A 44,086-nucleotide genomic window follows, 5' to 3' on the forward strand; every position below is an offset into this window, starting at 1 on the left:
GGGGGGGCTGGGCGGCGGACGGATTCGAGGCGGTGGGAGCGGTGGTGGAACAGCCGGCCAGGAGGGCCGACAAGGTGCCGAGTTGCAGTAATCGCCGACAGATGAACATAATCTTCCTTATGGAGACCATGTATCTTACCCACCCGGCATGCCGCTTGCATGAAATGGGCAGTTGGCATCCGGAAAGCCCGCAGAGGCTGGACGCCATTTCCGACCAATTGCTCGCCAGCGGCCTGATGCCCTATCTGGATGACCGGCAGGTGCCCCAGGCGTCCCGCCATGACGTGCTGCGGGTGCACACTGTCCAGTACCTGGACAGTCTGCGCGAACATACGCCCGAGCAAGGGTATTACCCGATAGATCCCGACACCCTGATGAATCCGCACACCTACGAGGCCGCGCTGTACGCCGCCGGCGCCGGGGTGGCGGCGGTCGACGCGGTCATCGGCGGCGAGGCCCGCACCGCTTTTTGTGCGGTGCGTCCGCCAGGGCACCATGCCTGCCGCTCGCAGGCGATGGGCTTCTGCTTCCTGAACAACGTGGCCATCGCGGCCCGCCACGCCATGGACTTCCATGGCCTGTCGCGGGTGGCCATCGTCGACTTCGACGTGCACCACGGCAACGGCACCGAGGACGTCTTCGCCGGCGACGAGCGGGTGCTGATGTGCAGCATTTTCCAGCACCCGTTCTTTCCCAACAGCGGCACCGAGCACCCGGCGGCCAACATGGTCAACGTGCCGGTGGCGGCCTATACGGCGGGCGCGGCCGTGCGCGGCATCGTCACCGACACCTGGCTGCCGCGGCTCGAGGCGCACCGCCCGGAACTCATTCTGATTTCGGCCGGCTTCGACGCCCATCGCGAGGATGACATGGGTCAAATGGGGCTGGTGGAGGCCGACTATGCATGGATCACCGAGCAGCTCGTGGACGTGGCCGAGCGCCATTGCCAGGGGCGGATCGTCAGCACGCTCGAGGGCGGTTACAACCTGTCCGCCCTGGGACGCAGCGTCGTGGCCCATATACGGGCGCTGGCGAAGCTGTAGAATCAGGAAAAAATTGTGCAATGCGATCCCGGCGGATCGTTAACTCCCCCGGGTAACTATTTCCATTTGGAGGCAGCGGGATGAAGGTGTTGGTACCTGTCAAGCGCGTCGTTGACTACAACGTCAAGGTGCGCGTCAAGTCTGATCAGACCGGCGTGGATATCGCCAATGTGAAGATGTCCATGAACCCCTTTGACGAGATCGCCGTCGAGGAAGCCACCCGCCTGAAGGAAAAGGGCGCCGTGGCCGAAGTCGTGGCGGTTTCTTGCGGCGTTGCGCAATGCCAGGAAACGCTGCGCACCGCCATGGCCATCGGCGCCGACCGCGGCGTGCTGGTCCAGACCGACGCCGAACTGCAACCCCTGGCCGTGGCCAAGCTGCTCAAGGCGCTGGTCGACAAGGAACAGCCGCAACTGGTGATCCTGGGCAAGCAGGCCATCGACGACGACGCCAACCAGACCGGCCAGATGCTGGCCGCGCTGCTGGACTGGCCGCAAGCCACGTTCGCCAGCAAGGTCGAGCTGGCCGACGGCAAGGCCACGGTCACGCGCGAAGTCGACGGCGGCCTGGAAACGCTGACGCTCAAGCTGCCGGCCATCATCACCACCGACCTGCGCCTGAACGAGCCGCGCTACGTCACGCTGCCCAACATCATGAAGGCCAAGAAGAAGCAGCTGGACACCGTCACCCCGGATGAACTGGGTGTCGATCCGGCGCCCCGCCTGAAGACGCTCAAGGTCAGCGAGCCGCCCGCCCGCAAGGCCGGCATCAAGGTGGCCGATGTCGCGGCCCTGGTGGACAAACTCAAGAACGAAGCGAAGGTGGTTTGAGATGACGACGCTGGTTATTGCCGAACACGATAACGCCCAGCTCAAGGGCGCAACCCTGAACGCCGTCGCCGCCGCTGCCAAGATCGGAGGCGACGTCCACGTGCTGGTCGCCGGCGCCAATGCCCGCGCCGTGGCCGACCAGGCCGCGCAAGCGGCCGGCGTGGCCAAGGTGCTGCTGGCCGACGCCCCGCAGCTGGCCGACGGCCTGGCCGAGAACGTCGCCGCCCAGGTGCTGGCCGTGGCCTCCGGCTACAGCCACATCCTGTTCCCGGCCACCGCCTCGGGCAAGAACGTCGCCCCGCGCGTCGCCGCCAAGCTCGACGTGGCCCAGATCTCCGACATCATCGGCGTGGAATCCGCCGACACGTTCCAGCGCCCGATCTACGCCGGCAATGCCATCGCCACCGTGCAATCGGCCGACCCGGTCAAGGTCATCACCGTGCGCACCACCGGCTTTGACGCCGTGGCCGCGCAGGGCGGCTCGGCCGCCGTGGAAGACGTTGCCGCCGTGGCCGATTCCGGCCTGTCGAGCTTCGTCGGCCGCGAAGTCGCCAAGAGCGACCGTCCGGAACTGGCCGGCGCCCGCGTTGTCGTTTCCGGTGGCCGTGGCCTGGGCAGCGCCGAGAACTTCAAGATCCTGGATCCGCTGGCCGATAAGCTCGGCGCCGCCCTGGGCGCCTCGCGCGCCGCGGTCGACGCCGGCTACGCGCCGAACGATTGGCAGGTCGGCCAGACCGGCAAGATTGTTGCGCCGCAGCTGTACGTGGCCGTCGGCATTTTCGGCGCCATCCAGCACCTGGCCGGCATGAAGGATTCCAAGGTCATCGTGGCCATCAACAAGGATCCCGAGGCGCCGATTTTCGGCGTGGCCGATTATGGCCTGGTGGGTGATCTGTTCCAGGTCGTTCCCGAACTGACCGGCGCGCTGTAAAGCGTCATTACCGGCAGTCCCCGAGCCCGCGCGCGTTACGCCCGCGGGCTTTTTCATGCCTGGTTTTTATGCGCCGGTTGTTTTTCCTGTTTGCCTGACAATCGAAACTATTTGATATTTACTATCCAAATCTTTTGATCTTTTGAAGGATTCTGATAATGTGTCTCGCGCGCAGCTAGACACGGCGTAAGTGCTTGACCGGTACATAACGAAGGAGATTCGGGATGGAATGGTTCTTTGACACTCTGCGAAAATATCCGGAGCTTGCGATTTTCCTTACCCTGGGTCTCGGGTATTGGATCGGCGCCAAGAAAATATTCGGATTCAATCTGGGGGCGGTGACTGGCACCTTGCTGGTCGGTGTGCTGGTCGGCCAGCTCGACATCACGATCGCCCCGATCGTCAAACAAGTCTTTTTCCTGCTGTTCCTGTTCGGACTGGGCTATGGCGTCGGCCCGCAATTCTTTCGCGGCATGAAAAGCGATGGCCTGCCGCAGGTCATCTTCGCCGTCGTCATCTGCGTCATCTGCCTGCTGGTCACCTGGGGCACCGCCGTCGGATTCGGTTTCGACGCCGGCACCGGCGCGGGCCTGTTGTCCGGTGCGCAGACCATTTCCGCGGTGATGGGCGTGGCGACCGACACCATCAACGGCCTGGGCATCGATGCGGCCACCAAGAAGAAATGGATCGACAGCATCCCGGTGGCGTACGCGGTCTGCTACATCTTCGGCACCGTCGGCAGCGCCTGGCTGCTGGCCTCGCTCGGCCCGAAGCTGATGCGCGTGGACATCGTCAAGGAGTGCCAGGAGTACGAGGCCAAGATGTCCGGCGGCGCCGACTCGATGGAACTGTCGGGCTATCGCAAGTTCATCTCCCGCGCCTACAAGCTCGACCATTCCGAATTCGTCGGCAAGACCGTGGGCGATATCGAGTCGCGCTTCGTCGAGGCGCGCGTATTCGTCGAACGCATCCGCCGCGACGACCAGATTCTCGACACCGATTCCACCACCGTGCTGCAGGCCGGCGACGTCCTCGGCGTGGCCGGCCGGCACGATGCGCTGGTGTTGCAGGCGGCCGGGATCATCGGCGCCGAAGTCGAGGACCGTGACCTGATCAACCTGCCCGCCGAGATCGTCGAGGTGGTGCTGACCAACAAGAACCTGGCCGGCAAGACCGTCAAGGAAATCTCCGAGATGGAGCAGGTGCGCGAGCTGGGGCGGGGCGTGTTCCTGCGCAAAGTGGTGCGCGGCGGCCATGAGATGCCGGTCAACTGGGGCCTGAAGCTCGACCGCGGCGACCGTCTTTTCATCCTGGGCGCCAAGCGCGACGTCGAGCGGGTGGTCGGCAAGGTCGGCTACGTGGACCGCGCCACCGAGCAGACCGACATGGTGTTCGTGGGCTTCGGCATCCTGCTGGGCGGCCTGTTCGGCACGCTGGTGCTGACCGTGGGCGGCATTCCGATCACGCTGTCGACCTCGGGCGGTTCGCTCATCGCCGGCCTGATTTTCGGCTATCTGCGGTCGGTGCATCCCACCTTCGGCCGCGTGCCGGAACCGGTGCACTGGTTCCTGACTTCGGTCGGCCTGACCGCGTTCGTGGCGGTGGTGGGCATCAGCTCCGGGCCGGGCTTCGTGCAGGGCTTCCAGCAACTGGGGGCCAAGCTCTTCATCGCCGGCATCATCGCCACCAGCATCCCGATGATCCTGGGGGTGTACATCGCCCGCTACGTGTTCAAGTTCCATCCGGCCATCGTGCTGGGGGTCTGCGCCGGGGCCCGCACCACCACGGCCGCCATCGGCCAGATCACCGAAACCGCGAAGAGCCAGGTGCCCGCCCTGGGCTACACCGTGCCCTACGCCATCGGCAATACCCTGCTCATCATCTGGGGCATTATCATCGTCATGCTCATGACCTAGAGGCCCGGTCCCCGGCGGGGCGGCCGCGCCTTGCCGGGGACCGGGATTGCCGCTGCCCGGCCGTCCCCCTCGCGGCGGACCGGCCAGCGGATCCGGGGCATTCCCCGCCGCAAGCGCCTGTCAATCGCAAACCAGGAGTACTGAACAATGGCTTCCACCGCGCCTCTCACCGTCAGCCTGGCCTCGGCCCTGAAAACCACGCGTTCGCGCCAACGCGACCTGGAACAGCTGTCACCCTTCGAACTGAAGGACTATCTGATCACGCTGGCCAAGGACAGCCAGCAGACCGCCGCGCTGACCATGCTGAACGCCGGCCGCGGCAATCCCAACTGGATCGCCACCGAGCCGCGCGACGCCTTCTTCCTGCTGGGCCAGTTCGCCATGAAGGAAGCGCGCCGGGTGCGCGATGACGGGATCCTGGCGGGCATGCCGCCCAAGAAGGGCTGCGCCGACCGCCTGCGCAAGTTCCTGTCCAAGAACAAGGGCGCGGCGGGCGCGGACTTCCTGGCCGGGGTGCTGGAGTACGGCGTGAAGATCAAGAACTTCGTGCCGGACGAATGGATCCACGAGCTGACCGATAGCGTCATCGGCGACAACTACCCGGTGCCGCCGCGCGCGCTGGTGCACCTGGAGCAGGTGGTGCACGACTACCTGATCAAGGAAATGTGCGACGGCCGGCCGCCCAAGGGCAAGTTCGACCTGTTCCCGGTCGAGGGCGGCACGGCGGCCATGTGCTACATCTTCGACTCGCTGATGCAGAACGGCCTGCTCAAGCAGGGCGACACCATCGCGCTGTTCCTGCCGACCTTCACGCCCTACATCGAGATCGCGCACCTGGAGCGCTTCCAGTTCAAGATCGTCGCCATCAATGCCAGCAGCGTGCGCGCCGATGGCACCCACGACTGGCACTATCCGGCCACGGAAATCGCCAAGCTCGAGAATCCGAAGATCAAGCTGGCGGTGACGGTCAGCCCCAGCAACCCGCCGTCGGTCGCCTTCAGCCCGGTCGAGATGAAGCAGATCGTGGGCCTGATCCGCAAGAATCCGGACCTGGTGCTGGTGACGGACGACGTCTACGGCACCTTCGTGCCCAACTTCCGCTCGCTGATGGCCGAGGTGCCGCACAACACCATCTGCGTCTATTCGTTCTCGAAGAACTTCGGCTGCACCGGCTGGCGCCTGGGCGTGATCGCGACCCACGAGCAGAACACCATGGACCGCCGCATCGCCGAGCTGCCGGCGTCGTGGAAGAAGCGCCTGAACAAGCGCTACGGCGCCATGACCATGGAGCCGGAGAAGCTCAAATTCATCGACCGGCTGGTGGCCGACAGCCGCAACGTGGCGCTGAACCACACGGCGGGCCTGTCGCTGCCGCAGCAGGTGCAGATGGGCTTCTTTGCGCTGTCGCACCTGCTCGATCTGAAGGACGCCTACAAGCATCTGACCATGCAGATCGTGCGCGCGCGCCGCGACGCGCTGTGGCGCGGGCTGGGGGCGCCGCTGCCGCCGGAAGATCCGATGCGCGGCTGGTACTACGTCGAGCTGGACTTCATGGTGTGGGCCAAGAACACCTACGGCGATGCCTTCTGCAAGTACATGACGTCGAACTACGAGCCGGTTGACTTCCTGTTCCGCCTGGCCGAGAAATCCGGCGTGGTGCTGATGGACGGCGGCGGTTTCGGCGGGCCGCCGTGGTCGATCCGCATCTCGCTGGCCAACCTGGACGACGGCGACTATTCCAAGATCGGCAAGCACATGGTCGATGCCGCCACGGAATACGTCGAGGCGTGGAAGGCCGGCCAGCTGGTGCGTTCGGGTCCGACCGCCGGCAAGGGCCAGACGGTCAAGCCCGCCGCCGCCAAGCGCAAGGCCGCCGGCAAGCAGGCCGCCAAGAAGGCGGTGAAACAGGCGGTCAAGAAGGCCGCCAAGGCCGAGCGCTCGGCCAAGAAAGGGATCAAGTCGTAGCCAGCCGCCACCACATCCAGGGTGACATGACCTCATGACGTGCTCAGTCGGGTTTTTCAATAACGTTCCCATCGCGGTGCTGTTCCTGACGGTGGGCTTGGGATACCTGATCGGCAAGCTCAAGGTCGGGCCGATCCAGCTGGGGGGCGTGTGCGGCACGCTCATCGTCGCCCTGCTGATCGGCCAGACCGGCTGCCAGATGCGCGGCGACCTGAAGGAGGTCGCGTTCGCCCTGTTCATCTTCGCCATGGGCTATTCGGGCGGGCCGCAGTTCTTCGCCAACCTGAACCGCTCCAGCCTGCGCTACATCGTGCTGCCGGTGATCGAGGCGCTGCTGGTGCTGACCATCGTGCTGCTGGCGGTGCCGCTGTTCGGGCTGGACGCGGGCACCGCGGCGGGACTGGCGGCGGGGGCGGCGACCGAGTCCGCGGTGGTCGGCACCGCCGCCGAGGCCCTCAAGCACCTGGGCCTGGCCGACGCCGAGGTGCAGCGGATGGAGGCCAACATCGCCACGGCCTACACGCTGACCTACCTGGTGGGCCTGATCAGCATCGTGTTCTTCACCAGCCAGGTGGCGCCGGCGCTGCTGCGCATCAACTTGCGCGAGGCCTCCAAGGCGCTGGAGGAAAAGCTGGGCGCGGGCCCGGGCGAGTCGGACGACAACCTGCTGCCGACCCTGCCGCGGCTGGTGGGGCGTTCGCACGTGGTCAAGGACGCCGACGGCAAGACGGTGGCCGAGATCGAGGCCGAGCTGGGCGGGCGCACCGCCATCAGCCGCATCCTGCGCAACGGCGAGGCGATCGAGCCCACGCCCGAGGACAGCCTGGCCACCGGCGATATCGTGGTGGTGCTGGGCCTGCGCCGCTTCGCGCTGCGCGCGGGCTCGGTCATCGGGCCGGAGATCCAGCTGCCCGAAGCGCATGCCGACGACCTGCAGCTGGCCGAGCTGCAGGTCATCGTCAACAAGAAAGAGGTCAATGGCCACACCGTCGGTGAACTGGCCAGGCGGCCGCGCGCGCAGCGGGCGCGGGGCGTGTTCCTGCAGTCGATCCAGCGCTCCGGCCACATGCTGCCGGTCACGCCGGCCACCGTGGTGCAGTACGGCGACCTGGTGACGCTGGTGGGCGCCGAGCCGGAGCTGTCGCAGGCTGGCGCGGCGCTGGGCAACGAGCTGCGGCGCAGCGGCGTCACCGACCTGGTGTTCCTGGCCTTCGGCATCCTCGCGGGCTTGATGATCGGCGCCCTGGGCGCGCGGCTGTGGGGCATTCCGGTGTCGCTGGGCAGCGGCGGCGGCGCCCTGGTCAGCGGCCTGGTCTGCGGCTGGATCAACGCCAAGCGGCCGGCGCTGGGCCACATGCCCGAGCACGCGGTGCAATTGCTCAAGGACCTGGGCCTGGCGGTGTTCGTCGCCTGCGTCGGCCTGTCGGCCGGGCCGGAGGCGGTGGCGCTGATCCGCGAGCACGGCGCGGTGCTGCCGCTGATCGGCCTGCTGGTGTCGCTGGGGCCGGCCTGCCTGTCGCTGTGGGTCGGGCACAAGATACTCAAGATTGAGGGACCGCTGCTGGTCGGCGCCATCGCCGGCCAGCACGTCAGCACGCCGGCCATCAGCGCCATCCTGGGCGCCAGCGGCAGCGCGGTGCCGCTGCTGGGCTACACGGTGACCTACGCCATCGCCAACGTCCTGTTGCCGGTGCTGGGGCCGATCATCGTGTCGCTGGCGCATCATCTCGGGGGGTGAGGTCGGCAGGGCGCGTCGCCCCATGACGCGGAGCGAGGGTTTAACATAGGCTAGGGAAACTACCGAGACCGCCATCGACCGCGCCATGCGCGTCGCCCAAGGCGGCATCCCATCGCACCCCGCCGCCCCCGCCGTCACGGGAGCAGGCTCATGGAGACAAGATGCCCTACCTTACCCCGCTGAAGGATTTCCGCTTCGCGCTGAACGAACTGGCCGGCCTGGACGACGTCCTCAAACTGCCCGGCTTCGAAGAGGTGACGCCCGACCTGGTGGACGCCATCCTGGAAGAAAACGGCCGCTTCGTCGAGCAGGCGATCGCGCCGCTGAACGTGCCCGGCGATACGCGGCCGCCGGTCTGGAACGACGGCCAGGTCACCGCCACGCCAGGCTACGCGCAGGGCTTCAAGGACTACGCGGCCGGCGGCTGGCAGGGATTGCAGCATCCGCAGGCCTGGGGCGGGCAGGGCCTGCCCAAGCTGGTGGCGGCCGCGCCCGGCGAGAACATCCAGGCGGCCAGCCTGGCGTTCTCGCTGTGCCCGATGCTGACCGACGGCGTGATCGAGGCCATCCTCACCGTCGGCTCGGAAGAGCAGCGCAAGAAGTTCGTGCCCAACCTCATCGGCGGCAAATGGACCGGCACCATGAACCTGACCGAGCCGCAGGCCGGCTCGGACCTGGCCCAGGTCGCCACCCGCGCGGTGCGCCAGGAAGACGGCAGCTACCGTCTGTCGGGTCAGAAGATCTTCATCACCTACGGCGAGCACGACCTGGCCGAGAACATCATCCACCTGGTGCTGGCGCGCACGCCGGACGCGCCGCCCGGAGTCAAGGGCATCTCGCTGTTCATCGTGCCCAAGTTCCTGGTCGGCGCCGACGGCGCCCTGGGGGCGCGCAACGACGTCTGGTGCGCCTCGCTGGAGCACAAGCTGGGCATCCACGGCAGCCCCACCGCGGTGCTGCTGTACGGCTCGGGCAAGGGCGAGGCGGGCGAGGGCGCGGTCGGCTACCTGGTCGGCGAACTGAACCGCGGCCTGGAATACATGTTCATCATGATGAACGCGGCCCGCTACTCGGTTGGGCAGCAGGGCATCGGCGTGTCCGAGCGCGCCTACCAGCATGCGCTGGCCTATGCCCGTGAACGGGTGCAGGGCCGGGCGGTGGAAGGCTCGGCTGCGGCCGTCGCGATCGCGCGCCACCCGGACGTGCAGCGCATGCTGCTGACGATGAAGGCGCTGACCGAAGCCGCGCGCGCCGTGTCCTACGTGACGGCGGCCGCGCACGACAAGGGCACGCATCATCCCGACCCCGAGCAGCGCGCCCGCAACCGCGCCTTCTATGAATACATGGTGCCGATCGTCAAGGGCTTCTCGACCGAATCGGCGGTGGAAGTGGCCTCGCTCGGCATCCAGGTGCATGGTGGCATGGGCTATATCGAGGAGACCGGGGCGGCGCAGTACTACCGCGACGCCCGCATCCTGCCGATCTACGAAGGCACCACCGCGATCCAGGCCAACGACCTGGTCAGCCGCAAGACCCAGCGCGACGCCGGCGCCACCGCCTATGCCGCCATCGCCGCCATGCGCGAGACGCTGCGGGCGGTCGAGGCCGAGTCGTCGCGCGCGGCGGCGTCCGAGCGCGACGGCCTGCGCCTGCTGCGCGACAACCTCGACAGCGCGATCCAGGCCTACGAGGCCGGGGTGGAGTTCATCCTGGAACAGTCGGCGGCGAACATCCGCGCGGTCTATTCCAGCAGCGTGCCGTACCTGATGCTGGCCGGCGTGGTGCATGGCGGCTGGCAGATGGTGCGCGCGGTGCTGGCGTGCCGCCGGCGCCTGGCCGCGGGGTCGACCGATCCGTTCCATCGCGAGAAACTGGCGACCGGATTGTTCTACGCCGCCCACATCCTGCCGCGCGCCCTGGCGTTGTCGGCGGCGGTGCGCGCCGGGGTGGTGGCCGACGCCTGCGGCGCGGCCGCGAATATTGCATAAGGTTATATGTCTTGCGTATTTCCCCTGCAACAGGTTTGATGGAAGAATCGTTTCGAGGGGCGGCACAGGCCGCCATCGAGACGTTTTTCCAGCCGGCCGTCGGACCTGGCGGCCGGTCGATTCCGTAACCTGAATCCGCAAGCAGGAGACACCATGAGTCATCTACGCCTGGGCGACACCGCGCCCGATTTCGAACAGGAATCCTCGGCCGGCCCGATCCGTTTCCACGAGTATCTGGGCAATAGCTGGGGAGTGCTGTTCTCGCATCCTGCCGATTTCACCCCTGTCTGCACCACCGAGCTGGGCTACACCGCCAAGCTGGCCGACGAATTCGCCAAGCGCAACGTGAAGGTGCTGGCGCTGTCGGTGGACGGCACCGACTCGCACACCAAGTGGATCGAGGACATCAACGACACCCAGTCGACCAAGGTCAATTTCCCGATCCTGGCCGACAAGGACCGCAAGGTGTCCGAGCTGTACGACATGATCCACCCGAACGCCAACGCCACGCTGACGGTGCGCTCGGTCTTCATCATCGACCCGAACAAGAAGGTGCGCCTGATCATCACGTATCCGGCCAGCACCGGCCGCAACTTCAACGAGATCCTGCGCGTCATCGATTCGCTGCAGCTGACCGACAGCCACAGCGTGGCCACGCCGGTCAACTGGGAAGACGGCGACGATGTCATCATCGTGCCGTCGCTGCAGGACGAGGCGGTCATCAAGCAGAAGTTCCCGAAGGGCTACAAGGCGGTGCGTCCCTATCTGCGCATTACGCCTCAACCGAATAAGTAAATAAGAAATCCGTGCGCAAGGCGGCCCGCGCCGCCTTGCCGGATGGCGCTTGCAAAACGCCCGCAAAGCCGCGTATTCCCTGGGAATGCGCGGCTTTTTCACAGGGGGCGACGGCCGCGCTATATGCCTGGGAGCGATGAGCAATCAAAGAATGATTCGTTCCGTTCAGAACAGGCCGCCTGCACACTTGCTTCCACATTGCCAAACACGGGAAGGGAGCAAGGAATGTCTTTCAGGAAAGCCGGATGGTTGGCCGCCTTGGCCGCAGTGACGATGTCTCTCGCCGCGATCGCGCCGGCGCAGGCGCAGCAGAAGCAGACCCTGTTGAACGTATCGTACGACCCGACGCGCGAGCTGTATCGCGCCATCGATGACGCCTTCATCAAGCAATACAAGGAAAAGGCCGGCGTCGACCTGACCATCCGTCAGTCGCACGGCGGCTCCGGCCGCCAGGCGCGCTCGGTCATCGACGGCCTGGAAGCCGACGTGGTGACGCTGGCGCTGGCCTATGACATCGACGCCATCGCCGACCGCGGTCTCTTGCCGGAGAACTGGCAGGCGCGCCTGCCGCAGAACAGCTCGCCCTACACCTCGACCATCGTGTTCCTGGTGCGCAAGGGCAACCCCAAGCACATCAAGGACTGGGATGACCTGGTCAAGGACGGCGTGCAGGTGATCACGCCCAACCCCAAGACCTCGGGCGGCGCCCGCTGGAACTACCTGGCCGCCTGGGCCTACGCGCTGGAGAAGAACGGCGGCAGCGAAGACAAGGCGCGCGCCTACGTCGGCGAGCTGCTCAAGCACGTGCCGGTGCTCGATACCGGCGCCCGCGGCGCCACCACCACCTTCGTCGAGCGCGGCGTGGGCGACGTGCTGCTGGCCTGGGAAAACGAAGCCTTCCTGGCGCTGGAGGAACTGGGTCCGGACAAGTTCGACATCGTGGTGCCGTCGCTGTCGATCCTGGCCGAACCGCCGGTGGCCATCGTCGACAAGATCGTCGACAAGAAGGGCACCCGCGCCGCGGCCCAGGCCTACCTGGAATTCCTCTACACCCCGGCCGCCCAGGAGATCATCGCCAAGAACTACTACCGGCCGATCGACAAGACCGTGGCCGCCAAGTACGAAAGCAAGTTCCCCAAGGTCAAGCTGGTGACCATCGACGACAAGATCTTCGGCGGCTGGCGCAAGGCGCAGAAGGACCACTTCAGCGACGGCGGTACCTTCGACCAGATCTACCAGCCGCAGAAGAAGTAAGCGGACAACCAGCGGACGACGGCCATGACTTCAGCCTCGATTCCGACGGCAAAGGGCGCGCAGGCGCCTTTTGCCGTTCGGCGCAACAGCCCGGGCGTGCTGCCCGGTTTCGGCATTTCCATGGGCTACGCGGTGCTGTACCTGAGCGTGCTCGTGTTGATTCCCCTGGCGGCGCTGCCGATCAAGAGCGCATCGCTGGGCTGGCAGGGCTTCTGGGACGCGGTGACGGCGCCACGGGTGCTGGCGTCCTATCAACTCACCTTCGGCGCCTCGTTGCTGGCGGCGCTGGTGAACCTGGTGTTCGGCACCATCGTGGCCTGGGTGCTGGTGCGCTACCGCTTTCCCGGCAAGAAGATCCTGGATGCGCTGGTGGACCTGCCGTTCGCGCTGCCCACCGCCGTGGCCGGCATCGCGCTGACCGCGCTGTACGCCGAAAAGGGCTGGCTGGGCGCGCCGCTGGCCAACTGGTTCGGCCTGAAGGTGGCGTTCACGCCGCTGGGCATCGTGATCGCGCTGATCTTCATCGGCGTGCCGTTCGTGGTGCGCACGGTGCAGCCGGTGCTGGAAGACGTCGAGCGCGAGATCGAGGAGGCCGCGGCCAGCCTCGGCGCGGACCGCTGGCAGACCATCCGCCGCGTGCTGCTGCCGACCATCCTGCCGGCGCTGATGACCGGCTTCGCGCTGGCTTTCGCGCGCGCCGTGGGCGAGTACGGTTCGGTGGTGTTCATCGCCGGCAACATGCCGATGGTGTCGGAAATCACGCCGCTGCTCATCATCGCCAAGCTGGAGCAGTTCGACTACGCCGGCGCCGCCGCCATCGCCACGGTGATGCTGGTGCTGTCGTTCGTGCTGCTCCTCATCATCAATCTGCTGCAGGGCTGGCAGGCCCGTCGCGGCCTCGGGAGATCGTCATGAGCGTTGCTGACCGTCCCGCCCACCTGACCGAGTCGCGCTGGGTGCGCGGCATCCTGCTGTTCCTGGCGCTGGGCTTTCTGGCGCTGTTCCTGCTGGTGCCGCTGGCCGCGGTGTTCTTCGAGGCTTTCCGCAAGGGCTGGGCGCTCTATCTGGAGGCGATCGTCGAGCCGGACGCGCTGGCCGCGATCCGGCTGACGCTGCTGGTGGCGGCGATCGCGCTGCCGGTGAACCTGGTGTTTGGCGTGGCCGCGGCCTGGGCCATCACCAAGTTCCAGTTCCGCGGCAAGCAGTTCCTGATCACGCTGATCGACCTGCCGTTCTCGGTGTCGCCGGTGGTGGCCGGCCTGGTGTTCGTGCTGCTGTTCGGCACCCAGGGCTGGTTCGGCGGCTGGCTGCAGGACCATGACTTCAAGATCGTCTACGCCGTGCCCGGCATCATCCTGGCCTCGCTGTTCGTGACCTTTCCGTTCGTGGCGCGCGAGCTGATCCCGCTGATGCAGGCGCAGGGCAGCGAGGAAGAGCAGGCCGCGCTGACGCTGGGCGCGAGCGGCTGGCAGATCTTCTGGCGGGTGACGCTGCCCAACATCAAATGGGGCCTGCTGTACGGCGCCATTCTCTGCAATGCGCGCGCCATGGGCGAGTTCGGCGCGGTCTCGGTGGTGTCTGGCCAGATCCGCGGCCTGACCAACACCATGACGCTGCATGTGGAGATTCTCTACAACGAATACCAGTATTCGGCGGCGTTCGCGGTGGCTTCGCTGCTGGCGCTGCTGGCATTGGTGACGCTGGTGGCCAAGAACGTGGTCGAGTGGCGCAACGCGCGCTACCTGAAGGCGGCGGAACTGCCGGTCGAGTATCCCGGCCCCGCGACGGCCATCAAGCCGGCCGTCGCCTGACGCGGCCGGCCAGACGGAGACAAGCATGAGTATCGAGGTTCGCAATCTATCCAAGCGCTTCGGCCAGTTCCGCGCGCTCAACGACGTATCGCTGCACATCGAGACCGGCGAGCTGGTGGCGCTGCTGGGGCCGTCGGGCTGTGGCAAGACCACGCTGCTGCGCATCATCGCGGGGTTGGAGTCGGCCGACACGGGCAGCGTGCTGTTCGCCGGCGAGGACGCCACCGCGGTCGACGTGCGCCAGCGCCAGGTCGGGTTCGTGTTCCAGCACTACGCGCTGTTCAAGCACATGACGGTGTTCGAGAACGTCGCCTTCGGGCTGCGCGTCAAGCACCGTTCGCAGCGGCCGTCCGAGGACCAGATCCGGCGCAAGGTGCATGATCTGCTGGGCCTGGTGCAGCTGGACTGGCTGGCGGATCGCTATCCGGCGCAGCTGTCGGGCGGCCAGCGCCAGCGCATCGCCCTGGCGCGCGCGCTGGCGGTGGAGCCGCGCGTGCTGCTGCTGGACGAGCCGTTCGGCGCGCTCGACGCCAAGGTGCGCAAGGAACTGCGGCGCTGGCTGCGCCGTCTGCACGACGAGCTGAACGTGGCCAGCGTGTTCGTCACCCACGACCAGGAAGAGGCGCTGGAAGTGGCCGACCGCGTGGTACTGATGAACGCCGGCAAGATCGAACAGGTCGGCACGCCGCGCGAGGTCTGGGAAGGGCCGGCCACGCCGTTCGTCTACGGCTTCCTCGGAGACGTCAACCAGTTGCAGGGGGGTGGCCACCCGCGGCGTCTGGGAAGGCGCCGGGCTGTCGTTGCCGGCGCCCGAACTGGCGCAGGCCGAGTCGCAACGCGCCACCGCCTACGTGCGGCCGCACGAATTCGATATCGAACGCTATCACGTTGGCGGCGCCGGCATCCCGGTGCGCCTGTCGCATGCCTACCTGGCCGGCCCCAGCGCGTATCTGGAACTGGCCAGCCAGGATTCCGACGCCGTCATCGAGGCCGAGGTGCCCGAGCACCTCTATCGCGAACTGGCGCTGCGCGATGGCGACATCCTGCTGGCCCGCCCGCGCCGGGCGCGTGTCTTCGCGGTGCAATCATGACGGCCGCCGATCTCGCCGCCAGCCTGGAGCCGGCCCTCGCGGCGCGCTGGCGCGAGCTGGTGGCGCGCCTGGCGGACGCGAGCCAGCGCTATCCCGACGCCGCGCTGGCCTCGTCCCTGGCGGCCGAGGACATGGTGCTGACGCACGCCATCTACGGCACCGACCTGGACCTGGAAGTGTTCACGCTCGACACCGGCCGGCTGCACGCCGAAACGCTGGGCGTGCTGGACGCGGTGCGCGCGCGTTACGGGCGCGAGGTCACCGTGTACCGGCCCGAGGCCGGCGCGGTCGAACGCCACGTGGCCGAACATGGCGCCTACGCCTTCTACGAAAGCGTCGAGCTGCGCAAGGCCTGTTGCCAGATCCGCAAGGTCGAGCCGCTCAAGCGCGCGCTGGCCGGACGCGGCGCCTGGATCACCGGCCAGCGGCGCGCGCAGTCGACCACGCGCGGCGAGCTGCACCTGGAAGAGCACGACCCGACCTTCGGTCTCTACAAGTTCAACCCGCTGGCCGAGTGGAGCGAGGCGGAAGTCTGGGGCGTGATCCGCGCGCTCGGCATTCCCTACAACCCGCTGCACGACCAGGGCTATCCGTCCATCGGCTGCGAGCCCTGTACCCGCGCCATCCGTCTGGGCGAAGACCTGCGGGCCGGACGCTGGTGGTGGGAGTCGTCGGACTCCAAGGAATGCGGCCTGCATGCCGGCAACCGGGTCATTGGCATCGTCGCGGAAACCACGCGCGCCTGACGCCCGTCACGTATCAAGAATTCGTTTTAGGGGAATACCTATGTCCGCAGTGATTCAACGCAGCCACCTGGACTGGCTGGAATCGGAAGCCATTTTCATCATGCGCGAAGTGGCGGCCGAGAGCGAGAAGCCCGTGCTGCTGTTCTCGGGCGGCAAGGATTCGGTGGTGCTGCTGCGCCTGGCCGAAAAGGCCTTTCGTCCGGGGCGCTTTCCGTTCCCGCTGATGCACATCGACACCGGCCACAATTTCGACGAGGTCATCGCGTTCCGCGATGCCCGCGCGGCCGAGCTGGGCGAGACCCTGATCGTGCGCAGCGTCGAGGACTCGATCAAGCGCGGCAGCGTGGTGCTGCGGCGCGAGACCGACTCGCGCAACGCGGCGCAGGCCGTGACGCTGCTGGAGTCGATCGAGGAATTCGGCTTCGACGCCTGCATCGGCGGCGCCCGCCGCGACGAGGAAAAGGCGCGCGCCAAGGAACGCATCTTCTCGTTCCGCGACGAGTTCGGCCAGTGGGATCCCAAGGCCCAGCGCCCCGAGCTGTGGAACCTGTTCAACACCAAGGTGCATCGCGGCGAGAACATGCGGGTGTTTCCGATTTCCAACTGGACCGAGCTGGACGTCTGGCAGTACATCCAGCGCGAGCAGCTGGCGCTGCCGTCGATCTACTTCAGTCACGAGCGCGAAGTGGTGCGGCGCAAGGGCCTGCTGGTGCCGGTCACGCGCCTGACGCCGCCGCAGGACGGCGACACGGTCGAGCGCCTGTCGGTGCGCTTTCGCACCGTGGGCGACATTTCCTGCACCTGCCCGGTGGCCTCGGATGCCGCCGACACGGCCGCCATCATCGCCGAGACCGCGGTGACCGACATCACCGAGCGCGGCGCCACGCGCATGGACGACCAGACTTCCGAGGCCTCGATGGAGCGCCGCAAGAAGGAAGGCTATTTCTGATCGCACGATTGGCCGGCGCCAGGCCGGCCGACAGGGGACGCATATGAACGCAGTAAACGATTCTTTTCTTTCCGGCGCCGGCACGGGCGTGCTGCGCCTGATCACCGCGGGCTCGGTCGACGACGGCAAGTCGACGCTGATCGGCCGCCTGCTGTATGACAGCAAGGGCGTGTTCGCCGACCAGCTCGACGCCATCTCGCGCGCCAAGTACAAGCGCGTGGCCGAGGGCGGCATCGACTTCTCCCTGCTGACGGACGGCCTGGAGGCCGAGCGCGAGCAGGGCATCACCATCGACGTGGCCTACCGTTACTTCTCGACCCCGGCGCGCAAGTTCATCATCGCCGACGCGCCCGGCCACGAGCAGTACACCCGCAACATGGTCACCGGCGCCTCCACCGCCGACGTCGCCGTGATCCTGATCGACGCCACTCGCGCGGCCGACGGCAAGCTGCTGCCGCAGACCAAGCGCCACAGCACCATCGCCCGCCTGCTGGGCATCCGCCACATTGTGGTGGCCGTCAACAAGATGGACCTGGTGGACTGGGACCCGGCCGTGTTCGAGCGCATCCGCGACGCCTACGCCGATCTGGCGGACAAGCTCGGCATCGCGCACTTCGACGCGCTGCCTTTGTCGGCGCTGAACGGCGACAACGTGGTGACGCGGTCGGACAAGACGCCGTGGTATGCCGGCCAGCCGCTGCTGACGCTGCTGGAATCGCTGGAGCTGGCTGGTGACGGCGGCGCGGGGCCGCTGCGCTTTCCGGTGCAATGGGTGGCGCGCCACGACGGCAGCCGCAAGGACGATTTCCGCGGCTACGCCGGCCGCATCGCCAGCGGCGTGCTGCGCCCCGGCGATGAGATCGTGGTGCAGCCGTCGGGCGTGACGGCGCGCGTGCAGGAAGTGCGGCTGTTCGATCGCGCGCTCGATGAAGCGGTGGCGGGCGACTCGGTCACGCTGGTGCTGGACCGCGACGTCGACGTGTCGCGCGGCGACGTGATCGTGCACGCGGCCGCGCCGGCGCAGGTCGCGCGCGAGTTCGAAGCGGAGCTCTGCTGGCTCGATGCGCAGGCGCTCAACCCCGCGCGCAAGTATTTGCTCAAGCATGGCACGCGACTGACGTCGGCGAAGATCCGCGCGGTGCTATCGCATCGCGACATCCACGAACTGCAGGAAGTGGAGAACACCGAAGGCACGCTGCGCATGAACGACATCGGCCGCGTCGCGTTCACCACGCGCGAGTCGCTGGCGGTCGATCGATACGCCGATGTGCCCGCCACCGGCGCCTTCATCCTGATCGACGAAGCCACGCATCAGACCGCGGCGGCGGGCATGCTTCGGTAAACCGCAAGTCGGGGCGGGAAGGGTCCGCCCCGTACCGGTTTTTGGGTGTTGTTTTTATTCCAAATCCAATGCTGGCGCGGGTTTCCGGGCGATATCGCAAGATGAAATCGAATTGTCCGGACGCCGTCTTCGTCTTGCGGTAAAGTGGGGCTGTCTTACGAAAAGGCTTTTGGTGCTTGTCAAAACCACTGTGTTTTTGTACAGTAGTTTTCATGGCACGCACCGATCATTCTTTTCCCGCCGGTTCTGGGTCCCCGGCTGCCGCCCCCGCCGCCTTGCGCGGTCGGGGTGCGGTTACTAATGTTCGGCATCGCTTCCAGAAAGATGACCGCGTGCAGGTCGACGATGGCTGGTCCGCTTCGGGCCTCCCGGCTGATTTCGTCGATGCTGTCCCCAATACTTCCGTCATCCCCATCCTGCCCGACGTCCGCCGGGCGCCCGCCGCCCCCAAGACCATCGTCACGGCCGAAGAGGCCCGCAAGATCCTGTCGCGCAACGATTCGCCCGACATCCCCTTCGACGTGGCCGTCAATCCCTACCGAGGCTGCGAGCACGGCTGCGTCTATTGCTACGCCCGCCCGACCCACTCCTACCTGGGCTATTCCCCCGGCCTCGATTTCGAGACCCGGCTGGTGGCCAAGGCCAACGCGGTCGAGGCGCTGCGGGCGGAGATCAGCCGCCCCGGCTACAAGCCGTCGCCCATCAACATCGGCTCGGCCACCGACGCCTACCAGCCCATCGAGCGCGACTGGCGCCTGACGCGCGGCATGCTCGAGCTGATGCTCGAAACCCGCCACCCGGTCACCATCGTCACCAAGAACGCCCTGGTGGCCCGCGACCTCGATCTGCTGGCCGCGCTGGCCGAGCACAAGCTGGTGGTGGTCTACATGAGCATCACCACGCTGGACGCCGACATGGCCCGCACGCTCGAGCCGCGCGCGGCCGCCCCCTGGCGCCGCCTGGAAGCCGTGCGCAACCTGACCGCCGCCGGCGTGCCGGTCGGCGTGCTGGTGGCGCCCGTGATCCCGTTCATCAACGATGACGCCATGGAGCACATCCTGCAGGAGTCCAAGGCGGCCGGCGCGCACTACGCCAGCTACACCGTCATCCGCCTGCCCTGGGAAGTCAAAACCCTGTTCGAGGACTGGCTCAACGCCCACTTCCCGGATCGCGCCCAACGCGTGCTCCATCGCATCGAAGACCTGCGCAACGGCCGCCGCAACGATCCCAACTTCGGTTCGCGCATGCGCGGCACCGGCATCTGGGCCGACCTGCTGCGCCAGCGCTTCGCCGTGGCCACCCGCAAGCTCGGTCTGAACCGCCACCGGCTGGCGCTCGATTGCGACCGCTTCCAGCCGCCGGCGTCCGCCGGCGGTTCCGCCGCCTTGTTCCCGCCGGCCGCAGCCGGCGCCCCCGTTTCCCCATCCCCGGCTGGCGCGAAAGCGTCTTCAGGGGGCCCTTTTCCCAGTGCCTTGCCGGTCGCCGGCGCCTATGGGCGCGGCGCGCGCCAATTGCGCGCCATGGTTGCCGGGCAATTGTCGTTGTTCGATTGACCCACGGCCCGGCCGTGGGTTGCCGCCGCGGCGCGTTGCCGTGGTTCTTGACCGCGTTACTAGGAGTTCCTCATGAACACCGCTCAGCTTTCCGTCCTGCCGGATGATCTCGCCGCCGTTTCCCTGACGCCGTTGCGTCGCGCGGCGCAACGCGCCCGCGCCGTCTATGCCCGTTTCACGGGGCTGGCCATGCCCTGGTCGGCCGCGCCGGCGGGCGGCCATGCGGATGGCGCCGCGTCCATCGATCTCGCCGCGCCCATCGCCGGCGGGGTGGCGACGCCTGCGCAAGTCGAGCCGCGCAAGCGGGCGGGTACGCTGCCCGGCAGGTGGCCGTTTCCGCCGGCCGCGGCTGATGCCGCACCGGTCGGCAACGTCGTCCAGGCGCCGCGCGAGCGCAGCCTGGGCAACGCCACGGTCGAACCGGTGTCGGATCAGGTCAGCGTCAAAAGCATGGTGCTGGACGTGGTGCTGGTGCTGGCGTGGGGCGCGATGATTCCCGCCCTCATGTGGCTCGGCGTGGCCGGCGGCTTCTGAGGCGACGGTAGTGCCCGGGGTCAACACCCTCGGCACGATATCCAGATTGAAGGCGGCGCCGGCCCGCGCACGATGCCGGCGCGGCGTCAGGTCGAGCCCAGCAGCACCACGCCCGCCAGGATCGACAGGCAGCCCGCCAGGCGGCCGGGGCCGACTTTCTCGCGCAGCAGGAACATGCCGGCCAAGGTGCCCAGCATCATCGACATTTCCCGCGCCGGGGCCACCAGGCTCAGCGGCGCGCCGTTGCGCAGGGCATACAGCACCAGGATGTAGCCCAGCGGCGACAGCAGGCCCACCGCCAGCGCCAGGTGCCAGTGGCCTCGCATCAGTTCCCAAGCCTGGGCGCGGCGCTTCACCATGTGCGGGGTCATCATGGCGGTGCGGGTGACACAGGTGAACCAGTCGAACAGCACCGGGCTGATCAGCAGCACCTTGACGCCATAGGCGTCCACCACGGTGTAGGCGGCGATGAACAGGCCGATCACCATGCCCCAGCGCACGCCCACCCAGGCCTGGGCGTTGCGGAAAATCGACAGCCGTCCCTGGGTGGCGATCAGCAGCACCCCGATCACGACGCACAGCATGCCGGCGATGCCGGTGGTGGTGGCCGGTTCGCGCAGCAGCAGGAAGGCGCCGGTGGTCGAGAGCAGGGGGCCCGTGCCGCGGGCGATCGGATACACCACCGACAGGTCCGCGACCTGATAGCCGCGCTGCAGGCACAGGCTGTAGCCCAGATGCAACAGGCTGGAGGTCAGGATCGCCCCGACCACGGGCCAGGTCCAGGTCATGCCGTCATGCAGCAGCACCCACACGACCCACGGCGCATACAGCACCGAGGCGCACAGCCCGTAGGCGAAGACGAAGGGAGCGCCCACCATGGCCGCGCGCTTGGCTAGCAGATTCCACGTTGCGTGGGCCATCGCCGCCAGGACGACCAATAACAGGGACGAATACGACATGAGGGAACAGCGTCTTATGACGTGTTTGTTACAGAAACCGCTAGGGTACCGCAAACCCGCGGGCAGGGCGCCATGTTACCTGAGGCGTCGGCCAATTTTTGGTGTAGAATCATTGGTTTGCCAAATCTCATCCTCTGCTTGCGGTACATGGCCTGGCCTTTTTGGCGGGCGTGAACAACATCGAACGGCAAAGCTTTTTTAGTCCGCAAAGGCATGATGATCTAGGAGTTCTCAATGAACCTTATCGCTATCCTGGAACAGGAAGAGATTGCCCGCCTGACCGGCGGCCAAGCCAAGCCTGAATTTGCTCCTGGTGACACCGTCATCGTGAGCGTGAACGTCGTCGAAGGCACCCGCAAGCGCGTGCAGGCTTTCGAAGGCGTCGTGATCGCCAAGCGCAACCGCGGCCTGAACTCCGCGTTCACCGTGCGCAAGATTTCGTCGGGTGAAGCCGTGGAACGTACGTTCCAGCTGTACTCGCCGCAAATCGCCGGCATCGAAGTCAAGCGCCGCGGCGACGTGCGCCGCGCCAAGCTGTACTACCTGCGCAACCGCTCGGGCAAGTCGGCGCGTATCAAGGAAAAGCTGGTCAGCAAGCAAGCCTCGGCGGCTTGATCGCTTATCGGCACACGGCCCTACCAGTGTCGGACGCACACGCCATCCAGCGTTTTCGTTCGGCACGGGTTTCCGGGTTAAAAAGGCACCTGCGAGGGTGCCTTTTTCTTTTTGAAAAGCCGAATGTCTGATTCCTCGTCTTCCGCTCGGCCACGACGGCCACTGGCGCGTCCCGGATTCGATCCGGCGTCGCAACCCTGGGTCGTCGCCAACGATTCCCTGCCGGCGGTGCCGTCCGGCCTGCTGACGCCCGACCAGCTGCGCGGCACGCTCAGCCAGCCGTCTACCTGGACGCTCGAGCTGTCACGCGACAACGACCTGCGCTATCCGGGCCGCGAAGGCACGCCGGTGCCGGCGGCCGTGCTGATTCCGCTGGTGACGCGCGAGAACGGCGTGCACATCATGCTGACCCAGCGCGCGGCGCATCTGCACGATCACGCCGGCCAGATCAGCTTTCCCGGCGGCCGCATCGAAACCAGCGACGCAACGCCGATCGACGCCGCCCTGCGCGAGGCGCAGGAGGAAACCGGCCTGCCGGCCAACCACGTCGAGGTGCTGGGCAGCATGCCGCCGTACCTGACGGCCACCGGTTTCTCGATCATTCCCGTGGTGTCGCTGGTGACCCCCGGCTTCCAGCTGGCGCCGGATGCGTTCGAAGTGGCCGAGGTGTTCGAGGTGCCGCTGTCGTTCCTGATGGACCCGGCCAATCACCGCCTGTACGAGGCGCGGCTCGAAGACGGTCGGGTGCGCCACTATTACGGCATGCCCTATGGCCGGCACTTCATCTGGGGCGCCACCGCCGGCATGCTGCGCAACCTGTACCACCTGCTGCGCAACGGCTTCCAGCCGCGCTGAGACCGCGGACCGCCGTGCCGGCCTGCCGCGTCAATAACGCTGCTGCCCCGCCAGATTCTCGTCCAGGATCCGCAGGTACAGCGCGTAGCGCGCCGGGTCGATCGCGCCCGCGTCCAGCGCCGCGACCACTCCGCAGCCCGGCTCGTGGCGATGGGTGCAGTTATAGAAACGGCACGACTCGATCGGCTTGGTGAACTCCGGAAAGCCGCGGATGATGTCCTCGCGGCTCAGGTGCTGCAGGCCGAAGGCCTGGAAACCCGGCGAGTCGATCAGGTCGCCGCCTGGCGCGGGCAGGTGATAGAGGCGCGTGCTGGTGGTGGTGTGCTTGCCCATGTCCAGCGCGGTCGAGTGCTCGCGGGTGGGCGCGGCGGCGTCCGGCACCAGCGCGTTCAGCAGGGTCGACTTGCCCATGCCGCTTTGCCCCAGCAGCAGGTTGGTGCGGCCGGCCAGGCGCGGCGCCAGCAGCGTGTGGACCTTTTCGGGTTCCAGCGCGCTCAGTTCGATGATGTCCACGCCCAGCGCGGCGATCGGCGCCAGGCGGGCGCGGGCCGCGGGCAGCGCGTCGACGATATCGGTCTTGTTCAGGATGATCAGCGGCTCGATGCCGGCGCTCCAGGCGCCGGCCAGCGCGCGGCCGGTGAGATCGTCGGAGAAGGTCGGCTGCACCGCCACCACGATCAGCAACTGGTCGACGTTGCAGGCGAACTGCTTGGACCGCATTTCATCGGAGCGGTACAGCAGGTTGCGGCGCGGCAGGATGGCGTCGATGGCGCCTTCGTCCTGGCCCTGGGGCGTGATGCGGACGCGGTCGCCGACGGCGGCGCCGGCTTTCTTGCCGCGCGGAAAGCACTTGCGCAGGCTGCCGTCGGCCAGTTCGACGGTGTAATGGCGGCCGTGCGCCGCGATGATGCGGCCTTCGTTGGCGGCGTTGGCGGGCGCGCTGCCTTGGGGCGCGTCCTGGAAGGCGGCCTTGTTCCGGTCGTTCATGCTCATGCCGCGGGCGCCGTCAGGTGGCGGATGCGCACGGCGGCGGGGGGATGGCTGTCGTAGAAGGCGGAGTGCACGGGATCGGGAGTCAGGGTGGCGGCGTTGTCGTCGTAGAGCTTGACCAGGGCGGACACCAGGCGGTCGGGCGAGCTCTGCTCGGCCGCGTAGCGGTCGGCCTCGAACTCGTCGCGGCGCGAATACCAGCTGGCCAGCGGCGTGAAGACGAAGGTGAAAACGGGAATGGCCAGGAAGAACAGCAGCAGCGCCATGGCGTCGTTGCGTCCGCCCAGTTGCGGCAGCACGCCCAGGCCCACGTAGAACCACGGCTGCTGCGCGACCCAGCCCAGGATGGCGAAAAAGCCCAGCGCGGCGGCGAAGCTGAACAGGATGCGCTTGATGATGTGGCGCTTGGCGAAATGGCCCAGCTCGTGCGCCAGCACCGCCTCGATCTCGTCGGCGTTCAGGCGCGCCAGCAGCGTATCGAAGAACACGATGCGGCGCGAGCGGCCGAAGCCGGTGAAATAGGCGTTGCCGTGGGCCGAGCGGCGCGAGCCGTCCATCACGAACAGGCCGTTGAGCGCGAAGCCGCAGCGCTGCGCCAGGCGCTGGATGCGGCCCGCCAGCTCGGGATCGGACAGCGGCGTGAACTTGTTGAACAGCGGGGCGATGAACATCGGGTAGACGATCAGCAGCGCCAGGTTGAACGCCGTCCACAGCGCCCAGGCCCAGATCCACCAGTATTGCCCCGCGCTGCCCATCAGCCACAGCACCGCGGCCGCCAGCGGCAGCCCCAGCACCGCCGCCACCAGCAGGCCCTTGGCCGCATCCGAGATGAACAGTTCGGGCGTCATGCGGTTGAAACCGAAGCGGGCCTCCAGCTTGAACTGCCGCCACAGCGTGAAGGGCAGCCCCAGCAGGCCCAGCAGCAGCGCCACGGCCACCAGCAGCAGCATCTGGCGCAGGAAGTCATTGCTGGTAAGCTGGCCTACCCACAGGTCGATGAGCTGCAGGCCGCCCATCAGCGTCAGGCAGATCAGCAGGATGGCATCATAGGTGCGTTCGAACATGCCCAGCCTGACCCTGGCGACCGTGTAGTCGGCGGCGCGCTGGTGGCTCGCCAGGCCGATCCGGTGGGAGAATTCCGGCGGTACCTGGTCGCGATGGCGCGCCACGTGGCGGATCTGGCGACTGGCCAGCCACATGCGCACGGCGATATCGGTCAGCAGGAAGGCAACGAACAGCAATGTGAACATGGGCGATACGGCCGGCTCAAATGGGTATGTGCGAAAATCGCGGGTTTGAAAATCGCGTCTTTTATAGGCAAATTATATGGCTGTGAACGAAAATCGCCTGGTCTGGCTCGATATGGAAATGACCGGCCTGGACCCTGAGAAAGAGCGCATCATCGAGGTCGCCGTGGTGGTGACCGAGGCCGACCTGACCGTGGTCGCCGAAGGCCCCGTGCTGGTCGTGCACCAATCGGACAGCCAGCTCGACGCCATGGACAGCTGGAACAAATCCACCCACGGCAAGAGCGGCCTGATCGACAAGGTCCGCGCCTCGACGATTTCCGAAGCGCAGGCAGAGGATACGCTGTTGGCGTTTCTCGCGCAGCACGTGCCGGCCGGCAAGTCGCCGCTGTGCGGCAACACCATCAGCCAGGACCGCCGCTTCATGTTTGCTTACATGCCGCGCCTGGAGCAATTCTTCCACTACCGCAACCTGGATGTCAGCACGCTCAAGGAACTGGCGCGCCGCTGGGCGCCGGCCGTGTACAAGGGCTTCGAGAAGAAGAGCCGCCACGAAGCGCTGGCCGACATCTATGAGTCGATCGACGAACTGAAGTACTACCGCGAACACTTCCTGAAGGTGTAAGCCGCCCGTCGGCGGCGCCTGCCTGCGAGCCGTCATGCCGTCATCCCATCCCGTTGCCGTCATTCGCGCCGCCGAACACGAGGCCCTGGCCCGGGGACGGCGGCTCATGCCGCTGGCCGGGGCGGCCGCGGCGCGTTTCGTCGCGGCCCGGTTCGCGCCTGGGGCCAGGGTGTTGGCGCTGGCCGGCCCGGGCAACAATGGCGGCGATGCCCTGGTCGCGGCGACCCGCCTGCATGAAATGGGGTACGACTTGCGGGTCGTGCTGCCCTCGGGCGCGCAGTCCCTGCCCGCCGACGCCGCGCTTGCTCATGCCGGCTGGATCGCGGCGGGGGGCGCCACCAGTCGCCTGTTGACGCCCGATGCGGCGCCGGACCTGGTCATCGACGGCCTGTTCGGGATTGGCCTGAACCGTCCCCTGGGGCCGGACTGGCAGGCATTGGTGGACCGCGTCAACGCCTGGAACGCGCCGGTGCTGGCGCTGGATGTGCCCAGCGGCATCGATGCCGACACCGGCGCGGCCCTGGGCCGGCCCATCCGGGCGCGTTGGACGCTCTCCTTCATTGGCCGGGCAAGGGGATTGACGCTCGCGGATGCCACGGCTGGCGCCGTCGGCGAGTCCCACCTGGAGACGCTGGGCGTGACCCTGCCGCAGTCAGGCGCCGGCGCCTGAGCCCGGGCGGCCGCCGAAGCGCGCGGCGATGTCGGCGGCCAGCGGCGTGTAGCGTTCGTTGTCGCGGCCGGCCAGGGTGTTCAGGTGCGCTTCCGAGGCGTCGAACACCTGCCAGTAGATGCGGCCGCAGATCTCGCGCGCCGCATGGCCGGGCCAGTTGTCGGGCAGCATGGGGCCGGGCAGGTGGGGATCGTGCAGCACGATCCGGCGCCAATTGTGCAGCAGCATCACACGGGTGATGAAGGCATCGGATGGCGACGGCGGCGTCTCCAGCAACTTTTCCAATGGTCCGAAATTACGGGTGAACTGCCGGTACTGCTCGGCCACGTCGTCCAGGTTCCAGCACTGCGAGGCCAGGCTGGCGATCGGCAGGCCGCCGGCGCCGGCCAGGTCGCGCGCCGACAGCACCAGCGCCTTGTTCGGGATGCCCAGCTTTTCCAGGATGTCGTGCGCCGCGCGCGCTTCGGTGTGCGGGTGGGCGAACAGGCCCGGCGCGATCATGCCGAACCCTTCCCAGACCAGCTCGCGCCGCAGTTCCGCGCGCTCGGCCAGCCCGTTGCCGGTGCGCGGCAGCGCCACCAGCGTCCATTCCCCGTTCCAGTCCCGCGGCGCGCCCACGTAGATGCGCTGCGAGGCGTGCGCCGTGTGGCGCAGGCCTTGTTCGGAAATCAGGTAGAGGCTGCGGCGGCCGTGGCGCTCGGACTGCAGCCAGTTCTGCGCCACCAGCCGGAACACGCTGGTGCGCAGCAGGCGTTCGTTGATGCCCAGGGGCGCCAGCAGCTCGATCAGGTCGCCCAGCCAGATGGCGCCGCCATGGGGCGCCAGGGCGTCGCCCAGCAGGCTGACGCAGAGCGATTTGGCGCGCGGCGGATCGCTCTTGATGAGGCGTGACAGGTAGCGGTCCAGGGGCGACTGAGGGTTTGCCATAAGGGAGGCCGGGAACGGCCGATATCGGGATCCTCGATATGATACATAAATCCAATGTGATACAGATTTGAGTTTGACAATGGTTTTTTTGTATTAAATAATCCGCCTATGACATGACGGCACTGCGCGGCGTTTGCTTTGCGCTATCGCAAACCGTCTCAAGGAGACAACCATGTACGCTCAACTCGTCGAAACCGGCGTCAAGCAGGTCAAGACCGCGGACCAGCTCGAAGGCCGCGAACAGACGTTCCAGCGCCGCATCGACGATGGCGTGCGGATCGAGGCCAAGGACTGGATGCCCGAGGCCTACCGCAAGACCCTGGTGCGCCAGATCTCGCAGCACGCGCACTCCGAAATCGTCGGCATGCTGCCCGAAGGCAACTGGATCACCCGCGCCCCGTCGCTCAAGCGCAAGGCCATCCTGCTGGCCAAGGTGCAGGACGAAGCCGGCCACGGCCTCTACCTGTACAGCGCCGCCGAGACCCTGGGCGTGTCGCGCGACGACCTGATCGACGACCTGCATGCCGGCCGCGCCAAGTACTCCAGCATCTTCAATTACCCCACGCTCAGCTGGGCCGACATCGGCATGATCGGCTGGCTGGTCGACGGCTCGGCCATCATCAACCAGATCCCGCTGTGCCGTTGCTCCTACGGCCCCTACGCCCGCGCCATGGTGCGGGTCTGTAAGGAGGAGTCCTTCCACCAGCGCCAGGGCTACGACCTGCTGATGCAGATGTGCCTGCACGGCACGCCCGAACAGAAGGCGATGGTGCAGGACTCGCTGAACCGCTGGTGGTGGCCGGCGCTCATGATGTTCGGCCCGTCCGACGCGGACTCGCCCAACAGCGCCCAGTCCATGGCCTGGAAGATCAAGCTGTTCTCCAACGACGAACTGCGCCAGAAGATGGTCGACCAGACCGTGCCGCAGGCCGAATACCTGGGCCTGACCGTCCCCGATCCCGAGCTGAAGTGGAACGCCGAGCGCGGCCACTACGACTTCGGCGAGATCGACTGGAGCGAGTTCTACGCCGTGCTCAAGGGCAACGGCCCGTGCAACCGCGAACGCCTGGCGGCGCGCGTCAAGGCGCACGAAGACGGCGCCTGGGTGCGCGAGGCGCTGGTCGCCCACGCCGACAAGCAGGCCGAGCGCAAGGCGGCCTGAGCTTCGGCCGGGCGGCGCCCGGCCTTCCAACTCCTTACTCATCCATACCCGGAGCGCGACGCGCGCCCGGCATCCGAGGATATCCATCATGAGCAAAGACTGGCCTCTGTGGGAAGTGTTCATCCGCAGCCAGCACGGCCTGGCGCACAAGCACGTCGGCAGCCTGCACGCGCCCGACGCCGAAATGGCGATCAATCACGCCCGCGACGTCTATACCCGCCGCAACGAAGGCCTGAGCATCTGGGTGGTGCGCGCCTCCGACATCTCCGCCAGCAGCCCGGGCGACAAGGATCCCTTGTTCGAGCCGGCCAACAGCAAGGTCTACCGGCATCCCACGTTCTTCCCGATGCCTGAAGAAATCAAGCACATGTAAGGCGGCGGGGGAGACATGGACAAGACTTTCTTTGAATACCTGCTGCGCCTGGGCGACACGTCGCTGATCCTGTCGCAGCGGCTGGGCGCCTGGACCGGCCATGGCCCGATCCTGGAAGAGGACCTGGCGCTGACCAACACCGCGCTCGACCTGCTGGGCCAGGCCCGCATGTGGCTGACGTTGGCCGGCGAGGTCGAAGGCGCGGGCCGCGACGAAGACGCGCTGGCCTACCTGCGCGACGCCCACCAGTTCCACAACGCGCTGCTGGTCGAACGGCCCAACGGCAACTACGCCGACACCATGGCGCGGCAGTTCCTGTTCGACGTCTGGCACTACTTCCTGCTGCAGCGCCTGGCGCAATCGTCGGACGAACGCGTGGCCGGCATCGCCGCCAAGTCGCTCAAGGAAGTGACCTACCACGTGCGGCGCTCGTCCGACCTGGTGGTGCGCCTGGGCGACGGCACAGAGATCAGCCACGCCAAGATGCAGGCGGCGATCGACGACGCCTGGCGCTTCACCGGCGAACTGTTCACCGACGACGCGATCGACCAGGACATGGCGGCGCGCGGCATCGGCTGTGAACTGGCCGCGCTGCGCACGCCCTGGGAACAGCATGTGTGCGAAGTGCTTGAGGAAGCCACGCTGAAGGTGCCCGACGCCGCGGCGGCGAACCATCCGGCCCATAGCGGCGGCCGCCAGGGCCGGCACACCGAGGAGCTGGGCTACGTGCTGGCGGAAATGCAGTACCTGCCGCGCGCCTATCCGGGAGCGACGTGGTGAACATGCTGGCGTCCGCGTCCATCGAGCAGGTCTACGCCTGGCTGCAGGAGGTCCCCGATCCGGAGATCCCCGTGCTGTCGGTGGTGGACCTGGGCGTGGTGCGGGACGTCGCGTTCGAGGGCGACGCCTGCGTCGTCGTCATCACGCCGACCTACTCCGGCTGCCCCGCGATGCGCGAGATCACCGAAGACATCCGCCAGGTGCTGGCGCGCCACGGCATCGGCGAGGTGCGCGTCGAGACCCGCCTGTCACCCGCCTGGACCACCGACTGGATGAGCGAGAAGGGCCGCGCCGCGCTCAAGGACTACGGCATCGCCGCGCCCGCGCAACAGGCCATCGACATCTCGGGCATCAGCCGGCGCAACGCCGGGCCCGCCATCGAGTGCCCGCGCTGCGGCTCGCGCGACACGCGCCTGGTCAGCAACTTCGGATCGACCTCGTGCAAGGCGCTGTACCGCTGCGTCAGCTGCCGCGAGCCGTTCGATTATTTCAAGACTCACTGAGAGTGGTTTCGAAAATGAGCCTGAACCAATTCCACCCCCTGAAAGTGGCCTCGGTGGCGCGCAACACGCGCGACGCGGTGGTCGTGACGTTCGACCTGCCCGATACGCTGGCCGATGAATTCGCCTTCCTGCCGGGCCAGTACCTGACGCTGCGCACGCAGCTCAACGGCGAGGAGCTGCGCCGTTCCTATTCGATCTGTTCGGCGCCGCGCGACAAGCTGCTGCGCGTGGCGATCAAGAAGGTCGATGAGGGCGTCTTCTCCAGCTGGGCCAATCACGAGCTGCAGCCGGGCCAGACGCTGGAAGTGATGGCGCCGGCCGGCAACTTCACCGTCGATTTCGCGCCGCAGAACCAGCGCCACTACGTCGCCTTCGCGGTCGGCAGCGGCATCACGCCGGTGTTCTCGCTGGTCAAGACCGCGCTGTCGACCGAACCGAACAGCAAGTTCACGCTGTTCTTCGGCAACCGCGCCTCGTCGGCCGTGCTGTTCCGCGAAGAGATCGAGGACCTGAAGAACCTGTACATGGACCGCTTCTCGCTGGTCTACGTCATGAGCCGCGAAACCCAGGACATCGAGCTGTTCAACGGCCGCCTGGACGGCGACAAGGTCGACCAGCTGATGTCGGCCTGGATGAGCCCCGAGGATATCGACTACGCTTTTGTCTGCGGTCCCCAGACCATGACCGAGAGCGTGGTCGAGCGGCTGCAGGCCCGCGGCATTCCGAAGTCGAACATCAAGTTCGAACTGTTCGGCGCCCCGAAGGGGCCGCGCGCGTTGCGCACGGGGCAGGACGCCCGCCAGGCGCCCGGCAAGGGCCAGTGCGAGGTGACCGTGGTGCAGGACGGCCACAGCCGCAAGTTCGTGATCGACAAGAACAAAGACAGCGTGCTGGATTCGGCGCTGGCGCAGGGCATCGAGCTGCCGTATTCGTGCAAGGGCGGGGTGTGTTCCACCTGCCGTTGCAAGGTGGTCGAGGGCGAAGTGGACATGGATGCCAACTTCGCCCTGGAAGACTACGAAGTGGCGCGAGGCTTTATCCTGAGCTGCCAGAGCTTTCCGGTCAGCGACCGCCTGGTGATCGACTTCGACCAGGAAACCTGACCCGGCGCGCGCCAGTCAGACCCCTATTCCATTTGGAGAGACGCAGTGTCCCAGAAATTCTTCGAACGCCATCAGCCCCTGCTGGAACAAGCCCTGGCCGCCGCCGCGCTGCGCGGCTACTGGAGCCCGTTTGCCGAGTCGCCCAGCCCCCGCAACTATGGCGAGACCGCCAATGACGACGGCCGCGCCGCCTTCGAGGCGCTGCGCGGCAAGCCGTTTCCGCTGAACCTGCACGACGCCGACGGCACCGTCGGCGGCGAAAAGTCGCCCTTTGGCTTCGACCTGGGCATCACCTATCCGCACGTGCCGGCCGCCAAGCTGGTGGCCGCGTCCAAGCGCGCGTTGCAGGACTGGCGCCGCGCCGGCCCGCAGGCCTGGGTGGGCGTTTCGCTGGAAATCCTGGCGCGCCTGAACAAGCTGAGTTTCGAGATGGCCTACGCGGTGCAGCACACCACCGGCCAGGGCTTCATGATGGCCTTCCAGGCCGGTGGCCCGCACGCGCAGGACCGCGGCTTCGAGGCCGTGGCCTACGCCTGGCAGGAAATGTCGCGCATCCCCGGCGTCGCCATCTGGGAAAAGCCGCAGGGCAAGAATGATCCCATCCGCATGGAAAAGCACTTCACCGTGGTGCCGCGCGGCGTGGCGCTGGTGATCGGCTGCTCGACCTTCCCGACCTGGAACGGCTATCCCGGCCTGTTCGCCAGCCTGGCGACCGGCAACACCGTCATCGTCAAGCCGCACCCGGGCGCGATCCTGCCGCTGGCGCTGACCGTCAAGGTGGCGCGCGAAGTGCTGCAGGAGGCCGGCTTCGACCCGGACGTGGTGCTGCTGGCCGCGCACACCGCCGAGGAAGACACCGCGCGCCAGCTGGCGCTGGATCCCGCCGTCAAGATCATCGACTTCACCGGCAGCACCGCCAACGGCGACTGGCTCGAGAACAACGCCCGCCAGGCGCTGGTCTACACCGAGAAGGCCGGCGTCAATCAGGTCATCATCGACTCGGCCGCCGACCTGAAGGGCGTGGCGCGCAACCTGGCGTTCTCGCTGGCCCTGTACTCGGGCCAGATGTGCACGGCGCCGCAGAACATCTACGTGCCGCGCGACGGCATCCAGACGCCGGAAGGCCGCGTCAGCTTCGATGAGGTCGCCGCCGCCCTGGGCGCCGCGGTCGACAAGCTTGGCGCCGACGCCGCCAAGGCCGTCGAACTGACCGGCGCGATCCAGAACGAAGGCATCGTCGAACGCATCGAGAAGGCGCGCGCGCTGGGCCTGCCGGTGGTCGCCGACAGCAAGACGCTGACGCACCCGCAGTTCGAGAACGCCCGCGTGCGCACGCCGCTGCTGCTGCGCGCCGAGGCCGGCAACGCCGCCATCAGCCAGGAATGGTTCGGCCCGATCGCCTTCGTGGTCGCCACCGACTCCACCGCGCACAGCATCCAGATCGCGCGTGACAGCGTGATCGAACACGGCGCGCTGTCGCTGTCGGCCTACACCACCAGCAACGACGTGGCCGAGCAGGTGCAGGACGCGGCGGAAGAGTCCGGCGTGTCGCTGTCGCTGAACCTGACCGGCGCAGTGTTCGTCAACCAGACCGCGGCCTTCAGCGACTTCCACGGCACTGGCGCCAACCCGGCGGCCAACGCGGCGCTGTCCGACTCGGCCTACGTGTCCAACCGCTTCCGCGTGGTGCAGACGCGCCGTCACATCTGAGCGGTGGACCGGACATGACCTACCAAGACATCCAATTCGAACTGGCCGACGGCATCGCCCGCCTGACGCTGAACCGCCCGGACAAGCTCAACAGCTTCACCGCCAACATGCACGGCGAAGTGGCGCACGCGCTGACCCGCTTGGAAACCGAGGGCGCGCGCGTGCTGGTGCTGACCGGCGCCGGCCGCGGCTTCTGCGCCGGCCAGGACCTGAGCGAGCGCAAGCCGGCGCCCGATGGCACGCCGCCGGACCTGGGCGAGACCGTCGACAAGTTCTACGCGCCGCTGGTGCGCCGCCTGAACGCGCTGCCGATGCCGGTGGTGGTCGGGGTCAACGGCGTGGCGGCGGGGGCGGGTGCCAACCTCGCGTTCGCCGGCGACATCGTCATCGCCAAGGAGTCGGCCAACTTCATCCAGTCGTTCTGCAAGCTGGGGCTGATTCCCGACACGGGCGGCACCTTCGTGCTGCCGCGCCTGGTGGGCCGCGCCCGCGCCATGGGGCTGGCGATGCTGGGCGACAAGCTCAGCGCGCGCCAGGCCGAGGCCTGGGGGCTGATCTGGCAATGCGTGGCCGACGACGCGTTCGACGCCACGCTGGAGAACCTGGCGCAGCACTTCTCGCGCGCGCCGACCAAGGGCCTGGCCTATACCAAGCGCGCCTTGCAGGCCAGCCTGGGCAATGACCTGGCGACGCAGCTGGACCTGGAGCGCGACATGATGCGCGAACTGGGCCGCAGCGCCGACTACGCCGAAGGCGTGGCCGCGTTCCTGGGCAAACGCGAACCGCAGTTCAAGGGGCAATGATGAGCAGCACGCACGTTCCGCCCGTCGAGGCGCCGACCGATCCGCAGGAACTGGCGCAGGCCGTGGGCACGGTGATGTACGCCGGCGACGCGGCCTCGCAGGGCCTGGACATGAAGGTCGAGGAAATGGCGCCGGGCTATGCGCGCCTGACCATGCGGGTGCGTCCCGACATGCTCAACGGCCACAGGACCTGCCACGGCGGCTTCATCTTCGCGCTGGCCGACAGCGCCTTCGCCTTTTCCTGCAATTCGCGCAACGTCAGCACCGTGGCGTCGGGCTGCACCATCGATTACCTGGCCCCCGGCTTCGAGGGCGACCTGCTGACCGCGGTGGCGCAGGAGCGCTCGCTGGCGGGACGCACCGGGGTGTACGACGTGACGGTCACCAACCAGGACGGCCGCAATGTCGCCCTGTTCCGGGGCCGTTCCTATCGCATCAAGGGGCAGATCGTCGGCACGCCAGCCGAGGCTTGAACGCGTCAACCCATCAGAGACAAGACCGCCGGCCGAGGCGGGCGCGTGGCGCGCTCCCCGGATCGGCGGATGCATTCCAGGAGAGAGATAACCATGTCCAACACCATGAGCAAGCCGGGGCTGGACCCCATCGAGCATGCCAGCCAGGATGAGCTGCGCGCGTTGCAGCTCGAGCGCCTGAAGTGGTCGCTCAAGCACGCCTACGAGAACGTGCCGCACTACAAGAAGGCGTTCGACGAGATGGGCGTGCATCCCGACGACCTGAAGCAGCTGTCGGATATTTCGAAGTTCCCGTTCACCACCAAGAAGGAACTGCGCGAGAACTATCCGTTCGGCATGTTCGCGGTGCCGCGCGAGCGTATCTCGCGCATCCACGCGCCCAGCGGCACGACCGGCAAGCCGACCGTGGTGGGCTACACCCAGCGCGACCTGGACAACTGGGCCAACCTGGTGGCGCGCTCGATCCGCGCGGCCGGCGGCAAGCCCGGCGACACGGTGCACGTGGCCTACGGCTACGGCCTGTTCACGGGCGGCCTGGGCGCGCATTACGGCGCCGAACGCCTGGGTTGCACCGTCATCCCGATGTCGGGCGGGCAGACCGAAAAGCAGGTGCAGCTGATCAACGATTTCCGTCCGGACATCATCATGGTCACGCCCTCTTATTTCTGCAATATTCTGGAGGAGCAGCGCCGCCAGGGGATTGATCCGCGTCAAACTTCGCTGCGCATCGGCATCTTCGGCGCCGAGCCCTGGACCGGGCAGATGCGCGCCGACATCGAGGCCGAGGCCGGCATCGATGCGGTCGACATCTACGGGCTGTCCGAAGTGATGGGCCCGGGCGTGGCCAGCGAGTGCGTCGAGACCAAGGACGGCCCGGTGGTGTGGGAAGACCACTTCTACGCCGAGATCATCAATCCGGACACGGGCGAACCCGTGGCGGACGGCGAGCCGGGCGAACTGGTGTTCACCTCGCTCACCAAGGAAGCGATGCCCATCATCCGCTACCGCACCCGCGACCTGACCCGCCTGCTGCCGCCCACCGCGCGCAGCATGCGCCGCATCGGCAAGATCACCGGCCGCAGCGACGACATGCTGATCGTGCGCGGCGTGAACATGTTCCCGACCCAGGTCGAGGAACTGGTGCTCAAGATCGCGCAGCTGGCGCCGCACTACCAGCTGGTGCTGTCGCGCACCGGCAATATGGACGAACTCGAGATCCTGACGGAAGTCCGGGCCGAGTTCTCGACCCTGTCGGACGCCGAGCGCGCGGCGCTGGGCAAGCAGCTGCAGCACGCGGTCAAGACGCACATCGGCGTCAGCGCCCGCATCCAGGTGTCGGATGCCGGCCACGTCGAGCGTACGTTGACGGGCAAGGCCCGCCGCGTGATCGACAAGCGCCCGAAGGGCTGAGCGCGCTGCGCGTCCCCGCCGCCGGCAACGGGGCGGGACGGCCACGCCGCCATGAAAAAAGCAGCCCTCGGGCTGCTTTTTTTTCGACGCCGCCGTTTCCCGCCGGGCGCGCCGTCAGGCCTGGCGCGTCACGTCGCGCACGATGTGGCGGTACCAGAAGTGCAGCAGCGTGGCCGACAGCGCCAGGCCGACCATGGCCATCAGCCACATGCTGCCCGCCCCCTGCGGCGAGCCCGGCACCAGGATCTCGCGCAGCCCGTCCAGGCCGCCTTGGCCCGGCCCGAAACCGAACCACCAGCCGCCGACCAGGCCGACGCCGGCCAGCGCCACGGTCTGCAGCAGCAGCGGCACCACCGCGACCTTGTAGGCCCGCAGCAGGTACGAGTTGATGCACTGCATGGAGTCGAACAGGTGGAACAGCGGCAGCACCGCCAGCAGCGTGGTGGCCACGGCGGTCACCTGCGGGTTGTCGGTGTAGGCCGCCAGGATCAGGGGGCGGCCGGCCAGCAGCACCGCCGCGGTCAGCAGCGCGCCCATCAGCCCGAGCGCCAGGCCGGCCATGCCGGTGCGATGGGCGTGCGCGAGGTTGCCGGCGCCGATCGCCTGCGCCGTCAGGGCGGCGGTGGCCACCCCCAGCGCCATCGGCATCATGTAGCAGAGCGCCGCCAGGTTCGCCATGATCTGGTGGCCGCCGGTGACGAAGGTGCCTTCACGCGCGACCAGCAGCGCCATGAAGGTGAAGGCCGAGACCTCGACCAGGTACGAGCCGCCCATCGGGATGCCCAGGCGCAGCAGTTCCTTCAGCGTCTTCCAGTCGGGGCGGCCGACGTGCAGGTGGAAGCGGCGGTAGTAGCGGTCGTGAGTGATGACCCACAGGCCCAGCCCCAGGCTCATCCACGACACCACCGCCGTGGCCAGGCCGGCGCCGGTGGCGCCCATGGCGGGCAGGCCCAGGCTGCCGTAGATGAACAGCCAGTTGAAGAAGGCCTTGAAGCCGATGGCGGTGAGGTTGATCGCCATCACCAGCTTGGGCCGCGAGACCGAGGTGCCGAGCGCGTAGATGGTGCGGAACACCAGCGCGGCCGGCAGGGCCAGGATCAGCGCCCGCAGGTACGAAGCGATGCGCTCGCGCACGCCGGGATCGACGTTGCCCGACATCGACAGCCAGAAGTCCGGGAACAGCATCAGGATGCCGCCCACTACCGACAATCCCAGCGCCAGCCATACGCCCTGGCCCCAGCTGCGGCCGACTTCGCGGTTGTTGCCGGCGCCGAAGTGCTGCGCCAGGATCGGGATGAGGGCGTGGACCACGCCCATCAGGCCGACGAAGACGGTGATGTAGATGGAGGCCGACAGGGCCATCGCCGCCAGGTCATTGGCACTGGCGTGGCCGGTCATGGCGGTGTCGAGAACGCCGAACGAGATGCCGGCCCATTGGCTGATCAGGACCGGCCAGGCCTGCTTCGCGATGCCGCGCAGGGTGGCGCCGAAACTGGCCGGCGCCGCGTGGACGGGGGTCATCGCGTGGGGCCGACGCGCAGCAGGCGGAAGACTTCCTGGCGATCGGCGCGGCGGCCGCCTTGCCACAGCACGTCGGCGCTGTCGCTGTAGGCGGCGGTGTTGTCGCGCAGGCTCTGGTTGGTGGTCTGCTGCAGCACCAGCGTGCACTTGGAATCGAACGTGAACGTCAGGTTGTTGAAGATCAGGAACGAGGCGCGCTGGCCGCTGCCCAGGCTGAGGCCGCGCACGCATTCGCCCGGCCGGATGTTCTGCTCCAGGGCCTGCGCCAGCTCGCCGGACACGGTGCGATAGCTGCGGGCATAGTCGACCGCGGGCTGCCACAACAGCACCAGCAGGATCCAGGTGACCGTCAGGCCGCCGGCGGACAGCACGGTGCCGCGCCACAGGGCTTGCGGCTTGACCCGCAGGCGCCAGACCACCAGCGCGATCCAGCCGATGGTGAAGACCACCGCCAGCGCGAACGCCACCCACGAGATGACGGGCTCATAGCCGGTCGTCTGGCGGCCGATGTTGCGGGAGATCTGCGCGGGCCATTGGAAGTGCAGGGCGATCCAGCCGAGCCACGCGGTGGCGGCGGTCAGCGAAAAACACATCACCGCGAACCAGTCCAGCGTGTTGACTACGCCGCGCCGCAGGGTTGGCAGCGAGAACGCGCCCAGCACCGCGCAGGGCACGGCCAGCAGCACGTATTCGGAGTCGCTGGCCTCGTCCAGCCCGAACAGCCCCAGGGTCGAGCAGATCAGCAGCATCAGCGGCAGCCAGATGTGCGGGGCGTAGATCCAGGCGCGCCAGCGCCAGATGGCCAGCAGCGCCAGCGGCCAGGTCGGCCACAGGTACCAGGGCAGGTCGCGCAGGGTGCGGCCCACGTCGTGCCAGGTGGGCACGGCGAAGGACGCCAGGTTCCAGGTCTTCCAGTTGCGGATCCAGTACTCGCTGCTCTGGCTGGCGGGAATCCACCAGGCCAGGATCAGGACGGCGGCGACCAGCGCGGCCCAGGGCAGCCAGCGCTTGCACTTCCAGAGCGGGCCGCGCGGATAGAAGGCGAGCAGGGCGGCGACCATGATCGGCAGGGCGCCGATCCAGCCGCGCGTGAGGAAGCTGGCGGCCAGCGCGATGCCCAGCGTGGTCGAGCCGGTGACGGGGCGGTCCACGGTGCGCGCCAGCGAGTAGAAGGCCAGCGCCTGGCAGGCCATGATGGCGGGCACCACCGTGGTCTCATGGGTGCGCTGCAGGATGCCGACGGTGGCCAGCAGCAGCAGCAGCGCGGCGTCGGCCAGCATGCGGCCGTAGTCGCGCGGCTCCGGTTCGCCCCCGAAGGGCAGCGCCAGCGGCTGGGCTTCGGCGCGCCGGCCGAGCAGGTAGGTGCCGTACCAGACGCTCATCGCCGTCACGCCGAACCACAGCAGGTTGGGCAGGCGGCCGGCGGTGATGTCGCCGATGAAGGGGCCGAACAGCCAGATGCTGATCGCGCCGATCCAGGTGATCAGCGGGCCTTCCTCGGCGTGAGCCAGGTGCCCCACTTGCGGCAGCAGCCAGGTGATCCCGCCTTCACGGATGGCGGTGATCATGGTCGCCAGGCCGACCGCATCGTCCGTTTTCCACGGGTCGCGCATGAACAGGCCGGCGATGATGTACGCCAGCGCCAGCCCAAGCAGAATCAGCCTGGGCAGTTTCGCGGTGGCCACGGACGTCAGCCGGGCCGGAGTGGAAATGGAAAGTGGGGACACGGGCGTTAATGTAACCGAGTGATCGGGAAGCGCCAGCCCCCGGTTTGCGTAGGAGCGGGATCAGGGGAAAAAAAAGCAGCCCGGAGGCTGCCTTTTTGCTGTGACTCCCGTAGGAGCGACAGGATCAGGAAGCGGACTTGACCGTGCCGGCGGTACGGGCGAAACGGGCGCGGAACTTTTCCACGCGGCCGGTTTCGACGATACGCGTCTGGGCGCCCGTGTAGAACGGGTGCGATTCGGAGGTCACGTCGCACTTGAAGAGCGGGTACGTCTTGCCATCGAGTTCGATGGTTTCGCGCGTTTGCACGGTCGAGCGGGTGATGAACTTGCTGCCCGTTTGCAGGTCGGCGAAGACGACTTCGCGGTATTCGGGGTGAATGCCTTCTTTCATGGTGCTTTCCTAGGACTCCCTCAAGGGAGTCATGTCAAAAGTTAGGGTCGCCAGCACGAATCGCTTTTTCAGGCGTTCTTGCCACGTATCCGAAAAGTAACTGTGCATTCTAGCATGGGATCGCCGGGCCGGAACAGGCAATCCGGGCCGTCCGCGTGGGGAGGCCCGGATTTTTCATCCGGGGACGGATCGAAGCGACGATCAGAGATCGGTGCGCAGTTTCCAGATCTCCGGGAACAGCACTACCTCCAGCATGCGCCGCAGGTAATCCACGCCCGAGGTGCCGCCGGTGCCGCGCTTGAAGCCGATGACGCGCTCGACCGTGGTGACGTGGCGGAAACGCCACAGGCGGAAGGCATCTTCCAGGTCAGTCAGTTTCTCGCCCAGCTGGTACAGGTCCCAGTAGCGGTCGGTGTCGCGGTAGACCGTCAGCCAGGCCTGCTCGACGCCTTCCGACGCCTGGTAGGGCTGGGTCCAGTCGCGTTCCAGGCGGTCGGCGGGGACCGCCACGCCGTGCCGCGCCAGCAGGCGCAGCGATTCGTCATACAGCGACGGCGTCTCGTAGGCCTGCTGCACCTGCGCCAGCAGGTCGGCGCGATGCGCGTGCGGCTTGAGCATGGCGGCGTTCTTGTTGCCCAGCAGGAATTCGATCTGGCGGTACTGGTAGCTCTGGAAGCCGCTGGAGCGCGCCAGGTAGGGGCGCAGGGCGGAATACTCGGGCGGCGTCATGGTCGCCAGCACGTCCCAGGCGTGGACCAGCTGTTCCATGATCTTGCTGACCCGGGCCAGCATCTTGAAGGCCGGCTGCGGGCGGTCCGCCGCCAGGTTGGCGATGGCGCCGCGCAACTCGTGCAGCATCAGCTTCATCCAGAGCTCGCTGGTCTGGTGCTGGATGATGAACAGCATCTCGTTGTGCTCGGGCGAGAGCGGATGCTGCGCGCCCAGCAGTTCGTCCAGGTGCAGGTAATCGCCGTAGGTCATGTCGCGCGTGAAATCCAGCTGCGCCTTTTCCTCGCGGACGATGTCTTCGGGGCGTTGGCTCTGGCTCATGCGCGGCCTCCCTGGCAGGGCGGGGCAGCGCGGCGGGCCGAGGCGGGCAGGCTGCGCCAGCCGGAATGCGGCAGGCGGGCGCAGGCAAGCGCCATGCGCGGATCGGAGGGAGTGTTCATGGTCGTGCTTCTTCGAAAAGGCGGGCCGCGCGTGACGGGGCGGCGCGCTCATCGCGCCGCGTCTCGCGCGCAGCCTGCCCGGTGGCCGGTATCAGCCCAGTTCGCGCAAGACGGCGCGCACCGGGCTGGCGTCAGCCTGGATCAAAGCCAGCGGCAGTGCGATCAGTTCGTAATCGCCCTCCGGCACGTCGTCGAGCACCAGGTTCTCCAGTACTTGCATGTCGTGCCGCAGGATGGCGTGATGGCTGTCCAGGGTCTTGCTGGACGCGGGGTCGATGCTGGGGGTGTCCAACCCGATCAGCATGACGCCGCGTTCGGCCAGCCATTCGATGGTCTGGGGCGCGTAGGCCGAGAAGTCGTCCGTCCACCATTCCTGCGCGGCATGCTTGGCGGTACGCACCAGGATGCGCGGGGGCAGGTTGTTGGCGGCGTGGAGCAGGTGCTCCGGGGTGATCAGTGGCCCGCAGTCAATGGCGTGGATGACGCGACAGGGGCCCAGGAAGGGTTCGAGCGAGACCGCGCCGATGGCGGCGCCGCCGTTCTGGTAGTGCAGCGGCGCATCGGCGTGCGCGCCGACGTGCGGCGACATCGTGATTTCGCTGACGTTGACCGGACAGCCGGGTTCGAGCGACCACTTCCATTGCTGGCGATACGGCGTATCGCCAGGAAACACGGGCGAAGCCGTGGAGACGGGAGGGGAGATATCCCACAGGCGTTTCATGGAGGCGCGAGGTCGCGGAAGCGGAAATTAGGTTAAGCCTAAAACAATATCGGGCCGTAGTCTAACGAATTCCCGCCGCGGGCGCAGCCTTACATGCGGCCGTGTTCCGCCATCGAGGCGACTTCGTCGCCGGCGACGATCAGGTGGTCGACCAGGGCGACGTCGACCAGCGCCAGCGCCTGCTTCAGGTGGCGGGTGAACGCCAGGTCGGCGGCGCTGGGCTGGGCCAGGCCGGACGGGTGGTTGTGGGCGATGATGAGGGCCGCCGCGTGATGGCGCAGGGCCTCGCGCACCACCTCGCGCGGATAGACCGAGGCCTGCGACAGCGTGCCGCGCGCCAGTTCGCCGCTGGCGATCAGCCGCAGCTGACTGTCCAGGTAGAGCGCGATGCAATGTTCGACCCGGCGGTGGGCCAGCGTGACCTTGCAATATTGTTTCACCCGCGAAGGATGGTCGAGAGTGCTGGCGAGCGTCAGTTCTTCCTCGATGGCGCGCTTGGCCAGTTCCAGGATCGCCGCCAGGGCGCAGGCCTTGGCCGTGCCCAGGCCGGGCACGGCCAGCAGCTCTTCCGGGGAGGCTCCCAGCAGCCCGCGCAGGCCGCGGAACCGGTCCAGCAGCTGGCTGGAAAGGTCCAGCACATTCAGCCCGGGCACCCCGGTGCGCAGGGCGATGGCGAGCAGCTCGGTATTTTGTAACGACGAGGCGCCCAGGCGCAGCAGGCGCTCGCGGGGACGCTCGTGTTTGGACACCTGGACAGACAATTTCATAAGAGGCTCTAAAATCAGGGTTCACTTACTGTCTGACTACGGTGGCAGATCTTGAGCATCGCCTCTAACGAAATGAATGTTTTGGTCCGTCCGGACTCCTACCTGACGCTGCATTACCGCATCACCCTGGCTTCGGGCCCCGGCAAGGATTCGGTGTTCACCGATACTTTCGACGGCCGTCCCGCCACGCTGCAGATGGGCAGCGGCCAATGGGCGCCGGGCCTGGAGACCGCCTTGCTGGGCAAGGCCGAGGGCGACCGCTTCAGCGTCACGCTGGAGCCGGCCGACGCCTATGGCGACCGCAACCCCGAGCTGATCCAGCGCGTCACGCGCAAGATGCTCGCCGAGCACGCCGGCGCCGACGCCACCTTCGAGCCCGGCGACCTGGTCGAGTTCGCGGCGCCCAACGGCGGCCGCTATTCGGGCGTCCTGAAGGAAATCAACGAGGAATCGGCATTGTTCGATTTCAACCACCCGCTCGCGGGCATCAGCTTGCGGGTCGACGTGGCGCTGCTGGGAGTTCTCTGATGAGCCAGGCTGTCACCGCCGCCGGCGCCGAAGTCCTGCTGGCGCAGCCGCGCGGCTTCTGTGCCGGCGTCGATCGCGCCATCGACATCGTCGAGCGCGCGCTCGAGCTGCACGGCGCGCCGATCTACGTGCGCCACGAGATCGTCCACAACCGCTACGTGGTCGAAGACCTGCGCGCCAAGGGCGCCATCTTCATCGACGAACTGGACGATGCGCCTTCCGGCGCCATCGTGGTGTTCTCGGCCCATGGCGTGTCCAAGGCGGTGCGGGCCGAAGCCGAGGCGCGCGGGCAGCAGGTGTTCGATGCCACCTGCCCGCTGGTGACCAAGGTGCACATCGAGGTGGCCCGCATGCGCGCGGCCGGCCGCGAGATCATCATGATCGGCCACAAGGGCCATCCGGAAGTCGAAGGCACGCTGGGCCAGGCCCAGGGCGGCATGTATTTGGTCGAGACCGTCGACGACGTGGCCAGCCTGCAGGTCACCGATCCCGAGAACCTGGCGTACGTCACGCAGACCACGCTGTCGGTGGACGACGCCGCGGCCGTGTCCAAGGCGCTCAAGGCGCGCTTTCCCAGCATCGTCGAGCCCAAGAAAAGCGACATCTGCTACGCCACCCAGAACCGCCAGGACGCGGTCAAGGTGCTGGCGCCCGAGTGCGACCTGGTGCTGGTGGTCGGCAGCCCCAACAGCTCCAATTCCAACCGCCTGCGCGAAGTGGCGGACCGCAAGGGCGTGGCGTCGTACCTGATCGACGGCGCGCATTCCATCGACCCGGCCTGGCTCGAGGGCCGCAAGCGCATCGGCGTGACCGCCGGCGCGTCGGCGCCCGAGATCCTGGTGCAGCAGGTGATCGCGCGGGTCAAGGAACTGGGCGCGGTGTCGGTGCGCACCATGCCGGGCCTGGAAGAGAACGTGGCGTTCCCGCTGCCCAAGGGCCTGTCGCGCAAGGCCGCGCAGACCGAATCGCTGGAATGAGCGCGACGCCCGCCGCGGGCGTCGCGCAGAACAAGAATCGAGGAGACTCCATGCAGTTGTACAGCTATTTCCGCAGCTCGGCCGCGTATCGCGTGCGCATCGCGCTGAACCTGAAGGGCCTGCCGTACGAATACCTGGCGGTGCACCTGCTCAAGGACGGCGGCCAGCAATTGTCGGCCGACTATCGCAAGGTCAACCCGACCGCGCTGGTGCCCACGCTGGTCGATGGCGATGCGGTCATCGGCCAGTCGCTCGCCATCATCGAGTACCTCGAGGAAACGCATCCGCAGGCGCCGCTGCTGCCGGCCGACGCGATCGGCCGCGCGCGCGTGCGCGACCTGGCGCTGGGTATCGCCTGCGATACCCATCCGCTGAACAACCTGCGGGTGTTGAAATACCTGAAGCACACGCTGGGCGTGGACGAGGCCGCCAAGACGGCCTGGTACCAGCACTGGGTGCGCCAGGGGCTGGAAGCCCTGGAAGCGCAGCTGGCCGGCTCGGCCGCCACCGGCGCGTTCTGCCATGGCGACACGCCGACCATCGCCGATCTGTGCCTGGTGCCGCAGGTGGCCAACGCGCGCCGCTTCGAATGCG

Annotated in this window: 42 protein-coding genes and 1 pseudogene; 33 read left to right on the plus strand and 10 right to left on the minus strand. The window is 67.3% G+C overall.

The annotated features are described in order from the left end of the window. Positions 1-119: 119 nt before the first annotated feature. The 17 genes and pseudogenes from AOZ49_RS00005 to AOZ49_RS00085 all read left to right on the plus strand — a co-directional run bounded on the left by AOZ49_RS00005 (position 120) and on the right by AOZ49_RS00085 (position 20,486). The gene (locus AOZ49_RS00005; RefSeq protein ID WP_082380251.1) at positions 120-1,043 is read left to right on the plus strand and encodes a histone deacetylase family protein; all 924 of its coding nucleotides are present in this window, start codon (positions 120-122) and stop codon (positions 1,041-1,043) included. Between the two features lie 80 nt (positions 1,044-1,123). Continuing rightward, positions 1,124-1,873, plus strand: a complete 750-nt coding sequence (locus AOZ49_RS00010; RefSeq protein ID WP_054473879.1) for an electron transfer flavoprotein subunit beta/FixA family protein — start codon at positions 1,124-1,126, stop codon at positions 1,871-1,873. A 1-nt stretch (position 1,874) separates the two neighbouring features. Continuing rightward, a complete protein-coding gene (locus AOZ49_RS00015) occupies positions 1,875-2,804 on the plus strand; it encodes an electron transfer flavoprotein subunit alpha/FixB family protein (protein ID WP_054473880.1) in 930 nt (309 codons plus the stop codon). 224 nt (positions 2,805-3,028) lie between these two features. Further along, positions 3,029-4,720, plus strand: a complete 1,692-nt coding sequence (aspT, locus tag AOZ49_RS00020; RefSeq protein WP_054473881.1) for an aspartate-alanine antiporter — start codon at positions 3,029-3,031, stop codon at positions 4,718-4,720. A gap of 147 nt (positions 4,721-4,867) precedes the next feature. After that, positions 4,868-6,685, plus strand: coding sequence for a bifunctional aspartate transaminase/aspartate 4-decarboxylase (locus tag AOZ49_RS00025; protein ID WP_054473882.1), 1,818 nt, complete (start codon positions 4,868-4,870; stop codon positions 6,683-6,685). Between the two features lie 34 nt (positions 6,686-6,719). Beyond that, positions 6,720-8,423: an aspartate-alanine antiporter gene (gene aspT, locus AOZ49_RS00030; RefSeq protein WP_054429475.1), complete on the plus strand. Its 1,704-nt coding sequence runs from the start codon at positions 6,720-6,722 to the stop codon at positions 8,421-8,423. A gap of 161 nt (positions 8,424-8,584) precedes the next feature. Further along, positions 8,585-10,411 carry an acyl-CoA dehydrogenase gene (locus AOZ49_RS00035; protein WP_054473883.1) on the plus strand — a complete coding sequence of 609 codons (1,827 nt, stop codon included), beginning with the start codon at positions 8,585-8,587 and terminating at the stop codon, positions 10,409-10,411. Between the two features lie 153 nt (positions 10,412-10,564). Next, positions 10,565-11,206 carry a peroxiredoxin gene (locus AOZ49_RS00040; RefSeq protein ID WP_006388282.1) on the plus strand — a complete coding sequence of 214 codons (642 nt, stop codon included), beginning with the start codon at positions 10,565-10,567 and terminating at the stop codon, positions 11,204-11,206. A 225-nt stretch (positions 11,207-11,431) separates the two neighbouring features. After that, positions 11,432-12,460, plus strand: a complete 1,029-nt coding sequence (locus tag AOZ49_RS00045) for a sulfate ABC transporter substrate-binding protein (protein WP_054429473.1) — start codon at positions 11,432-11,434, stop codon at positions 12,458-12,460. Positions 12,461-12,484: 24 nt separating this feature from the next. Then, entirely contained in the window at positions 12,485-13,375 is an 891-nt protein-coding gene (gene cysT / locus AOZ49_RS00050) for a sulfate ABC transporter permease subunit CysT (protein ID WP_054429472.1), read from the plus strand. Next, on the plus strand, positions 13,372-14,271 hold the full coding sequence (gene cysW, locus AOZ49_RS00055) for a sulfate ABC transporter permease subunit CysW (protein WP_054473884.1): 900 nt from the start codon (positions 13,372-13,374) through the stop codon (positions 14,269-14,271). The genes cysT and cysW overlap by 4 nt, the downstream gene beginning before the upstream one ends. A 25-nt stretch (positions 14,272-14,296) precedes the next feature. After that, a pseudogene (locus tag AOZ49_RS00060) lies at positions 14,297-15,362 on the plus strand (sulfate/molybdate ABC transporter ATP-binding protein). Next, positions 15,359-16,108, plus strand: coding sequence for a phosphoadenylyl-sulfate reductase (locus AOZ49_RS00065; RefSeq protein ID WP_054473885.1), 750 nt, complete (start codon positions 15,359-15,361; stop codon positions 16,106-16,108). The pseudogene AOZ49_RS00060 and the gene AOZ49_RS00065 overlap by 4 nt, the downstream one beginning before the upstream one ends. 40 nt (positions 16,109-16,148) lie before the next feature. Beyond that, positions 16,149-17,057, plus strand: a complete 909-nt coding sequence (gene cysD / locus AOZ49_RS00070) for a sulfate adenylyltransferase subunit CysD (RefSeq protein WP_054429468.1) — start codon at positions 16,149-16,151, stop codon at positions 17,055-17,057. A gap of 43 nt (positions 17,058-17,100) precedes the next feature. Next, positions 17,101-18,399: a sulfate adenylyltransferase subunit 1 gene (locus AOZ49_RS00075; RefSeq protein ID WP_054429467.1), complete on the plus strand. Its 1,299-nt coding sequence runs from the start codon at positions 17,101-17,103 to the stop codon at positions 18,397-18,399. Between the two features lie 212 nt (positions 18,400-18,611). Next, a complete protein-coding gene (locus AOZ49_RS00080; protein ID WP_054473886.1) occupies positions 18,612-19,952 on the plus strand; it encodes a PA0069 family radical SAM protein in 1,341 nt (446 codons plus the stop codon). 72 nt (positions 19,953-20,024) lie between these two features. Next, positions 20,025-20,486 carry a hypothetical protein gene (locus tag AOZ49_RS00085; protein ID WP_054429465.1) on the plus strand — a complete coding sequence of 154 codons (462 nt, stop codon included), beginning with the start codon at positions 20,025-20,027 and terminating at the stop codon, positions 20,484-20,486. A gap of 86 nt (positions 20,487-20,572) precedes the next feature. Here the strand turns inward: AOZ49_RS00085 and AOZ49_RS00090 are convergent, their stop codons facing one another. Continuing rightward, positions 20,573-21,445 (minus strand): DMT family transporter, encoded by an 873-nt coding sequence (locus tag AOZ49_RS00090; RefSeq protein ID WP_006393647.1) that lies wholly within the window; start codon positions 21,443-21,445, stop codon positions 20,573-20,575. 234 nt (positions 21,446-21,679) lie between these two features. Between AOZ49_RS00090 and rplS the strand changes: the two genes are divergently transcribed. Next, on the plus strand, positions 21,680-22,060 hold the full coding sequence (rplS, locus tag AOZ49_RS00095; RefSeq protein WP_006218237.1) for a 50S ribosomal protein L19: 381 nt from the start codon (positions 21,680-21,682) through the stop codon (positions 22,058-22,060). A gap of 123 nt (positions 22,061-22,183) precedes the next feature. Next, the gene (locus AOZ49_RS00100; RefSeq protein WP_054429464.1) at positions 22,184-22,915 is read left to right on the plus strand and encodes a CoA pyrophosphatase; all 732 of its coding nucleotides are present in this window, start codon (positions 22,184-22,186) and stop codon (positions 22,913-22,915) included. A gap of 30 nt (positions 22,916-22,945) precedes the next feature. Here the strand turns inward: AOZ49_RS00100 and rsgA are convergent, their stop codons facing one another. After that, positions 22,946-23,902 carry a ribosome small subunit-dependent GTPase A gene (gene rsgA / locus AOZ49_RS00105; protein ID WP_054473887.1) on the minus strand — a complete coding sequence of 319 codons (957 nt, stop codon included), beginning with the start codon at positions 23,900-23,902 and terminating at the stop codon, positions 22,946-22,948. A 2-nt stretch (positions 23,903-23,904) separates the two neighbouring features. Further along, positions 23,905-25,155 (minus strand): M48 family metallopeptidase, encoded by a 1,251-nt coding sequence (locus tag AOZ49_RS00110; protein WP_049072380.1) that lies wholly within the window; start codon positions 25,153-25,155, stop codon positions 23,905-23,907. Between the two features lie 76 nt (positions 25,156-25,231). Between AOZ49_RS00110 and orn the strand changes: the two genes are divergently transcribed. Both orn and AOZ49_RS00120 read left to right on the plus strand, forming a co-directional pair. Next, positions 25,232-25,777: an oligoribonuclease gene (gene orn / locus AOZ49_RS00115; RefSeq protein WP_054429462.1), complete on the plus strand. Its 546-nt coding sequence runs from the start codon at positions 25,232-25,234 to the stop codon at positions 25,775-25,777. Positions 25,778-25,811: 34 nt separating this feature from the next. Beyond that, complete coding sequence (locus AOZ49_RS00120; protein WP_054429461.1) at positions 25,812-26,447, plus strand: NAD(P)H-hydrate epimerase; 636 nt, start codon at positions 25,812-25,814, stop codon at positions 26,445-26,447. Here AOZ49_RS00120 and paaX read toward each other — a convergent pair. Continuing rightward, on the minus strand, positions 26,430-27,374 hold the full coding sequence (gene paaX / locus AOZ49_RS00125; RefSeq protein WP_054473888.1) for a phenylacetic acid degradation operon negative regulatory protein PaaX: 945 nt from the start codon (positions 27,372-27,374) through the stop codon (positions 26,430-26,432). The two genes, AOZ49_RS00120 and paaX, sit on opposite strands and share 18 nt — an antisense overlap. 172 nt (positions 27,375-27,546) lie before the next feature. Here paaX and paaA point away from each other — a divergent pair, with 172 nt between their 5' ends. The 9 genes from paaA to paaK all read left to right on the plus strand — a co-directional run bounded on the left by paaA (position 27,547) and on the right by paaK (position 35,691). After that, positions 27,547-28,536, plus strand: coding sequence for a 1,2-phenylacetyl-CoA epoxidase subunit PaaA (paaA, locus tag AOZ49_RS00130; protein ID WP_054429459.1), 990 nt, complete (start codon positions 27,547-27,549; stop codon positions 28,534-28,536). Positions 28,537-28,624: 88 nt separating this feature from the next. Beyond that, complete coding sequence (gene paaB / locus AOZ49_RS00135; RefSeq protein ID WP_006388300.1) at positions 28,625-28,909, plus strand: 1,2-phenylacetyl-CoA epoxidase subunit PaaB; 285 nt, start codon at positions 28,625-28,627, stop codon at positions 28,907-28,909. Positions 28,910-28,924: 15 nt separating this feature from the next. Further along, positions 28,925-29,689 (plus strand): 1,2-phenylacetyl-CoA epoxidase subunit PaaC, encoded by a 765-nt coding sequence (gene paaC / locus AOZ49_RS00140; protein WP_054429458.1) that lies wholly within the window; start codon positions 28,925-28,927, stop codon positions 29,687-29,689. Positions 29,690-29,691: 2 nt separating this feature from the next. Further along, the gene (paaD, locus tag AOZ49_RS00145) at positions 29,692-30,192 is read left to right on the plus strand and encodes a 1,2-phenylacetyl-CoA epoxidase subunit PaaD (protein ID WP_156349980.1); all 501 of its coding nucleotides are present in this window, start codon (positions 29,692-29,694) and stop codon (positions 30,190-30,192) included. A gap of 14 nt (positions 30,193-30,206) precedes the next feature. Then, on the plus strand, positions 30,207-31,295 hold the full coding sequence (gene paaE, locus AOZ49_RS00150) for a 1,2-phenylacetyl-CoA epoxidase subunit PaaE (protein ID WP_054429457.1): 1,089 nt from the start codon (positions 30,207-30,209) through the stop codon (positions 31,293-31,295). A 45-nt stretch (positions 31,296-31,340) separates the two neighbouring features. Beyond that, complete coding sequence (gene paaN, locus AOZ49_RS00155) at positions 31,341-33,005, plus strand: phenylacetic acid degradation protein PaaN (protein WP_054429456.1); 1,665 nt, start codon at positions 31,341-31,343, stop codon at positions 33,003-33,005. 14 nt (positions 33,006-33,019) lie between these two features. Then, positions 33,020-33,808: a 2-(1,2-epoxy-1,2-dihydrophenyl)acetyl-CoA isomerase PaaG gene (gene paaG, locus AOZ49_RS00160; protein WP_054473889.1), complete on the plus strand. Its 789-nt coding sequence runs from the start codon at positions 33,020-33,022 to the stop codon at positions 33,806-33,808. Beyond that, a complete protein-coding gene (gene paaI, locus AOZ49_RS00165) occupies positions 33,808-34,281 on the plus strand; it encodes a hydroxyphenylacetyl-CoA thioesterase PaaI (RefSeq protein ID WP_054473890.1) in 474 nt (157 codons plus the stop codon). The genes paaG and paaI overlap by 1 nt, the downstream gene beginning before the upstream one ends. 93 nt (positions 34,282-34,374) lie before the next feature. Continuing rightward, positions 34,375-35,691, plus strand: coding sequence for a phenylacetate--CoA ligase PaaK (gene paaK, locus AOZ49_RS00170; RefSeq protein ID WP_054473891.1), 1,317 nt, complete (start codon positions 34,375-34,377; stop codon positions 35,689-35,691). Between the two features lie 114 nt (positions 35,692-35,805). On the opposite strand, the gene AOZ49_RS00175 is transcribed toward paaK, so the two are convergent. From AOZ49_RS00175 to radC, 6 genes are all read right to left on the minus strand, one after another. Continuing rightward, positions 35,806-37,212 carry an MATE family efflux transporter gene (locus AOZ49_RS00175; RefSeq protein WP_054473892.1) on the minus strand — a complete coding sequence of 469 codons (1,407 nt, stop codon included), beginning with the start codon at positions 37,210-37,212 and terminating at the stop codon, positions 35,806-35,808. Then, positions 37,209-38,939: an ArnT family glycosyltransferase gene (locus AOZ49_RS00180; protein ID WP_054473893.1), complete on the minus strand. Its 1,731-nt coding sequence runs from the start codon at positions 38,937-38,939 to the stop codon at positions 37,209-37,211. The genes AOZ49_RS00175 and AOZ49_RS00180 overlap by 4 nt, the downstream gene beginning before the upstream one ends. 124 nt (positions 38,940-39,063) lie before the next feature. Then, positions 39,064-39,330, minus strand: a complete 267-nt coding sequence (locus AOZ49_RS00185; protein ID WP_006388310.1) for a type B 50S ribosomal protein L31 — start codon at positions 39,328-39,330, stop codon at positions 39,064-39,066. Positions 39,331-39,531: 201 nt separating this feature from the next. Beyond that, positions 39,532-40,380: a tryptophan 2,3-dioxygenase gene (kynA, locus tag AOZ49_RS00190; protein WP_054429450.1), complete on the minus strand. Its 849-nt coding sequence runs from the start codon at positions 40,378-40,380 to the stop codon at positions 39,532-39,534. Positions 40,381-40,590: 210 nt separating this feature from the next. Then, positions 40,591-41,220 carry an arylformamidase gene (gene kynB, locus AOZ49_RS00195; RefSeq protein WP_054473894.1) on the minus strand — a complete coding sequence of 210 codons (630 nt, stop codon included), beginning with the start codon at positions 41,218-41,220 and terminating at the stop codon, positions 40,591-40,593. 89 nt (positions 41,221-41,309) lie between these two features. Next, positions 41,310-41,987, minus strand: coding sequence for a RadC family protein (radC, locus tag AOZ49_RS00200; protein ID WP_054429448.1), 678 nt, complete (start codon positions 41,985-41,987; stop codon positions 41,310-41,312). Between the two features lie 51 nt (positions 41,988-42,038). Here radC and AOZ49_RS00205 point away from each other — a divergent pair, with 51 nt between their 5' ends. From AOZ49_RS00205 to maiA, 3 genes are all read left to right on the plus strand, one after another. Then, positions 42,039-42,515, plus strand: a complete 477-nt coding sequence (locus tag AOZ49_RS00205) for an FKBP-type peptidyl-prolyl cis-trans isomerase (protein WP_175142229.1) — start codon at positions 42,039-42,041, stop codon at positions 42,513-42,515. Next, a complete protein-coding gene (ispH, locus tag AOZ49_RS00210; RefSeq protein ID WP_054429447.1) occupies positions 42,515-43,492 on the plus strand; it encodes a 4-hydroxy-3-methylbut-2-enyl diphosphate reductase in 978 nt (325 codons plus the stop codon). Before AOZ49_RS00205 ends, ispH begins: the two co-directional genes overlap by 1 nt. Before the next feature lie 50 nt (positions 43,493-43,542). Continuing rightward, positions 43,543-44,086 (plus strand): maleylacetoacetate isomerase (maiA, locus tag AOZ49_RS00215; protein WP_054473895.1); only part of this gene is annotated, 544 nt, incomplete at its 3' end.

This window comes from Achromobacter sp. 2789STDY5608615 (assembly GCF_001298995.1).
In the GTDB taxonomy this organism is placed as follows: domain Bacteria; phylum Pseudomonadota; class Gammaproteobacteria; order Burkholderiales; family Burkholderiaceae_B; genus Achromobacter; species Achromobacter insuavis.

What these genes read in the sequence shown, in the direction of transcription:
- AOZ49_RS00005 (WP_082380251.1), top strand. Translation starts at nt 120, where the DNA reads ATGGAGACCATGTATCTTACCCACCCGGCATGCCGCTTGCATGAAATG.
- AOZ49_RS00010 (WP_054473879.1), top strand. Translation starts at nt 1,124, where the DNA reads ATGAAGGTGTTGGTACCTGTCAAGCGCGTCGTTGACTACAACGTCAAG.
- AOZ49_RS00015 (WP_054473880.1), top strand. Translation starts at nt 1,875, where the DNA reads ATGACGACGCTGGTTATTGCCGAACACGATAACGCCCAGCTCAAGGGC.
- aspT (WP_054473881.1), top strand. Translation starts at nt 3,029, where the DNA reads ATGGAATGGTTCTTTGACACTCTGCGAAAATATCCGGAGCTTGCGATT.
- AOZ49_RS00025 (WP_054473882.1), top strand. Translation starts at nt 4,868, where the DNA reads ATGGCTTCCACCGCGCCTCTCACCGTCAGCCTGGCCTCGGCCCTGAAA.
- aspT (WP_054429475.1), top strand. Translation starts at nt 6,720, where the DNA reads ATGACGTGCTCAGTCGGGTTTTTCAATAACGTTCCCATCGCGGTGCTG.
- AOZ49_RS00035 (WP_054473883.1), top strand. Translation starts at nt 8,585, where the DNA reads ATGCCCTACCTTACCCCGCTGAAGGATTTCCGCTTCGCGCTGAACGAA.
- AOZ49_RS00040 (WP_006388282.1), top strand. Translation starts at nt 10,565, where the DNA reads ATGAGTCATCTACGCCTGGGCGACACCGCGCCCGATTTCGAACAGGAA.
- AOZ49_RS00045 (WP_054429473.1), top strand. Translation starts at nt 11,432, where the DNA reads ATGTCTTTCAGGAAAGCCGGATGGTTGGCCGCCTTGGCCGCAGTGACG.
- cysT (WP_054429472.1), top strand. Translation starts at nt 12,485, where the DNA reads ATGACTTCAGCCTCGATTCCGACGGCAAAGGGCGCGCAGGCGCCTTTT.
- cysW (WP_054473884.1), top strand. Translation starts at nt 13,372, where the DNA reads ATGAGCGTTGCTGACCGTCCCGCCCACCTGACCGAGTCGCGCTGGGTG.
- AOZ49_RS00065 (WP_054473885.1), top strand. Translation starts at nt 15,359, where the DNA reads ATGACGGCCGCCGATCTCGCCGCCAGCCTGGAGCCGGCCCTCGCGGCG.
- cysD (WP_054429468.1), top strand. Translation starts at nt 16,149, where the DNA reads ATGTCCGCAGTGATTCAACGCAGCCACCTGGACTGGCTGGAATCGGAA.
- AOZ49_RS00075 (WP_054429467.1), top strand. Translation starts at nt 17,101, where the DNA reads ATGAACGCAGTAAACGATTCTTTTCTTTCCGGCGCCGGCACGGGCGTG.
- AOZ49_RS00080 (WP_054473886.1), top strand. Translation starts at nt 18,612, where the DNA reads ATGGCACGCACCGATCATTCTTTTCCCGCCGGTTCTGGGTCCCCGGCT.
- AOZ49_RS00085 (WP_054429465.1), top strand. Translation starts at nt 20,025, where the DNA reads ATGAACACCGCTCAGCTTTCCGTCCTGCCGGATGATCTCGCCGCCGTT.
- AOZ49_RS00090 (WP_006393647.1), bottom strand. Translation starts at nt 21,445, where the DNA reads ATGTCGTATTCGTCCCTGTTATTGGTCGTCCTGGCGGCGATGGCCCAC.
- rplS (WP_006218237.1), top strand. Translation starts at nt 21,680, where the DNA reads ATGAACCTTATCGCTATCCTGGAACAGGAAGAGATTGCCCGCCTGACC.
- AOZ49_RS00100 (WP_054429464.1), top strand. Translation starts at nt 22,184, where the DNA reads ATGTCTGATTCCTCGTCTTCCGCTCGGCCACGACGGCCACTGGCGCGT.
- rsgA (WP_054473887.1), bottom strand. Translation starts at nt 23,902, where the DNA reads ATGAACGACCGGAACAAGGCCGCCTTCCAGGACGCGCCCCAAGGCAGC.
- AOZ49_RS00110 (WP_049072380.1), bottom strand. Translation starts at nt 25,155, where the DNA reads ATGTTCACATTGCTGTTCGTTGCCTTCCTGCTGACCGATATCGCCGTG.
- orn (WP_054429462.1), top strand. Translation starts at nt 25,232, where the DNA reads ATGGCTGTGAACGAAAATCGCCTGGTCTGGCTCGATATGGAAATGACC.
- AOZ49_RS00120 (WP_054429461.1), top strand. Translation starts at nt 25,812, where the DNA reads ATGCCGTCATCCCATCCCGTTGCCGTCATTCGCGCCGCCGAACACGAG.
- paaX (WP_054473888.1), bottom strand. Translation starts at nt 27,374, where the DNA reads ATGGCAAACCCTCAGTCGCCCCTGGACCGCTACCTGTCACGCCTCATC.
- paaA (WP_054429459.1), top strand. Translation starts at nt 27,547, where the DNA reads ATGTACGCTCAACTCGTCGAAACCGGCGTCAAGCAGGTCAAGACCGCG.
- paaB (WP_006388300.1), top strand. Translation starts at nt 28,625, where the DNA reads ATGAGCAAAGACTGGCCTCTGTGGGAAGTGTTCATCCGCAGCCAGCAC.
- paaC (WP_054429458.1), top strand. Translation starts at nt 28,925, where the DNA reads ATGGACAAGACTTTCTTTGAATACCTGCTGCGCCTGGGCGACACGTCG.
- paaD (WP_156349980.1), top strand. Translation starts at nt 29,692, where the DNA reads ATGCTGGCGTCCGCGTCCATCGAGCAGGTCTACGCCTGGCTGCAGGAG.
- paaE (WP_054429457.1), top strand. Translation starts at nt 30,207, where the DNA reads ATGAGCCTGAACCAATTCCACCCCCTGAAAGTGGCCTCGGTGGCGCGC.
- paaG (WP_054473889.1), top strand. Translation starts at nt 33,020, where the DNA reads ATGACCTACCAAGACATCCAATTCGAACTGGCCGACGGCATCGCCCGC.
- paaI (WP_054473890.1), top strand. Translation starts at nt 33,808, where the DNA reads ATGAGCAGCACGCACGTTCCGCCCGTCGAGGCGCCGACCGATCCGCAG.
- paaK (WP_054473891.1), top strand. Translation starts at nt 34,375, where the DNA reads ATGTCCAACACCATGAGCAAGCCGGGGCTGGACCCCATCGAGCATGCC.
- AOZ49_RS00175 (WP_054473892.1), bottom strand. Translation starts at nt 37,212, where the DNA reads ATGACCCCCGTCCACGCGGCGCCGGCCAGTTTCGGCGCCACCCTGCGC.
- AOZ49_RS00185 (WP_006388310.1), bottom strand. Translation starts at nt 39,330, where the DNA reads ATGAAAGAAGGCATTCACCCCGAATACCGCGAAGTCGTCTTCGCCGAC.
- kynA (WP_054429450.1), bottom strand. Translation starts at nt 40,380, where the DNA reads ATGAGCCAGAGCCAACGCCCCGAAGACATCGTCCGCGAGGAAAAGGCG.
- kynB (WP_054473894.1), bottom strand. Translation starts at nt 41,220, where the DNA reads ATGAAACGCCTGTGGGATATCTCCCCTCCCGTCTCCACGGCTTCGCCC.
- radC (WP_054429448.1), bottom strand. Translation starts at nt 41,987, where the DNA reads ATGAAATTGTCTGTCCAGGTGTCCAAACACGAGCGTCCCCGCGAGCGC.
- ispH (WP_054429447.1), top strand. Translation starts at nt 42,515, where the DNA reads ATGAGCCAGGCTGTCACCGCCGCCGGCGCCGAAGTCCTGCTGGCGCAG.